Source organism: Microbacterium sp. NPDC090007, assembly GCF_044748345.1.
GTDB lineage: Bacteria > Actinomycetota > Actinomycetes > Actinomycetales > Microbacteriaceae > Microbacterium.
This window is the reverse complement of record NZ_JBIVFV010000003.1, coordinates 114,638-172,308: the sequence shown is the minus strand read 5'-3', so window position 1 is coordinate 172,308 and position 57,671 is coordinate 114,638. Positions and strand designations below refer to the sequence as shown.

The window sequence follows — 57,671 nt, the reverse complement described above, 5'->3', positions numbered from 1 at the left end:
TTACCTGTTCCTTCCCGGGACCGAGGTCGACGTGCAGGGTTCGGACGTCGAGGTGACGCAGACCCTGTACACGGATGCCGAGATCGAGCGCGTCTTCGGCGACAAGTGGAACTACCTCGCCGAGCAGCGCGACAGTCGCCAGGACGAGATCCGGGCCGAGGTCGCCACTCGCGCCGAGGTGATCCCGCCCGCCGAGATGCTCGCCGCGCTCAAGGAATGGTGGGAGCCGCTGCTGCGTCGCGCCCGCACGATCCGCAACGGGGTCGGGGGAGTGGTGCGCTTCCGCATCGGCGAGCTCGACATGGTCGTGGACTTCCCGAAGGCGAAGCTGCGCGAGTACGCGGGAGAGGAGTGCATCTACTGGTACACGATCCCCGCCGACCTGGTGTCGACGAACATCCGTGTTCACGAGATCGACTGGTCGAACTCGATCTTCCTGTCGATGCAATTCGAGGTCGGCCGCTCGGGCAAGTTCAACGAGTTCCTCACGACGTTCCTGAAGTGCCTGTCGCGCGACCGCATCGAATACGTCGAGAACTGGTACGCCGAGCAGTCCGATCAGACCGAGGATGCCGAGATCGACGGCTGGACCGTTCAGCGTCGCTGCCCGCACCTTCGCGCCGACCTCACCAAAACCGGCAAGATCGAGAACGGCGTGCTGACCTGCTCACTGCACGACTGGAAGTGGGACCTCGAGACGGGTCGGTGCCTGACGACGACGGGTCACCCGATCCGCTCCACGCCGATCCGCACCACGGCCAGCGGCGAGCGCGCCGCCGAGCGCGAAGCAGCTGAACGCGAGGCAGCAGAGGTCTCCGCGGGCTGATCCGTGCCGGGCTTTCATCACGTGGAGGTCTGGGGCGCCGATCTGACCGTCGCGCGGGCCGAGTGGGGCCGTTGCTCAGCGCCGTCGGTTTCGAGCGGACCGGGGCGTGGGCTGAGGGTGAGACGTGGGAAGTGGCTGACGGGCCGTACGTGAGGTTGACGACGTCGCCGAATCTGTCAGAGCCCGTTCACGACCGTCGCGCTCCGGGTGCGAATCATCTCGCGTTCATCGGCGGCTCGCGTCTGGAAGTGGATGCGATGATGGCGGCGGCGCCCGCGCACGGGTGGCGGCCGCTGTACGAGGAACGCTATCCGTTCGCCGGTGGCGCCTCGCACTCCGCCGGGTGGCTCGAGAACTCCGCGGGGTTCAAAGCGGAGGTCGTGGCGGACGCGGAGTAGCCCGGCCGCGCGGATCTCGGTGACAGAGAACGTTCGCCGCGCTCATCACCGCGCGTCCCATCACGCCGCTTGGAAGCGACGCGGGGATCTCGACCGCAGAAGCATGGGCGCGCGCACCTCACCCGTGCGCTGATTGGGTGGCGCGTGCAACCAGTACGAATCCCGCCCGGTCGCGGGATCCCGCTGTCGCACGATCCGCTCGCCGCGGTTGTGGAGGCCCAGATGGTGGTTGCGGCAGAGGGCCACGCCGTCGTCGACGTCTGTCCTGCCGCGGTCCGCTGCCCAGTGGTCGATGTGATGCATCTCGCACTGCGAGACGGGGGCGCGGCATCCGACACCGATGCACCCGCCGTCCCGCACCGCGATCGCGATCCGCTGAGCGCGGGTGAAGAGCCGCTGGTGTCGCCCCACATCGAGCGGCCGCCCCGCGTCGTCGAGCGAGACGGCCACGGTGCCGGCGTCGCACACATAGCTCTCGACGACGCCGCGCGGCAGGGCTTCGCCGCCGTCCTCGAGGTGCCCGCCCCCGTGCACCACACTCCCGGCGCCCGTCCGAGCACCACTGCCCGCCACCGGCACCGCTCCCGCCGTGGCCCCGGTGCCCGCCCGAGCAGCACCGCCCGTCCAAGCTCCACCGTCCGCCCTCGGCACCGTCCCCGCCGCCGCCTCGACCACAATCCGCACGCCCGGCTGCCGGTCGCCGAACGCCTGCGCCGGATCGGCAGCGGCGCCGGTGCGCAGGACGGCGATCAGCGTGTCATAGGCGATCTGCTCACCCGATCGGTCGTCGCCGGCATCGGCGACGCGCGCGTCGGTGTCGACGAACCGCGGTCCCCGCCTCGGCCGCAGTGCCGCCTGAAGGATCGCGTCGACCCAGGCCGCCGCGTCGTCGTCGAAGACGAAACGTCCGTGACGCTGTCCGTGCTCGTCGATCCACGATCGATAGGACCGCGCGGCGAACCGTTCCTCGAAACGGAGGGTCACCCCGACCGGATCGAGCCGATCACGGGCGACGCGCGCGGACGCCCGCAGTTCTTCGACGACCACGTGGGGCGCCTCGGCAATCAGCTTCTCGACGGCCACCGCCCACGCCCGCGGGAGGAAGTCGGCGTCCATCTCGGGATACCGCTCCACCGGCGGCGCGCCCAATCCGACGAGGACGGCCTGAAACTGCGCCTGGCCGATGGCTCCCGCGCGCAGAGCGTGCCGGAGCGCGTCACGCCACGGCTCCGCAGGAGCGGGCCCACCCACCGATGCACGCTCACGCGGCTCTGTCGAGTCGCCCACCAGTTCACCCCCGGTCCTGACCGCGCGTGTGACCTCGACGCGCGTCTGCCCGGTCAAGGTCTGCAGCAGTTCGGTCGCGGTGCGGTGACCCCGGCGCTGGGCGAGGCCGGCGACACCGAGCTCTCGCGCGGACCGCGCGTCGATGGCCCGCGCCGCCCGCGCCACGAGCACGTCCAGGGCGTTCCGCGTCGCCGCGAGCTCGCTCATCACCCGCAGGATCTCATCGTCGTGGAGGGCCTCGACCGCGCGCCCCGCGACGAGCCCGTCGAGCCGCGCGACGGCCGCGCACAGGCGGGGGAGCGGCTCGACGTCATCCATAGAACAAAGATACGAATAACGCTCGACAAAGACCCGTCTGAGGCTCTCACCCCACCCCCGCCCGTGCGGATTTTCACCCGCCCACCCGTGACTCCCGACGCGCACCCGCCTCCTCCGCTAGAATCGTCCGAGAACCACAGCAACCTTTAACCCCGTCCCGTGAGGCGGAGAAGGGAGCAGCGGATGAATACGCGCACCGTCATGCACGATGCCGATATCGCCCGCGCTTTGACGCGCATCTCGCACGAGATCCTGGAGTCCAACAAGGGACCGGAAGGACTCGTCCTCCTCGGCATCCCGACCCGCGGCGTCACGCTCGCGAACCGCATCGCCCCGATGATCGGCGACTTCGGCGGCGCACAGGTCCCGGTCGGCGCGCTCGACGTGACGATGTACCGCGACGACCTGCACCGCAACCCGACGCGAGCCCCGCGGCGCACCGAGATCCCCGTCGGCGGCGTCGACGGCAAGACCGTCGTCCTGGTCGACGATGTGCTGTTCTCGGGCCGCAGCATCCGCGCCGCCCTCGACGCCCTGCAGGACATCGGGCGTCCCGCCGCGGTGCGCCTGGCGACGCTCATCGACCGGGGCCACCGCGAACTCCCGATCCGCCCCGACTTCGTGGGCAAGAACCTGCCGAGCGCGCGCGACGAGCGCGTCAACGTCCGCCTCGCCGAGGTCGACGGCGTCGAAGAGGTGACGATCGAGTCATGAGGCACCTGCTCGACACCCAGCACCTCTCGCGCGCCGACGCCCTCGAGATCCTCGACGTCGCCGAGGACATGGCCGACACCCAGCGCCGCGAGGTCAAGAAGCTCCCGACGCTGCGCGGCAAGACCGTCGTCAACCTCTTCTTCGAGGACTCCACGCGCACCCGCATCTCGTTCGAGGCCGCCGCCAAGCGCCTCTCGGCCGACGTCATCAACTTCTCGGCCAAGGGCTCCAGCGTCAGCAAGGGCGAATCGCTGCAGGACACCGCCCAGACGCTGCAGGCGATGGGGGCGGATGCCGTCGTCATCCGCCACGGCGCGTCCGGCGCTCCGCGGACCCTCGCCACCTCGGGCTGGATCAGCGCGGGCGTGGTCAACGCCGGCGACGGCACGCACGAGCACCCCACGCAGGCACTGCTCGACGCGTTCACGATCCGCAAGCGCCTGCACGGTGACGCCAGTCGCGGCCGCGACCTCGACGGCATCCGGGTCACGATCGTCGGCGACGTGCTGCATTCCCGCGTCGCCCGCTCGAACGTGTGGCTGCTGCACACGCTCGGAGCGCACGTCACGCTGGTGGCTCCGCCGACCCTGGTGCCGCAGGACGTCAGCGGCTGGCCGGTCGAGGTCGAGTACGACCTGGATCGCGCGATCGCCGCCGCTCCCGACGCCCTCATGATGCTCCGTATACAGCTCGAGCGCATGTCGGCGGCGTATTTCCCGACTGAACGGGAGTATTCCCGGCGATACGGCCTCGACGCGCGACGTTTGCAAGCCCTTCCGGGCGGTAGCATCGTTCTACACCCCGGTCCGATGAACCGGGGCCTGGAGATCTCCGCCGACGCCGCCGATTCGCCTCGCTCGACGGTGCTCGAGCAGGTCACGAACGGCGTCTCCGTGCGGATGGCCGTGCTGTACCTGCTGCTGGCGGGCGAGCGGCCCGACACCGAGAAAGAGGACCTCCGATGAGCCACGCCACCCCCCAGACCCTTCTGGTGCGCGGCGCGCGCATCGAGGGCCAGGATGCCACCGACCTGCTCGTGCGCGACGGTCTGATCGCCGAAACGGGCTCGGGACTGTCGCCCGCGGGTGCCACCGTCGTCGACGCCGACGGGCTCATCGCCCTTCCGGGCCTGGTCGACCTGCACGTCCACCTGCGCGAGCCCGGATACGAGGCCTCCGAGACGATCCTCACCGGTTCGCGCGCCGCCGCCGCCGGCGGATTCACCACCGTCTTCGCCATGCCCAACACCTCCCCGGTCGCCGACACCGCGGGCGTCGTCGAGCAGGAGCTCGCTCTGGGCGAGTCCGCCGGCTATGTTCACGTGCAGCCGATCGGGGCCGTGACCGTGGGGCAGAAGGGCGAGCGTCTCGCCGAGCTCGGCGCCATGGCCGACTCCCGCGCGCGGGTGCGCGTCTTCAGCGACGACGGCTTCTGCGTCTTCGACCCGCTGATCATGCGGCGGGCCTTGGAGTACGTGAAGGCGTTCGACGGAGTCATCGCCCAGCACGCGCAGGACCCGCGCCTGACCGAGGGCGCGCAGATGAACGAGGGCGCCGTCTCGGCCGAGCTGGGCCTGACCGGCTGGCCGGCCGTCGCCGAGGAGTCGATCATCGCGCGCGACGTGCTGCTGGCCGAGCACGTCGGCTCGCGCCTGCACGTCTGCCACCTCAGCACCGCGGGCTCGGTGGACATCATCCGCTGGGCCAAGAAGCGCGGCGTGAACGTCACCGCCGAGGTGACGCCCCACCACCTGCTGCTGACCGACGAGCTGGTGCGCGACTACGACGCACGGTTCAAGGTCAACCCGCCGCTGCGCCGCGAAGAGGACGTCCTGGCCGTGCGCGAGGGCCTCGCCGACGGCACGATCGACATCGTCGCCACCGACCACGCCCCGCACCCCGCCGAGGCCAAAGCCTGCGAGTGGGCGGCCGCCGCCAACGGCATGGTCGGTCTCGAGAGCGCGGTGCGCGTGGTGCACCAGGCGATGGTCGAGACGGGTCTGATGACCTGGACCGACGTGGCGCGCGTGATGTCGGCGGCGCCCGCCCGCATCGGCCGGCTCGACGGTCACGGAACGCCCGTCGCGGCCGGACAGCCGGCGACCTTCACCCTGTACGACCCGCGCCCCGCGCGGACGTTCGGCCTCGACGACCTGCGCGGTCGCAGCACCAACTCGCCCTACCTCGGCCGGGACCTCCCGGGCGAGGTGCGCTGGACCGTGCGCGCCGGCATCCCCACCGTCGCCGACGGCGCCGTGCTCGAGGCTCCCGGAGCGCTCGCGTGACCCGCGAGGGCGCTCTGCTGGTCATGGCCGGCATCGCCGTCCTGGGGCTCGCGTTGCTCGCGTGGGCGTGGGCGCGACGAACGCGGCGCGATGCGCGCTACTCCGTCCCGGTGGGGGAGCTGCCCGCGGACGCCGTCGAGACGGCGGTGTTCCCGGGGCTCTACGTCGCCACGACCCGGCACGACGAGCCGCTCGAGCGTCTCGCGATCAAGGGTCTGGGCTTCCGCTCCCGCGTCGACGTCACGGTCACCTCGGCCGGCGTCGCCCTCGACCTTCCGGGCCAGCCCCGCATCGCGCTCACCCGCGACCGCCTGGTGGATGCCGTGCAGGCCACCGTCGCGATCGACCGCGTGGTCGAGCGAGACGGTCTGACACGCGTCAGCTGGCGCATCGACGACGACACGATCGTCGACACCTACCTCCGTCCTCAGGAGGCCTCGGCCAAAGCACTCGCCGACGCCATCCGTCCCCTCACCTCGACAGGAAGCGACGCATGACCGCCCTGATCCCTTCCGCGCTCTCGGCGCGAGAACCGGCCGTCCTCGTGCTCGAAGACGGCACCCGCTACACCGGTCGCGCCTACGGTGCGCGCGGCGAGACCCTCGGCGAGGTCGTCTTCGCCACCGGCATGACCGGCTACCAGGAGACGATCACCGACCCCTCGTACGCCGGCCAGATCGTGCTGCAGACCGCCCCCCACATCGGCAACACCGGTGTGAACGACGAAGACCCCGAGTCGCGCCGCATCTGGGTCGCCGGCTACGTCGTGCGCGACCCCTCGCGCATGGTGTCCAACTGGCGGGCGGACCGTTCACTGGACGACGCGCTCGTCGAGGACGGCATCGTGGGCATCTCGGGTATCGACACCCGCGCCGTCACCCGCCGCATCCGCTCCGAGGGCAGCATGCGCGGCGGCGTGTTCTCGGGCGAGGCGGCGCGCCTGGATGCCGCGGAGCAGCTGCGTCGCGTGCGCGAGGCCCCGGGTATGGCGGGCCGTAACCTGTCGGCCGAGGTCTCGGTCAGCGAGGTCGAGGTGACCCCCGCGACGGCGGAGCGCATCGGCAACCTCGCCGTGCTCGACCTCGGCGTCAAGCAGTCCACGATCGTCAACCTCGCCGCCCGCGGCTTCGACGTGCACGTGTTCCCGCAGTCCGCGACGATCGACGACATCCGCGCGATCGACCCGGTCGCCGCGTTCTATTCCAACGGCCCCGGCGACCCCGCCGCCTCCGACCAGCACGTCGAGCTGCTGCGCGCGGTGCTGGGCGACGGCCTGCCGTTCTTCGGCATCTGCTTCGGCAACCAGCTGCTGGGCCGCGCGCTCGGCTTCGGGACCTACAAGCTGCCCTTCGGTCACCGCGGCATCAATCAGCCCGTGCTCGACAAGACCACCGGCCGCGTCGAGATCACCTCGCAGAACCACGGCTTCGCCGTCGAGGCGCCGCTGGACCGGATCGTCGACAGCCCGGCCGGCTTCGGCCGCGTCGAGGTCAGCCACATCGGACTCAACGACAACGTGGTGGAGGGTCTGCGCGCCCTCGACATCCCCGCGTTCAGCGTTCAGTACCACCCCGAGGCGGCCTCCGGCCCGCACGACGCCAACTACCTGTTCGACCGCTTCCGCGAGATGGTTCTCGCGACGATGGAGACCCAGAAGAATGCCTAAGCGCGACGACATCCGCTCCGTCCTCGTCATCGGCTCCGGCCCGATCGTCATCGGTCAGGCCTGCGAGTTCGACTACTCCGGCACCCAGGCGTGCCGCGTCCTGCGCGAAGAGGGCGTGCGCGTCATCCTCGTCAACTCCAACCCGGCGACGATCATGACCGACCCCGACTTCGCCGACGCGACCTACATCGAGCCGATCACCCCCGAGGTGATCGAGTCGATCATCGCCAAAGAGAAGCCGGATGCCGTCCTGCCCACCCTGGGTGGACAGACGGCGCTGAACGCGGCGATCCAGCTGCACAAGCGCGGCATCCTCGACAAGTACGACGTCGAGCTCATCGGCGCCGACTTCGACGCGATCAACCGCGGCGAGGATCGTCAGATCTTCAAGGAGCTCGTGCTCGAGGCGGGCGCCGACGTGGCGGCATCCGTCATCTGCCACTCCATGGACGAGCTGCTCGCCGGAGCCGAGAAGCTCGGCTACCCGCTGGTCGTCCGCCCGTCCTTCACCATGGGCGGGCTCGGATCGGGCTTCGCGTACGACGAGGCGGACCTCCGCCGCATCGGCGGGGCGGGCCTGCACGACTCGCCCACCAACGAGGTCCTGCTCGAGGAGTCGATCCTCGGGTGGAAGGAGTACGAGCTCGAGCTCATGCGCGACACCGCCGATAACACGGTGGTCGTCTGCTCGATCGAGAACGTCGACCCCGTCGGCGTGCACACGGGCGACTCGATCACGGTCGCGCCCGCGCTGACGCTGACCGACCGCGAGTACCAGAAGCTCCGCGACATCGGCATCGACATCATCCGCGCCGTCGGCGTCGACACCGGTGGGTGCAACATCCAGTTCGCCGTCGACCCGAAGACCGGCCGCATCATCGTGATCGAGATGAACCCGCGTGTGTCGCGCTCGAGCGCGCTGGCATCCAAGGCCACCGGCTTCCCGATCGCCAAGATCGCCGCGAAGCTCGCGATCGGCTACCGCCTGGACGAGATCCCGAACGACATCACCAAGGTCACCCCGGCGAGCTTCGAGCCCACGCTCGACTACGTCGTGGTGAAGGTTCCCCGCTTCAACTTCGAGAAGTTCCCGGCCGCCGACACCACCCTCACCACCACCATGAAGTCGGTGGGGGAGGCGATGGCGATCGGCCGCAACTACACCACGGCCCTGCAGAAGGCGCTGCGCTCGCTCGAGAAGCGCGGGTCGAGCTTCCACTGGGGTGAGGAGTCGCGTTCGGTCGACGAGCTGCTCGAGGTGGCGAAGACCCCGACCGACGGCCGCATCGTCGTGCTGCAGCAGGCGCTGCGCAAGGGCGCCACCCCCGAGCAGGCGTTCGACGCCACGGCGATCGACCCCTGGTTCATCGACCAGATGGTGCTGATCAACGAGGTCGCGGCCTTCATCGCGCAGGCCGACGAGCTGGATGCCGACACCCTCCGCGTCGCGAAGGAGCACGGCTTCAGCGACGTGCAGATCGCCGAGCTCCGCGGTCTCGACGAGGCCGAGGTACGTGAGGCGCGCCACGCGCTCGACGTGCGCCCGGTGTACAAGACCGTCGACACGTGCGCGGGGGAGTTCCCGGCCCTCACGCCCTACCACTACTCGTCGTACGACGCCGAGACCGAGGTCACCCCCTCCGACCGCACGAAGGTCGTCATCATCGGCTCGGGCCCGAACCGCATCGGCCAGGGCGTCGAGTTCGACTACTCGTGCGTGCACGCGTCCTTCGCGCTGTCGGACGCCGGCTTCGAGACCGTCATGGTCAACTGCAACCCCGAGACCGTCTCGACCGACTACGACACCAGCGACCGCCTCTACTTCGAACCGCTGACGCTCGAGGACGTCCTCGAGGTGCTGCACGCCGAGTCGCAGTCGGGAACCATCCTCGGCGTCGTGTGCCAGCTCGGCGGTCAGACGCCGCTGGGCCTGGCCAAGGGCATCGAGGCCGCGGGATACACCATCCTCGGCACCAGCCCCGCAGCGATCGACCTCGCCGAGGAGCGCGAGCTGTTCTCGCGCCTGCTCGACGACGCCGGCCTGGTGGCTCCCCGCAACGGCACCGCGATCGACGTCGAGGGCGCCGTGACCGTCGCCGAGGAGATCGGCTACCCCGTCCTGGTGCGTCCCAGCTTCGTCCTCGGCGGTCGCGGCATGGAGATCGTCTACTCGACCGAGGCGTTGCGCGACTACTTCGTCCGCGTCGCCGACCAGGCGATCATCGGACCGGGCCTGCCGCTTCTCGTGGACCGCTTCCTCGACGACGCGATCGAGCTCGACGTCGACGCGCTGTACGACGGCACCGACCTGTACATCGGCGGCGTCATGGAGCACCTCGAAGAGGCCGGCATCCACTCCGGCGACTCCTCGTGCACCCTGCCGCCGATCTCGCTCGGCCGCACCGAGGTCGACCGCGTGCGCGAGGCGACCCTCGCGATCGCCAAGGGCGTCGGGGTCCGGGGCCTCCTGAACGTGCAGTTCGCGATCTCGGCGGGCGTGCTCTACGTCATCGAGGCCAATCCCCGTGCCAGCCGCACCGTCCCGTTCGTGTCCAAGGCCCTCGGCATCCCCCTCGCCAAGGCCGCCAGCCGCATCATGGCCGGCAGCTCGATCGCCGACCTGATCGGCGAGGGTCTCCTGCCCGCGCAGGACGGCTCGCGCGTGCCGCTCGACGCTCCCGTCGCGGTGAAAGAGGCCGTGCTGCCGTTCAAGCGGTTCCGCACCGCCGACGGGCACACCGTCGACAGCGTTCTCGGACCCGAGATGCGCTCGACCGGCGAGGTCATGGGCATCGACCGCGACTTCCCGACCGCGTTCGCCAAATCGCAGGAGGCCGCGTACGGCGGCATGCCGACCTCGGGCACGGTGTTCATCTCGGTCGCCGACGCCGACAAGCGCGCCGTGATCCTGCCCGCCCACCGTCTGCAGGAGCTCGGTTTCTCGCTCATGGCGACCGAGGGCACGGCCGAGATCCTTGCGCGCAACGGCATCCGGGTCAAGGTCGTCGAGAAATACTCCGAGACGCACGCCTCCGGCGAACAGAACGTCGTCGACCTGATCAACGCCGGCGAGATCGACATGATCGTCAACACCCCCTCGGGCGGCACGGCACGTGCCGACGGGTACGAGATCCGCGCCGCCGCGGTGGCCGCCGACAAGGCGCTGTTCACCACGATGGCCGTCCTCGGCGCCGCCGTGAGCGCCCTGGGTGCGATGAAGGACGGCTTCGCCGTCCGCAGCCTCCAGGAGCACGCGACCGATCGCGCGGGACGCCGGTGAACGAGACGTTCGGCCAGCGGCTCGCCGCCGCCCTCGACCTGCACGGCGCGCTGTGCGTCGGCATCGACCCCCACGCCGCGCTGCTGTCGGCGTGGGGGCTGGATGCCACGGCATCCGGTGCCCGTGATTTCGGGCTGCGGGTGGTCGAGGCCGCCCGCGGCCGGGTCGGCGTGGTCAAGCCGCAGGTGGCGTTCTACGAGCGCTACGGATCGACGGGCTTCGCCGCCCTCGAGGACGTCATGGCCGCCGCCCGCGCGGCGGGACTGCTCGTCATCGCCGACGCCAAGCGCGGCGACATCGGCACGACCATGGAGGGCTACGCGCAGGCCTGGGTCGCGCCCGGTTCGCCTCTCGAGGCGGATGCCGTCACCCTGTCGCCCTACATGGGCGCCGACTCGCTGCGCGACACCCTCGGGCTCGCCGTGCACCACGGCAAGGGCGCGTTCGTGCTGACCGCGACGAGCAACCCCGAGGCGCGGGCGCTGCAGAGCGCCATCGTGGACGACGCCCTCGCGGTGGGCGACCACGAACACGTCGCCGCTCGCGTGGCGCACGACGTCAACCAGGCCAACATCGGCGCCCCCGGGGCGCTCGGTCCGATCGGCGTCGTGGTCGGCGCGACCGTCGACCGCTCGGCGTTCGGGTTGGGCGACATGGCCCTGGCGGGCATGCCGATCCTCGCCCCCGGCTTCGGCGCGCAGGGGGCCGCGCCCGCCGACCTGCGCCGGTTGTTCGGCTACGTGGCATCCGCCGTCGTCGCGAACGAGAGCCGCAGCATCCTCGCGGTCGGACCCCACCGTCTCGCCGCCCGCATCGACGAGCGCGCCGCGCTCTACCGGGAGTCCTCGAATGGCTGAATCCCGTCGTCCACCCGAGGTCGACCGCGCCGCCGCCTCGCGACGCGCCGTCGAGGCTCGTCGAGAGCGCGCCGCGCTCAAACGCGACGTGTCGACCCGCGTGATCTCTCCGCAGGAGCTGCTGCGCCGGGGTCTCGCCGACCCGCAATCGGCCGCGGGCGCGATGCGCGTGACCGAATTCCTCACGGCGATCCCCGCGATCGGCGAGAGCAAGCGCGACCGCATCCTCGCCGCACTCGGCATCTCGCCCGTGAAACGTCTCGGGGGGCTCGGCACCCGTCAGCGCGACGCGCTGCGCACCTACCTCGACTCGCGCTGGCCCGAGCCGGGTCCGCGCGCGGGGCGCAGTCGTCTGATCGTCCTCGCCGGTCCCACGGCCGTGGGCAAGGGGACGGTCGCCGCCCACATCAAGCAGAACTACCCCGAGATCCACCTGTCGGTGTCGGCGACCACGCGTGCCGCGCGCCCCGGAGAGGTCGACGGAGAGCACTACTACTTCGTCGACGACGCCGAGTTCGACCGTCTGATCGCCGCGGGGGAGCTGCTGGAGTGGGCCGTGGTGCACAATCGGCACCGCTACGGCACGCCCCGCGAGCCCATCGAGCGCGTGCTCGCGGCCGGCGGGACGGCGCTTCTCGAGATCGACCTGCAGGGTGCCCGTCAGGTGCGCACGGCCGACCCCTCGGCGACTCTGGTGTTCCTGCTCCCGCCGAGCTGGGACGAACTCGTCGACCGTCTGGTCGGACGAGGGACCGAGGATGCCGAGGAGCGCGCGCGACGCCTGCGCACCGCCCGCGTCGAGCTCGCCGCGCAGAACGAGTTCGACTACCGCGTCGTGAACGAGGACGTGGCCTCCGCCGCGCGCGACGTGGTCGCTCTGGCCTCCGCGCAGCACTGACCCGGCGGCCCCGAAGGCCACCACCCCCGCGGCGCGGCCACGTCTCCCGTTCGGGGCGCGTTCCGTGCACCGGGGTGTCCGTCAACCGCCCCGGTGCACGGCGGACGCCCCGAAACCCCCGCCAGACCCACCCGACGCCCCTCGGCACAGCCCGGGCCGGCGTCGGCTAGAATGGGAGGATGCTTCGGCGCTCGTCGCGCCGCATCCACCCCATCCGCCGAACCAGGAGGTTCCCCATGGCCGGACGTGACAAGGGCATCATCGACCCGCCCATCGACGCGCTGCTCGACAAGGTCGACTCCAAGTACCAGCTCGTGATCTACGCGTCCAAGCGCGCGCGACAGATCAACGACTACTACTCCGACCTGCACGAGGGAAACCTCTTCGACAACGTCGGCCCGCTGGTCGACTCCACGGTCGAGGACAAGCCCCTCACGATCGCGCTGCACGAGATCCACGAAGACAAGCTGCGCCTGCGCGCCGCGGAGTGATCCACAGCCGCGCACTCTCGTGATCTGTTCACAGATGTGACGATGCCCCGGGCGGCTCACCGCCACCCGGGGCATACTCGTGTCCGTCCCCGCCCTCGAAGCCCCGGAGTCGTCTTGACCGACCTGCGCCTGTTCACGTCCGAGTCCGTCACCGAAGGACACCCCGACAAGATCTGCGATCAGATCTCCGACAGCATCCTCGACGCTATCCTCACCGAGGACCCCTCCGGTCGTGTCGCCGTCGAAACCCTCGTCACGACCGGACTCGTCCACGTGGCCGGCGAGGTGTCCACGAGCGCCTACGTCGAGATCCCCGCGATCGTGCGCGACGTGGTGACGAGCATCGGGTACACCTCGAGCGACACCGGCTTCGACGGTGATTCCTGCGGGGTGAGCGTGTCGATCGGCGCGCAGTCCTCCGACATCGCCGCCGGGGTCAACAAGGCGTTCGAACAGCGCGAGCGCGGCTCGGTCGACCCCCGCGACCTGCAGGGCGCCGGCGACCAGGGCATCATGTTCGGTTTCGCCACGAACGAGACTCCGCAGCTCATGCCGATGGCCGCGTGGACCGCGCACCGTATCGCCGAGCGGCTGGCATCCGTGAGAAAGAGCGGGCAGCTCGCCTTCCTCCGACCCGACGGCAAGACCCAGGTCACGCTCGGGTACGACGGCCTCGTCCCGCGTTCGGTGGATTCGGTCGTGCTGTCGACCCAGCACCACCCCGACATCTCGCAAGAAGACCTCCGCGCCGAGGTGCAGGCCGCCGTCATCGATCCGGTGCTCGCCGAGACCGGTCTCGAGCTGCCCGACGTGAAGTACTACATCAACCCGGCCGGTCCCTTCGTCATCGGCGGGCCCAAGGGCGATGCGGGGCTCACCGGGCGCAAGATCATCATCGACACCTACGGGGGAGCATCGCGCCACGGCGGCGGCGCCTTCAGCGGCAAGGACCCGTCCAAGGTCGACCGCTCCGCGGCCTACGCGATGCGATGGGTGGCCAAGAACGCGGTGGCGGCGGGACTCGCCGACCGTCTCGAGGTGCAGATCGCGTACGCGATCGGCAAGGCCAATCCCGTCGGCCTGTACGTCGAGTCGTTCGGCACCGCCCACGTCGCCGACGACGTCATCGTCCGCGCGATCCGCGAGGTGTTCGACCTGCGCCCCGCGGCCATCGTCGAACAGCTCGACCTGCTGCGCCCGATCTACGCGCAGACCGCCACGTACGGCCACTTCGGCCGCGAGCTCGCGGACTTCACTTGGGAGCGCACCGACCGCGTCGACGAGCTGCGCACGGCCGCCGGGCTCTGACCGTGGGTGGGGGAGTGCGCCCCGCTCGCGGCCCCGCCGCGCCCGGCCGGATGAGCGTTCCCGCGTGAGCGAGCGTCGCGTCGCGCGCGTGCAGCTCGAGTCGCCCGTCCCGCAGCTCGACCGGCTGTTCGACTACGTCGTCCCGCACCCCCTCGTCGCCGACGTCGCCCCCGGCGTCCGCGTCAAGGTGCCACTGCGCTCAGCGGGGCGCATGATGGACGCCTTCGTCGTCGAGGTCGTCGCCGACGACGGCACCGAGCGCCCCCTGTCGGCCGTCGAGGCCGTGATCTCACCCCTGCCGGTGCTGCCCGAGTTCCTGTACACGCTGGCGCGCCGCGTGGCCGACCGGGCGGCGGGCTCGGTGAGCGACATCCTGCGCCTCGCCGTGCCCAAGCGGATGGTGCGCGCGGAGAAGGCGTGGGCCGCGGCCCCCGCACCCGCGACGCCCGAGGTCGTTCCCGCCGCGCGGGAGCGGGCGGTAGCGACCCTGGCGGATTACCCGGGGCTCGCCGCCGCCCTCGACGCGGGTGAGCGCGTGGCCGTCGACGCACCTCCGCGTCCGCACGCCGAACTGCCGCGGGGCGCGTGGGCCGATCTGCTCGCGGCCGCGGCGGTCCACACGCTCGCCCGCGGGCGCAGCGCCGTGCTCGTCGTCCCCGACTACCGCGATCAGGCCCAGCTGCTCGCCGCCCTCGCCGAACTCGTCGCACCCGAGGCCGTGGTGCGCGACGACGCGGACCAGTCGGGGCCGGCACGTTACGCGCAGTACCTGCGGACCCTCGCGCCCGTCCCGTGCATCGTCGTCGGACGCCGCTCGGGCGTCTACGCCCCGGCGCACGACACGGGCCTGGTCGCGATCTGGGACGACGGCGATTCCCTGCTCTCGGAACCGCTGGCCCCGGGCGTGCACGCGCGGGACGCGGCCCTGGTCCGCCAGGAGCTGGAGCACTCGACGCTGCTGTTCGCCGGGCACACCCGCACGAGCGACGTGCAGCGGCTCGTCGACGTGGGCTACGTCCGCGAGATCACCCAGGCGCGCCGTCCGAGCCCGCGCGTCGTGCTGAGCGCCACGCGAGAGGGGGAGCAGCGGCAGTCCCGCGTGCCGTCCTCGGCGTTCGCGGCCGCCCGCGAAGCCCTGCAGCACGGACCGGTCCTCGTGCAGGTCGCGCGTCCCGGGTACGCGCCCTCGCTCGTGTGCGCGGACTGCCGTCGACCCGCTCGCTGCCCGCACTGCGCCGGACCCCTTCGCGCTGCCCGGCCCGGCGCGGTGCCCGTGTGCTCCTGGTGCGGGCGCAGCGCCCACGCGTGGGCCTGCGGTCACTGCGGCTCGGCCAAACTGCGCATGGCCTCCTCGGGCAGCGAGCGCACCGCCGACGAGCTCGGTCGGGCTTTCCCCCACACCCGGGTGATCGTGGCCGACGGGGCGCACCCCGTCGCCGAGGTCGACGCGTCACCCGCACTCGTGATCGCCACGCGCGGAGCCGAGCCCCTCGCCCGAGGCGGGTATCGCGCCGTCATCCTTCTCGACGGGGACCGGATGCTGCAGAGCGAGGCGCTGCGCATCGGCGAGCACTGTCTGCGCTGGTGGTCGAATGCGGCCGCCCTCGCCGCCCCGGGCGCCCCCGTCCACCTGGTGGGGGTCGCGGGACCGGTGGCCCGGGCACTGGCGACGTGGACCCAACCGTCGTACGCGCGCGCCGAGCTCGCCGACCGCGTCCCGCTGCGGATGCCGCCGGCCGTGCGCGTGGCGAGCGTCGACGGACACGCCCGAAGCGTCGACACCCTCCTGACCTTGTTGCGCGAGAGCGTGCCCGACCTGGACGCCCTCGCCGTCCTCGGTCCGGTCGACACCTCGAGCGATGCCGACATCCCCACCTCGCGCGCCCTGGTGCGGTTCGACTACGCGCACGGGCGCGTCGTCGCCGAGGCGCTGCGCGCCGGTGTCATCGCGGACGCCCTGCGCGCCCGGAAATCGCACAAGGATCGCGGCCCCCGCCCCCGCAGTACGCTCAGAGTCCGTCTCGACATCCCCGAGCCCGACCTCTGAGCGGGCGCGCACCCGCCGCCCATCCCGCACGATCCCGAGCCTGAGGAGAACCATGCGCCTCGTCTTCGCCGGCACACCCGCCGTCGCCGTCCCCTCCCTCCGGCACCTGGCCGCGGGTCGACACGAGATCGCCGCCGTGGTCACGCGCGGCGATGCGCCGCTCGGGCGCAAGCGCGTGCTCACGCCGTCACCGGTCGCACAGGCGGGGGAGGAGCTCGGCATCCCGGTCGTCAAGACGGACCGACTCGACGCCGAGGCCACCGCGCGCATCGCCGAGCTCGAACCGGCTCTCGGCGTCATCGTGGCCTACGGCGGTCTCGTGCGGGAGCCGTTGCTGTCGACCCCGACGCACGGGTGGATCAACCTGCACTTCTCGCTGCTGCCGAAGTGGCGGGGCGCCGCCCCCGTCCAGCGCGCGCTGATCGCGGGCGACACGGTCACGGGCGCCAGCGTGTTCCAGCTGGTCGCGGCCCTCGACGCCGGCGACGTCTTCGCCGAGGAGCGGTACGAGATCCCCGCGGGCGCGACGTCGACCGAGGTGCTCGAGGCCCTCGCCGACCTGGGCGCACCGCTGCTCGCGCGCGTCGTCGACGCGATCGCCGACGGCACCGCCCGGGCCACGCCGCAGTCCGGCGAACCCACGCTCGCCCCCAAGCTCACCCTCGACGACGGCGCCCTGGATCTGACCCGGGATGCCGCGTCCCTCCTGCATCGCATCGCCGGGGTCACTCCCGAACCCGGAGCGCACACGACCTTCGACGGCGCGCGGTTCAAGGTGCTGCGCGCCTCGGCGTCCGAGGCCCCGCCCGTTCCCCCCGGCCGGGTCGTGGCATTCGGACGAGACGTCGTGGTGGGCACCGGGACGACGCCGCTGCGGCTCGAGAGCGTGCAGCCCGCGGGGAAGGCGGCGATGAGCGCGGGAGACTGGTTCCGGGGCCTTCGCACCGACGAACCGGAGCTCGGTTCATGAGCGTGCAGGGAGCGCGCTCGGCCGCGTACGAGGTGCTGCGGGCGGTCTCGGCCGACGAGGCCTACGCCAATCTCCTGCTGCCGCACGCGATCGCGCGGATGGGATTGGATGCCAAGGATGCCGGGCTCGCGACCGAGCTGACCTACGGCACGCTGCGTCGCCGTGGCACCTACGACGCGATCATCGCCGCCGCGGCCGACCGCACCGTCGACCGGATCGATCCGGCCGTGCTCGACGCGCTGCGCCTGGGCGTGCACCAGCTGCTGTCGACGCGGGTGGCCTCGCACGCGGCGGTCAACGAGTCCGTCGAGCTCGCGCGTCGGCACGGGGGCGGGCGGGGCGCCGCGGGATTCGCGAACGCGGTGCTGCGCCGCGTCTCACGCGACAACCCCGGCCACTGGATGGAGCGCATCACGGCCGGTGCGCGCAGCGATGACGAGCGGATCGGTCTGGCCACCTCCCATCCCGTGTGGATCGTGCGGGCCCTTCGCCGGGCACTGACCGCCGAGGGACGCGGCGAGGAGCTCGCCGGACTCCTCGAGGCCGACAACGTCGCCCCGCGGGTCGCGATGATCGCCCTGCCGGGACTGGCCGAGGTCCCCGACGAGGCGACCCCCGCCCGGTTCGCCCCCGGCGCCTTCACCACCCGCGGCGGCGACCCCGAGGGTCTCATCCGCGCAACCGAGGGCCGGATCCGCGTGCAGGACGAGGGCTCGCAGTTGGCCGCCCTCGCGCTCAGTCGCGCCCTGCCGGTGCGGGAGGGCGAGCGTTGGCTCGACCTGTGCGCCGGGCCCGGCGGCAAAACCGCGCTGCTCGCGGCCGAAGCCCTGGCCCACGGCGCACGGCTGGACGCCAACGAGATCGCTCCGGCCCGCGCCGGACTGGTGCGCCAGGCCGTGGCATCCGTCCCCCTCGAGATCGAGGTGAGCGAAGAGGACGGGCGCGAGCGCGCGGCCCGTGCGGCGGGACTCTACGACCGGATCCTCGTCGACGCGCCGTGCACCGGGATCGGAGCCCTGCGCCGCCGGCCCGAGGCGCGGTGGCGCAAGACGCCGGCCGACGTCCCGGACCTCACCGCCCTGCAGCTCGAGCTGGTGCTCGCGGCGTTCGACGCCCTGGCCCCGGGAGGCGTGGTCGCCTACGTCACGTGTTCGCCCCATCTTGCCGAGACCAGCGGAGTGCTCGCCGAGGTCAAGCGCGAGCGGGGCGACGCCTGCGAAGAGCTCGACGCCCGAGCGGTGGTGCGGGCGATCGCGGTCGACGAGATCGACCTTCCCGACCAGGTCGACGGCTCGCTGCGCGCGCAGCTGTGGCCGCACCGGCACGGCACCGACGCGATGTCGATCGCCCTGCTGCGCAAGCGCTGATCCGGCGGCGGTGGGCGCGGCCACCCCCCGCGCCCATAATGGTCGGGTGCCTACCGACGCCCCGCGCATCAACCCGAGCATCCTGGCCGCCGACTTCGTGAACATGCAGGCCGAGCTCGCCCGCATCGCGGGGGCCGACTTCGTCCACGTCGACGTGATGGACAACCACTTCGTCCCCAACCTCACCTTCGGCCCGCAGATGGTCGGTCGCATCCAGGAGACCAGCCCGGTGCCGCTGGACGTGCACCTGATGATCGACGACCCCGATCGGTGGGCTCCTGAATACGCCGAACGGGGTGCGGCATCCGTCACCTTCCACCTCGAGGCCGCGGCCTCGCCCGTCGCGCTGGCACGTCGCCTGCGGGCGATCGGCGCGCGCGCGGGCGTCGCCGTCAAACCCGGCACCCCGGTGGAGAACCTGTTCGACTCGCTCGACGAGTTCGATCAGATCCTGGTCATGACGGTCGAGCCCGGCTTCGGCGGGCAGTCCTTCATGCCCGAGACGATGCCCAAGCTGCGCTCTCTCGCCGACGAGGCGAAGCGCCGCGGCTCGCGCGTGTGGCTGCAGGTGGACGGCGGCATCGGGGAATCCACCATCGCCCAGGCCGCCGAGGCGGGGGCGGACACCTTCGTCGCCGGCTCCGCGGTGTTCGGTGCCGACGACCCCGATCGCGCGATCGCGTCGCTGCGCGCCTCCGCCGCGCGTCACCGCCACTGACACCCCTCCCCGATAAACGCCGTTCCTCGCGAGAAACGCCGCGTCGCAGCGTGTCTCGCGACGAACGGCGTTTATCGAGGGCAGATACGTGACGCGCCGGATCCGCACCCTCCGGAGCAGCGCGGCGGGCGCGGCACCCCGAGCTCCCGCGGACAGCCCCACCCCCGCCGACCCGATACCCTGGAGGGGTGAAGACATTCGACGACCTGTTCGCGGAACTCAGCGCCAAGGCCGTCGAGCGACCCGAGGGGTCCGGCACCGTCGCGCAGCTCGACGCGGGCGTGCACGCGATCGGCAAGAAGATCGTCGAAGAGGCCGCCGAGGTGTGGATGGCCGCCGAGTACGAGTCCGACGAGGCCGCGGCCGAAGAGATCTCGCAGCTGTTGTATCACCTGCAGACCCTCATGCTCGCGAAGGGCTTGTCGCTCGAAGACGTCTACCGACATCTCTGAGCCGACCACCCGCCCCGAAGGCCCGCCGCCGCCCGTGCGGCGCGCCGCCAGCCGCCCACAGCTCACCCCACACGAAAGCCCCGTCATGCTGCGAATCGCCGTGCCGAACAAGGGGTCGCTCGCCGAGACCGCCGCCGAGATGCTCTCGGAGGCCGGGTACACCGGACGTCGCGACTCGAAAGACCTGTACACCGTCGACCCCGTGAACGAGGTGGAGTTCTTCTACCTGCGTCCCCGTGACATCGCGACCTACGTCGGCTCGGGGGCCCTCGACGTCGGCATCACCGGCCGCGACCTGCTGCTCGACGCCCGCATGCCCGGCGCGCGCGAGGTCGAGTCGCTCGGCTTCGCCGGCTCCACCTTCCGCTTCGCCGGTCGTCCCGGCCGCTTCACCGACATCGCCGACCTCGAGGGCCTGCGCGTCGCGACGGCCTACCCGGGCCTGGTCGACGCGTTCCTCGACGAGCGCGGCATCGCCGTCGACATCGTCCCCCTCGACGGCGCGGTGGAATCCGCCGTGCAGCTCGGAGTGGCGGATGCCGTGGCCGACGTCGTGTCGACGGGGACGACCCTGCGCCAGGCGGGTCTCGAGATCTTCGGCCCGGTGCTCCTCGAGAGCGACGCGGTGCTGATCGCCGGGCCGCAGGAGGCCGAGGGCACCGAGACGCTGCTGCGCCGTCTGCGCGGCGTCCTGGCCGCGCGCAAGTACGTCCTGATCGACTACGACCTGCCCGCCGCACTGGTGGAGCGGGCCGTCGCGGTCGCCCCGGGACTGGAGTCGCCGACGATCTCGCCGCTGCGCGACCCCGAGTGGGTCGCCGTGCGGGTCATGAGCCCCCGTCGCGACGTCAACCAGGTCATGGACGCCCTCTACGCGATCGGCGCGCGCGCGATCCTGGTCACCGAGATCCTCGCCGCGAGGCTCTGATGACCCTCGCACGTCGCGTCATCCCCTGCCTCGACGTGGCCGCGGGCCGCGTCGTCAAGGGTGTGAACTTCCTCGACCTGCGCGACATGGGCGACCCGGTCGAGCTGGCCCAACTGTATTTCGCGCAGGGCGCCGACGAGGTCACCTTCCTCGACGTCACCGCCACGGTCGACGAGCGGTCCACGACCTACGACGTCGTCCGTCGCACGGCCGAGCAGGTCTTCATCCCGCTCACCGTCGGCGGGGGCGTGCGCTCGAGCGACGACGTCGCGCGCCTGCTCGCCGTCGGCGCCGACAAGATCGGCGTGAACTCGGCCGCGATCGCCCGCCCCGAGCTGATCGACGAGATCGCCGACCGCTTCGGCGCGCAGGTGATCGTTCTCTCGCTCGACGTCAAGCGGGCGGCATCCACCCCCTCGGGTTTCGTGGTGACCACCCACGGCGGCCGCACCGAGACCACGCTCGACGCCCTCGCCTGGGCGCGCGAAGCGGTCGAGCGCGGAGCGGGGGAGCTCCTGGTCAACTCCATCGACGCCGACGGCACCAGGCAGGGTTTCGACCTCGAGCTGGTCCGCCTCATGCGCCAGGTGGCCGCCGTGCCCGTGATCGCCTCCGGCGGCGCCGGGTCGCTGGAGCACTTCGCCCCGGCGGTGCAGGCCGGCGCCGACGCCGTGCTGGCGGCATCCGTCTTCCACTCCGGTCAGCTCACCGTGGGACAGGTCAAGGACGCGATGGCCGTCGAAGGGATCGAGGTGCGCCGATGAGCGTCGACCGCGTGAAGTACGACGCCGACGGCCTGGTGGCCGCGGTGATCCAGCAGTTCGACTCGCGCGAGGTGCTGATGGTGGGGTGGATGGATGCCGAGGCCCTGAACCGCACGCTCACCACCGGGCGCGTGACGTTCTGGTCGCGCTCGCGCCAGGAGTACTGGCGCAAGGGCGACACGTCGGGCCACATCCAGCTCGTCAAGGGCGCACGCCTGGACTGCGACGGCGACACGCTGCTGATCGAGGTCGACCAGATCGGTGCCGCGTGCCACACCGGAGACCACACGTGCTTCGACGCCGACGACCTTCACCCCGTGGTGGGGGAGCGCTGATGCGACGCGCGCGCTCGACCGCGGTGCTCGCGATGCTCCTCGCCGGAGCCGTCGGGGTCATCGCGTCGACGCAGACGTGGATCGACGTCACGCTCGACGACGGAGCCCAGCAGACCCTCGCCGTCCCGGGCGCCGAAGCGCTCCCGGTGCTCACCCCGCTCAGCCTGGCGGCACTCGCGCTGGGGGCCGCGCTGTCGATCGTCGGGCCGGTGCTGCGCTACGTCTTCGGCGCGTTGGGGGCCGTCATCGCCGCACTGGTGGGTGTCGGCGCCGTCCAGCTGCTCGTCGCGCCACCGATCTCGGCGACGGCCGCGACGATCACCGACGCGACCGGCATCTCGGGGACGGATGCCGTCGCCTCCCTCGTCACCGACCTGTCGCTGACGCCGTGGCCCACGCTGACGCTCCTCGCCCAGGTGGTGCTGGCCGCGGCATCCGTCTTCACCCTCGTGACCGCCCGACGGTGGGCCTCGGGCGCGAGCCGGAAGTACCGCACCGCCGCCGAGGCGGGCGCCGAGACCGGTCGTCCGCACGACGCGATCGACTCGTGGGACGATCTCTCGCGTGGCGACGACCCCACCGCCTGAGCCCCACCGCCTGAGCCCCGCCGCCCCACCCCCTCGCGACAAACGCCGATCCTTCCGAGACACGCCGCGACACCGCGTGTCTCGGAAGAAACCGCGTTCCTCGCCGGCGCCTCGACCGCGACACGACCCCACCGCCGAGGCCGACCTCGCGACATCGAGACGTCGGCGGGAGAGCCGCCGCACGCTTGGATAGACTGGTCGCGACGCTTTCCCCCGCGCTCGCGCGCGACTGTTAGGAGCCCCATGAGCAACCCCATCGGCGATCCCGGCCACGGACACTCGCCCGCCGCCTGGACGGCCGTGATCATCATGCTCGTCGCCTTCACGCTCGGCACGCTGTTCTTCTGGCTCGACATGCCGGTGCTCGTGTGGGCGTCGGTGGGTCTGCTCGTGGTCGGTGCGCTCGTCGGCTTCATCATGACGAAGGCCGGTTACGGCGCGAACGGCGCGAAGTCCAACCCGAAGGCGCACTGACCGTGCTGGCCGATCTGACGGCCGGAGCGGTAGAGGACGCCGCGCAGCGTCGAGAGACGCGTTCGCTCGCCGACGTCGAGCGCGACGCCCTCGCGCAGACGCCCGCGCGCGACGCGTTGGCGATGCTCGCCCCCGCCGACCGGGTCAAGATCATCGCCGAGGTCAAGCGCGCCAGCCCCTCGCGCGGTGATCTCGCGGCCATCCCCGACCCCGCGCGTCAGGCACGCCTGTACGAGGAGGGCGGGGCGTCGGCGATCTCGGTGCTCACCGAGCAGCGCAAGTTCAAGGGCAGCCTCGCCGATCTCGAAGCGGTCCGCGCCGCGGTCAGCGTCCCGGTGCTGCGAAAGGACTTCATCGCCACGCCGTACCAGGTGCTCGAGGCCCGCGCCTCGGGGGCCGACCTGGTGCTGCTCATCGTGGCGGCGCTCGAGCAGAAGACGCTCGCCGAGCTGTACACGCTCGTCACCGAGCTGGGCATGACGGCTCTGGTCGAGACGCACTCGGCCGACGAGCTCGACCGCGCGTCGCAGCTGGGCGCGAAGCTCATCGGCGTCAACGCGCGCAACCTCTCGACCTTCGAACTCGACCGCGACCTGTTCGGGTCGCTGGCCGACCGATTCCCTGCGGACGCGATCAAGATCGCCGAGTCCGCCGTCCTCGCCCCCGCCGATGTCGCCCATTACCGCGCCGCGGGCGCGGACGTGGTGCTCGTGGGCGAGGCCCTGGTGACCGGAGACCCGGTCGCCACCCTTCGCGCGTTCCTTCAGGAGACGTCATGACCACCCTGCCCACGCAGAAGCTGCGCGACCAGAAGGGGCCGTTCTTCGGCGACTTCGGCGGCCGCTACATGCCCGAGTCGCTCATCGCGGCGATCGACGAGCTGACCGAGGTCTACGAGTCGGCCATGGCGGACCCGGAATTCCACACCGAGCTGCGCGCGCTCCTGCACGACTACGCCGGTCGCCCGTCCGTGCTCACCGAGGTGCCGCGCTTCGCCGCGCACGCGGGAGGCGCCCGCATCTTCCTCAAGCGCGAGGACCTCAACCACACCGGCTCGCACAAGATCAACAACGTGCTCGGCCAGGCGCTGCTCACCAAACGCCTCGGCAAGACGCGCGTGATCGCCGAGACCGGCGCCGGTCAGCACGGTGTCGCGACGGCGACGGCCGCTGCGCTGTTCGGTCTGGACTGCGTCATCTACATGGGCGAGGTCGACACCGAGCGTCAAGCGCTGAACGTCGCCCGCATGCGTCTGCTGGGCGCCGAGGTCGTGCCCGTCACGACGGGCTCGCGCACCCTCAAGGACGCCATCAACGAGGCCTACCGCGACTGGGTCGCCTCGGTCGAGACGACCAACTACATCTTCGGCACCGCCGCGGGGCCGCACCCGTTCCCCGCCATGGTCCGCGACTTCCAGAAGGTCATCGGCGAAGAGACCCGCGCCGAGTTCCTCGACCGGCTGGGCCGCCTGCCCGACGCCGTGTTCGCGTGCGTCGGCGGCGGATCGAACGCGATCGGCATGTTCGACGCGTTCCTCGACGACGAGGGTGTCGCCCTGTATGGCGTCGAGGCGGCCGGCGACGGGGTCGACACCCCGAAGCACGCGGCCTCGATCGGACGGGGCCGCCCCGGCGTGCTGCACGGCGCCCGCACCTACGTGCTGCAGGACGACGACGGTCAGACCACCGAGTCGCACTCGATCTCGGCCGGCCTCGACTACCCGGGCGTCGGGCCGGAGCACGCGTGGCTCGCCGACATCGGTCGCGCGCAGTACATCCCCGCCACCGACGACGAGGCGATGCAGGCCCTGCGTCTCCTCTCGCGCACCGAGGGCATCATCCCGGCCATCGAGTCCGCCCACGCCCTCGCCGGAGCCCTGCGCGTGGGGCGCGAGCTGGGTCCGGATGCCGTCATCGCGATCAACCTGTCGGGTCGTGGCGACAAGGACATGGACACCGCCGCCCGCTACTTCGACCTCTACGACGCCGCGCACGCGCCCGACGCACCCGAGGGTGCCGCTCAGACGCGTGCCGCCGAGGCCGTGGCATCCGCCCCCGGCTCTCCCGTCGAGGTCACCCCGGCCCCCGATGCCGCCAGCGGCGCGGGAGTCGAGCTGTGACCTCCCGCGTCTCGGCGGCCATCGACGCCGCCCACGCCGAGGGCCGTGGTGCCTTCGTCGGCTACCTCCCCGCGGGTTACCCCGACGTCGCCACGAGCATCGAGGCGGCGGTGGCCCTGGCCGAGGCGGGTGCCGACGTCATCGAGCTCGGGCCTCCCTACAGCGATCCCGTGATGGACGGCCTCGTCATCCAAGAGGCGACGCAGACGGCGCTGGCCAACGGTTTCCGCATGCGCGACCTGTTCGCGATCATCCGCGAGGTCACCGCGCGCACCGAGGTACCGGTGCTCGTCATGACGTACTGGAACCTCGTCGAGCAGTACGGCGTCGACCGCTACGCCGACGATCTCGTCGCGGCCGGGGGAGCGGGGCTCATCACCCCCGACATCACCCCGGACGCCGGCGCGTCGTGGATCGCCGCGAGCGAGCGTACGGGCCTGGACCGGGTCTTCCTGGCCGCGCCGACCTCGTCGGACGAGCGGTTGAAGATGATCGTCGATGCGTCCACCGGCTTCGTGTACACGGTGTCGACGATGGGCATCACCGGGGAACGGGCCGAACTGGATGCCGCCGCCCGCCACCTCGTCGAGCGCCTGCGCTCGTTCGGAGCCGAGAACGCGTGCGTGGGGATCGGCATCTCGAACGCCGCGCAGGTGGCCGGCGTCGTCGAGTACGCCGACGGTGCGATCGTCGGCACGGCGCTGGTGAAAGCCCTGCGCGACGGCGGCGTGGAGGCGCTCTCCTCGCTCGCGAAGGAGCTGTCCGCGGGCGCTGCGAAGCGCGCCTAGACTCGTCTGCATGACGTTCGCCCTCACGAGCGCCGCCTCCGGCGTGCTCGCCAGCATCCCGAGCCCGACGATCTCCTTCGTCGATCTCGGTCCGCTCCGCATCCACTTCTATGCTCTGTGCATCGTCGCGGGCATCATCGTCGCGATGTTCCTCACGAACGCGCGTCTGACGCGTCGCGGCGCCGAGAAGTGGGTCGTCATCGACATCTGCCTGCTGGCGATCCCGCTGGCGATCGTGGTGGCGCGCATCTACCACGTCGTCACCCACCTGGGCTTCTACTTCGGGCCGGGGTCGAACCCGTGGAACATCTTCGAGCCGGGATCGGTCTGGGCCATCTGGGAGGGCGGCATCGCCATCTACGGCGCCCTCATCGGCGGCGCGATCGGCGCCTGGCTCGGTTGCAAGTGGACCGGCATCCGCTTCTGGACCTTCGCCGACGCGCTCGCCCCCGGCCTGATCATCGCGCAGGCCATGGGCCGCCTCGGCAACTGGTTCAACCAGGAGCTCTTCGGCCAGCCCACCGACCTGCCGTGGGGCCTCGAGATCGCCGCGGGCAACCCGGCCATTCCGGTCGGTCTGCCCGCCGGCACGCTCTTCCACCCCACCTTCGCGTACGAGGTCATCTGGAACCTGCTCGGCGCCGCGGTGATCCTCTACGTGGGCCGGCGTTTCACCCTGCAGTGGGGCAAGCAGTTCGCGATCTACCTGGTCTGGTACAGCGCCGGCCGCATCGTGTGGGAGTCGATCCGCGTCGACCCGAGCGACATCATCCTGGGCCTGCGGACCAACGTCTGGGCGGCGATCTTCGGTGTGATCCTCGGCATCGTCATCTTCATCGTGCAGTCGCGTCGCCACCTGGGCCTCGAACCCTCGCCCTACGTGCCCGGGCGCGAGTCCACGGCTCCGGGGGCTGTAGACTCAGGCGACCCCTCTGACTTCGTCGACGTGAGCGAGCCGCCCGCGACGAGCGACACCGTCGGCACCAGCGCCACAAGCAGCCCCGCCACGAACTAACACTCTGGGCCGACGTCGTCCCATTCGAAGCATCAACGTGAGGACGGTTGATATGGCCTCCAGCCTGCGTTCCGACACCGTCGGAGGCGCGTTCCCCGCCCGACAGGGAATGTACGACCCGTCGTTCGAGAAGGACGCCTGTGGCCTCGCCATGGTCGCGACTCTCCGCGGCGAAGCCGGTCACGACATCATTGATCTGGCGCTGACGGCGCTGCGCAACCTCGAGCACCGCGGCGCCATCGGCTCGGATGCGGGCACCGGAGACGGTGCCGGCATCCTGACCCAGATGCCCGACGCGTTCCTGCGCGCCGTCGTCGACTTCGACCTGCCGCCGGTGGGGGAGTACGCGGCGGGCATGATCTTCCTGCCGATCGGTCACGACGAGCGCGCGGCCATGAAGGCGGGCATCGAGGCACTCGCCCGCCACGAGAACCTCGAGGTCCTGGGGTGGCGCGAGGTTCCGGTCGACACCGAGCACCTCGGCAAGCTCGCCTTCGACGCGCGACCCGCGTTCGAGCAGCTGTTCGTTTCGCGTCCCGCGGTGGGCGATCAGCCGGCCCTGGCGGGGATTGCCCTCGACCGGCGCGTCTACCGCCTGCGCAAGCGGGCGCGCCACGAGCTGGAGGCGTACTTCGTGTCGCTCTCCAGCCGCACACTCGGCTACAAGGGCATGGTCACGACCCTGCAGCTCGAGCCGTTCTACCCCGACCTGTCCGACGAGCGCTTCGCGTCCGAACTGGCCGTCGTCCACTCGCGCTACTCCACGAACACCTTCCCCTCGTGGCCCCTCGCGCAGCCGCTGCGCATGCTCGCGCACAACGGCGAGATCAACACCGTCAAGGGCAACCGCAACTGGATGCGGGCGCGTCAGTCGCAGCTGGAGTCCGAGCTGATCGGCGACGTGCGCCCGCTGCTGCCGATCTGCACCGAGGGCGCGAGCGACTCCGCCTCGTTCGACGAGGTCCTGGAGCTGCTCACCCTGACCGGGCGCAGCCTGCCGCACGCGATCATGATGATGGTCCCCGAGGCGTACGAGAAGCAGGCCACGATCGACCCCGACCTGCGCGCGTTCTACGAGTACCACTCGATGCAGATGGAGCCGTGGGACGGCCCGGCGGCGCTCATCTTCACCGACGGCACCCTGGTGGGGGCGACCCTCGACCGCAACGGTCTGCGCCCCGGGCGCTGGACCGAGACGACGGACGGCCTCGTGGTGATCGGCTCCGAGACCGGCGTCCTCGACTTCGCCCCCGAGCGCATCAAGCGTCGCGGACGTCTGCAGCCCGGCCGCATGTTCCTGGTCGACACGGCCGCGCGCCGCATCGTCGAAGACGAAGAGATCAAGGCCGAGCTCGCCGCGCTCCAGCCCTGGGGCGAGTGGGTCGACAACGGCCGCGTCAAGCTCAGCGAGCTCCCCGAGCGCGAGCACATCGTGCATCCGATCGCCTCGATCACGCGTCGTCAGCGCACCTTCGGCTACACCGAAGAAGAGGTCCGCATCCTGCTCACGCCCATGGGACAGGGCGGCACCGAGCCGTTGGGTGCCATGGGCAGCGACGCGCCCGTCGCGGTGCTGAGCGATCGCCCGCGCCTGCTGTTCGACTACTTCTCGCAGCAGTTCGCCCAGGTCACCAACCCCCCGCTGGACTCGATCCGCGAAGAGGTCGTCACCTCTCTCTCGCTGGGGCTCGGCCCCGAGCGCAACCTGCTGGACTGGGGCCCCGACCACACCCGCACGGTGACCCTGGACTTCCCCGTCATCGACAACGACGAGCTCGCCAAGATCCAGCACATCGACACCGCCCTGCGGGGACGCTCGTCGGTTACGGTGCGCGGGCTGTACCGCGTCGAGGCCGGTCACAAGGGTCTGCAGAAGCGGCTCACCCAGATGTGCAACGAGGTCGACCAGGCCATCGAGGACGGCGCCGAGTTCATCGTGCTCAGCGACCGCGACAGCAATAAGGACCTCGCGCCCATCCCGTCCCTGCTCATGCTCGCCGCGGTCCACCACCACCTCATCCGCAAAGAGACGCGCATGAAGGTCGGTCTCGTCGTCGAAGCCGGCGACGTGCGCGAGGTGCACCACGTGGCGACGCTGATCGGTTACGGCGCCTCGGCGGTCAACCCGTACCTGGCGATGGAGACCGTCGAGTACCTCGTCCGAGCCGGATTCATCACCGACGTCACCCCTGAGAAGGCCGTCAAGAACCTGATCTACGCGCTGGGCAAGGGCGTGCTGAAGATCATGTCGAAGATGGGCATCTCGACCGTGTCGTCGTACGCCGGGGCGCAGGTGTTCGAAACCGTCGGCCTCTCGCGCGACTTCGTCGAGGCGTACTTCACCGGCACCGAGTCCAAGCTCGGCGGGGTGGGACTCGATGTGATCGCCGCCGAGAACGCGGCGCGTCACGAGTACGCGTATCCCCAGGATGCCGCGGCCCGGGCGCACGAGCGCCTGTGGACGGGTGGCGAGTACCAGTGGCGCCGCGACGGCGCCCCCCATCTGTTCAACCCCGACACCGTGTTCCGTCTGCAGCACGCCACGCGCGCCCGTCGTTACGACATCTTCCGCGAGTACACGCAGCTGATCGATGACCAGGCGCACGAGCTCAAGACGCTGCGCGGCCTGTTCGACCTGCGCACCGGTACGCGTCCGGCCGTGCCGATCGACGAGGTCGAGCCCGTCTCGGCGATCGTCAAGCGCTTCTCCACCGGCGCGATGAGCTACGGCTCGATCTCGAAAGAGGCGCACGAGGTGCTCGCGGTGGCGATGAACCGCATCGGCGGCAAGAGCAACACCGGCGAGGGCGGAGAAGACGTCGACCGCCTGCTCGACCCCGAGCGTCGCAGCGCGATCAAGCAGGTGGCATCCGGTCGATTCGGCGTGACGAGCCTGTACCTGACCGAGGCCGACGACATCCAGATCAAGCTCGCCCAGGGCGCCAAGCCCGGCGAGGGCGGTCAGCTGCCCCCGACGAAGGTCTACCCGTGGGTGGCGCGCACGCGTCACGCGACCGCCGGGGTGGGGCTCATCTCCCCGCCGCCTCACCACGACATCTACTCGATCGAAGACCTCAAGCAGCTGATCTTCGACCTCAAGCGCGCCAATCCCTCCGCGCGCATCCACACCAAGCTCGTGAGCCAGTCGGGCATCGGCGCGGTCGCCGCGGGCGTCGCCAAGGCGCTGAGCGACGTCATCCTGGTCTCGGGTCAGGACGGCGGCACGGGCGCGAGCCCGATGAACTCGCTCAAGCACGCGGGCACGCCGTGGGAGCTCGGCCTGGCCGAGACACAGCAGACGCTCATGCTCAACGGCATGCGCGACCGCGTCGTGGTGCAGGTCGACGGGCAGATGAAGACCGGGCGCGACGTCGTCATCGGGGCTCTGCTGGGCGCCGAGGAGTTCGGCTTCGCCACCGCGCCGCTCGTGGTGTCGGGCTGCATCATGATGCGCGTCTGCCACCTCGACACCTGCCCCGTCGGCGTGGCCACGCAGAACCCCGTCCTGCGCGAGCGCTTCACCGGCAAGGCCGAGTACATCGTCAACTTCATGGAGTTCATCGCGCAGGAGGTGCGCGAGTACCTCGCCGCCCTCGGCTACCGTTCGATCGACGAGATCGTCGGCCGCACCGAGCTGCTCGACGCGAACGAGGCGATCCAGCACTGGAAGGCGCGCGGACTCAACCTCGCGCCGATCCTCGAGGGCCCCCGATTCGCGGACGACGAGCCCCGTCGTCACGGCCGCGCCCAGGACCACGAGCTCGAGGACCACTTCGACGTGCAGCTCATCGAGCGGGCGCAGGACGTCATCGCGCACGGCGGTCAGCTCACCATCGACCTGCCGATCCGCAACACCGCCCGCGCGGTCGGGACCATGCTGGGTCACCACGTGACCAAGGCGCACGGCGAGCACGGCCTGCCCGAGAACTCGATCGACGTGCGCCTGACGGGCTCCGCCGGACAGTCGTTCGGTGCGTTCATGCCCGCGGGCATCACGCTGCGCCTCGAGGGCGACTCCAACGACTACGTCGGCAAGGGCCTGTCGGGCGGCACGATCGTCGTGCGCCCTCCGCGCGGCTCCACGTTCGCGGCCGACGAGAACGTCATCGCGGGCAACGTCATCGGCTACGGCGCCACCCAGGGGCAGATGTTCCTCAACGGCGTGGTGGGCGAGCGCTTCCTCGTGCGCAACTCGGGCGCGACCGCGGTGGTCGAGGGGGTGGGCGACCACGCGCTGGAGTACATGACCGGCGGTCTCGCCGTGATTCTCGGCTCCACCGGCCGCAACCTCGGCGCCGGCATGTCCGGCGGCCAGGCGTACGTGTACCGGCTCGACCGCGACAAGGTGAACCGCGAGGCCATGGCATCCGGTGAGCTGGTTCTGGGCGCCCTCGGATCGGGGGATGCCGAGATCCTCCGCGACCTGCTCGCCAAGCACGTCGCAGAGACCGATTCCACGCTCGCACGTCGTCTTCTGGACGACTTCGACGCCGAGGTGGACAACTTCGTCCGGGTGCTGCCGCGCGACTACGCCGCCGTGCTGCAGACCCGCCAGGAGGCGGTCACCGAGGGGCTGGACCCCGACGGCGACGTCGTCTGGAAGCGCATTCTGGAGGTGACGGGTGGCTGACCCGAAAGGCTTTCTCAAGACCACGGAGCGCGAGCTCCCCAAGCGTCGACCGGTGCCCGTGCGCATCATGGACTGGAAAGAGGTCTACGAACCGGGCGACTCGGCCGTCATCAAGCGCCAGGCCGGCCGGTGCATGGACTGCGGCATCCCGTTCTGTCACAAGGGCTGCCCGCTGGGCAACCTGATCCCCGAGTGGAACGACCTCACCTGGCGCGGTGAGGGACGGGCGGCGATCGAGCGGCTGCACGCGACGAACAACTTCCCCGAGTTCACCGGTCGCCTCTGCCCCGCGCCGTGCGAGAGCTCGTGCGTCCTCGGCATCAACCAGCCGGCCGTGACGATCAAGCAGGTCGAGGTCTCGATCATCGACGAGGCGTTCGGCAACGGATGGGTCGAGCCCGAGCCGCCCGAGCGGCTGACGGGCAAGACCGTCGCCGTGGTCGGATCCGGCCCCGCCGGCCTCGCGGCCGCCCAGCAGCTCACGCGCGCCGGGCACACGGTCGCCGTCTTCGAGCGCGACGACCGCATCGGCGGACTGCTGCGCTACGGCATCCCGGACTTCAAGATGGAGAAGCGACACCTCGAGCTGCGCCTGCGGCAGATGCAGGCCGAGGGCACGCGCTTCCGCGCGGGGGTCGAGATCGGCAAGGACGTGTCGTGGAGCGACCTGCGGGCGCGCTACGACGCCGTCGTGGTCGCCACCGGGTCGACCGTCCCGCGCGACCTGGCGATCCCGGGCCGCGACCTGGACGGCGTGCACTACGCCATGGAGTACCTCATCGAGGGCAACAAGGCCGTCGCGGGCGACCAGGTGCCCCACCAGATCACCGCCGAGGGCAAGCACGTCGTCGTCATCGGCGGCGGCGACACCGGCGCGGACTGCATCGGCACGGCCCACCGCCAGGGTGCGCTGAGCGTGACCAACCTCGCCATCGGCAAGCAGCCGCCCAGCGAGCGTCCCGCCGAGCAGCCGTGGCCGATGATGCCGAACCTGTTCGAGATGGCATCCGCGCACGAAGAGGGCGGCGAGCGGTCGTTCCTGGCCTCGACCGTGGAGTTCCTCGGCAACGCCGCGGGCGAGGTGCGCGCCCTGCGGGTCGCCGAGACCGAGTACGTCGACGGCCGCCGCGTGCCCAAGAGCGGCACGGAGCGCGAGATCCCCGCCGACCTGGTGCTCATCGCGATGGGATTCACGGGGCCCGAGCGCGACCTTCTCGAGCAGCAGCTCGGCACGCAGTTCACGGGGCGCGGCAACGTCGAGCGCGACGCCACCTACGCCACGACCACCCCGGGGGTGTTCGTCGCCGGCGACGCCGGTCGCGGCCAGTCCCTCATCGTGTGGGCCATCGCCGAGGGCCGCGCGGCCGCGGCCGAGGTCGACACGTTCCTCATGGGCGAGACGGTGCTGCCCGCACCGGTGCGCCCGACCGATGTCGCCATCGGCCTCCTGCCCGCCTAAGCTGGCAAGGGCCGATCGGCCACTTCCCGAAAATCCTCACGGAGCTTGAAAACGGATGAGACGCGCCAAGATCGTCGCAACACTCGGGCCCGCAACGTCGTCGTATGAGATGGTTCGCGCCATCATCGACGCCGGAGTGGACGTCGCCCGCCTGAACCTGAGCCACGGAGACTACTCCGTGCACGACGCCAACTTCGCCAACGTGCGCAAGGCCGCCGAGGACGCCGGTCGCCCGGTCGCCGCTCTGGTCGACCTGCAGGGTCCGAAGATCCGTCTCGGCAAGTTCGAGAACGGCCCCCACGACCTGCTGCCGGGCGACATCTTCAAGATCACCGTCGAGGACATCCTCGGCACGAAGGACATCGTCGGCACCACGTTCAAGGGCCTGCCCCAGGACGTCCGCCCCGGCGACTTCCTGCTGATCGACGACGGCAAGGTGCGCGTCGAGGTCGTCGAGACCGACGGCACCGTCGTGACCACCCGCGTCGTCGTGGGCGGCCCGGTCTCGAACAACAAGGGCATCAACCTGCCCGGTGTGGCCGTGAACGTCCCCGCACTCAGCGACAAGGACGAGTCCGACCTGCGCTGGGGCCTCAAGGCCGGCGCCGACCTCATCGCCCTGTCGTTCGTGCGCGACGCCAAGGACATCGAGCGCGTCCACGAGATCATGGCCGAAGAGGGGCGCTACGTCCCCGTCATCGCCAAGATCGAGAAGCCGCAGGCCGTCGACAACCTCGAAGAGATCATCGACGCCTTCGACGGCATCATGGTCGCCCGCGGCGACCTGGGCGTCGAGCTGCCGCTCGAGGCCGTGCCGATCGTGCAGAAGCGCGCCGTCGAGCTCGCCCGCCGCATGGCGAAGCCCGTCATCGTCGCGACGCAGATGCTCGAGTCGATGATCACCAACCCCGTGCCCACCCGCGCCGAGACCAGCGACGTCGCCAACGCCGTCCTCGACGGCGCGGACGCGGTCATGCTCTCGGGCGAGACCAGCGTGGGCACGTACCCCGTCGTGGTCGTCGAGACCATGGCGCGCATCGTGGAGTCCACCGAGGAGCACGGCCTGGAGCGCATCGCGCCCCTCACCAACAAGCCGCGCACGCAGGGCGGGGCGATCACCCTGGCCGCCGTCGAAGTGGCCGACTTCGTCGAGGCCAAGTACCTGTGCGTCTTCACCGAGTCGGGTGACTCCGCGCGTCGCATGTCGCGCCTGCGCTCCACGATCCCCATGATCGCGTTCACGCCCGAGCCCGGCATCCGCCGTCGTCTGGCCCTGACGTGGGGGGTGCGCTCGACCCTGGTCGAGCACGTCTCGCACACCGACAAGATGTTCCTGCAGGTCGACGACTACCTGCTCGCCAACGACCTGGCCAAGGTCGGCGACAAGGTCGTGGTCATCTCCGGTTCCCCTCCCGGAATCGCGGGCTCGACCAACGACCTGCGCGTGCACCGCGTGGGCGATGCCGTGCAGGGCGCCGCGCCCGGGTACCAGGAGGTCTGACACGATCGCGACGCGCGCCGACCCGATCGGCGCGCGTCGTGTCGCGTTCCCGCCCGGTACATTGGGAACGCAGCACCTGCCGGTGTGGCGGAATGGCAGACGCGGGGCACTCAAAATGCTCTGTCGAAAGACGTGTGGGTTCGAGTCCCACCACCGGTACGCCCTATCGCATCCCCGTTCTCCCCGGGGACGCGCGAATCCACGTCCTAGGATGGTCCCGTGACTGATCAAGAAGCCGCTCCGGCCACCGCGCCCACTGCTCCGCGCCGCGTCGTCGTCGCGGAGGACGAGTCGCTCATCCGCCTCGACATCGTCGAGATCCTCCGCGACAACGGTTTCGACGTCGTGGGCGAGGCCGGCGACGGCGAGACCGCGGTGCAGTTGGCCACCGAGCTGCGCCCCGACCTGGTGATCATGGATGTCAAGATGCCGCAGCTCGACGGCATCAGCGCCGCCGAGAAGCTGAGCAAGAACCACATCGCGCCCGTCGTGCTGCTCACCGCCTTCAGCCAGAAAGAGCTCGTCGAGCGCGCGAGCGAGGCCGGCGCCCTGGCGTACGTGGTCAAGCCCTTCACGCCCAACGACCTGCTGCCCGCGATCGAGATCGCCCTCGCCCGCTACGAGCAGATCATCACGCTCGAGGCCGAGGTCGCCGACATGGTCGAGCGCTTCGAGACCCGCAAGCTCGTCGACCGCGCCAAGGGGCTGCTGAACGAGAAGATGGGGCTGAGCGAGCCCGAGGCCTTCCGCTGGATCCAGAAGGCGTCGATGGACCGCCGCCTGACCATGCAGGACGTCGCCAAGGCGATCATCGAGCAGCTGGCCCCCAAGAAGGGCTGAGCGCGACCTTTCGTGAGATGGATGCCACCGCGGTGGCATCCATTTCTCGTTGGCGCCCGGCCCCCTCGACACGCGCGGGGCTCCACGTCGCGGGGTGACGGAGTCCGTCGAAGCCACCGGCCCCTCGACACGCGCGAGTCACACGTCCCGGGGTGACGGAGCCCGTCGAAGCCACCGGCCCCTCGACACGCTCGGGGAGCCCGCGCCGCACCGCCCGACAGGCCCGGACCGAGCCGACCTCGGGCGACCCCGCGAGCGGCGGGGCGTCAGGCCGCGGGGGCGTCCTTGATCATGTTGGTGATGCGGATCGTCGAGCATCGTCGACCCTGCTCGTCGGTGACGGCGATCTCGTGCACGGTGAGGGATCGGCCGAGGTGGATCGGGGTGCAGACCCCCGTCACGATGCCCGAGGTCGCCGAACGCGTGTGCGTGGCGTTGATGTCGATGCCCACCGCGAGCCGGCCCGAACCGGCGTACAGGTTCGCCGCCATCGAGCCGAGCGATTCGCCGAGCACCACGTAGGCACCGCCGTGCAGAAGACCCACGGGTTGCGTGTTGCCCTCGACGGGCATGGTCGCGACGCTGCGCTCGACCGAGAACTCGACCCACTCGATGCCCATCTTCTCGGCCAGGGCGCCCATTCCGCGCTCGCGCGCCCAGTCGAGACCGTCGGTGGTGCCGGGGGTCGTGGAGCTCATCGTCGCCTTCGTCGTCGCGGGGCGGCACGGGCTCGTGGAGTCCGGCCGGGGGGAGTGTCCGTGGTTCTCGTTACGCTGGGGGAGTGACGGATGCCGAAAAGCCTACTCTCCTCGTCGTCGACGGCCACTCGTTGGCGTACCGGGCGTTCTACGCGCTGCCGGTCGACAACTTCTCGACGAAGGACGGCCAGCACACCAATGGGATCTACGGGTTCCTCTCGATGTTCGTCAACCTCGTGAAGGCCGAGAAGCCGACCCACCTGGCGGTGGCGTTCGACACGTCGCGGCAGTCGTTCCGCACGCGTGAATACACCGAGTACAAGGCCAACCGCAGCGAGTCTCCCGCCGAGTTCAAGGGGCAGATCCCCCTGCTGCAGGAGTGCCTGGTGGCCATGGGCGTCCCGGTGTTGAAGAAAGAGGACTTCGAGGCCGACGACATCCTGGCCACCCTCGCCACCCAGGGCGAGCAGCAGGGCTTCACGGTGCTGGTCTGCTCCGGTGACCGCGACACGATCCAGCTGGTCACCGACGACGTCACACTGCTCTACCCCAACGTGCAGGGCGTGTCGCAGCTGAAGCGCTACGACACGGACGCCGTGATCGAGAAGTACGGCCTGCCGCCGGCCCAGTACCCCGAGATCGCCGCGCTCGTGGGCGAGACGAGCGACAACCTGCCGGGCGTTCCCAAGGTGGGCGAGAAGACCGCGGTCAAGTGGCTCACGCAGTGGGGGTCCCTCGAGGCCCTGCTCGACAACGCCGACAAGATCACCGGCGTCGTCGGCAACAACCTGCGCGAGCACATCGACGGTGTGCGTCGCAACCGCGCGCTCAACCGTCTGCTGCGCGACGTCGAGCTCGAGGTCGGTCCGGGCGACCTGAAGATCAACCCGCTCGACGCCCAGGCCGTGCGCGACATCTTCGCGCGTCTCGAGTTCCGCACGCTCCTTCCCCGGGTGTTCGACGCGCTCGGCGGTGAGGACGGCGTCGTCGAAGAGGCCCGGCCGACCGCCAGCGCACCCGCCGCGGTCCGACTCGACGCCGACGCCCTGGCGGCGTGGGTCGCCGACGCGGACGGCGAGGTGGGCGTCACGGTCAGCCTGTCGGGTGCGACCCCCACGGCGATCGGTCTCGCCACCGCCGACACCGCGGTCGAGGCCGAGTGGACGCCCGCAGTGGCTGAGGCGCTGGCCGGGTGGCTGGCATCCGCTGCCCCCAAGGTGTTCGCCGACGCCAAACCCCAGATCAAGGCGCTCGCGCGCGAGGGTCTGAGGGTGGCCGGTGTGGCCTTCGACGTGATCCTCGCCGGATGGCTCGTGCGCCCGAGCTTCCCCGACAAGACGCTCGGCGACCTGGTCGAACGCTTCCTCGACGAGAAGCTGCCCGTCGCCGACCCCACGCAGCTCGTGCCCGAGACCGAGGGCGCGACCCCCGCGCAGCTGTCCTGGTTCGCCCGGCGCGTCGCCGAGGCGCAGCGCGCCGAGATGCCCGAGAAGGTGGCATCGGTGCTCGACGACATCGAGCTGCCGACGCTCACGGCCCTGGCCGATATGGAGCTGGCCGGCGTCGCCGTCTCGCACGAGAAGCTGTCGGGCTTCTCGGCCGAGCTCGGCGCGCGCGCGGACGCCCTCGCCCGAGACGCCTACGCGGCGATCGGGCACGAGGTGAACCTGGGCTCGCCCAAGCAGCTGCAAGAAGTGCTGTTCGACGAACTGCAGCTCCCCAAGACCCGCAAGACCAAGAGCGGTTACACCACGGATGCCGCGGCCCTCGCCGACCTGCAGGAGAGCACCGACCACCCGTTCCTCGACCTGCTGCTGCGCCACCGCGAGGCGACCAAGCTCAAACAGATCATCGACGCCCTCGACACGGCGGCCGGTTCCGACGGACGCATACACACCACGTACGTGCAGACCGGCAGCCAGACCGGGCGCCTGTCGAGCACCGACCCCAACCTGCAGAACATCCCCATCCGCACCGAAGAGAGCCGTCGCATCCGCGCGGCGTTCGAGGTGGGCGAGGGGTACGAGACGCTCCTGACCGCCGACTACTCGCAGATCGAGATGCGCATCATGGCGCATCTGTCGGGCGACCCGGGACTCATCGAGGCCTTCAACTCGGGCGAGGATCTGCACCGCTTCGTCGGCGCACGCGTCTTCGGCGTCGACCCGCAGGACGTCACCCCCGCGATGCGCACCAAGGTCAAGGCGATGTCGTACGGGCTGGTCTACGGCCTGTCGGCGTTCGGTCTGTCCAAGCAGCTGCGCATCGAGCAGTCCGAGGCGAAGAAGCTGATGCTCGAGTACTTCGCGCGATTCGGCGCCGTGCGGGACTACCTGCGCGGCTCGGTCGAGCAGGCGCGGCAGGACGGCTACACCGAGACGATCTTCGGTCGGCGGCGCCCGTTCCCCGATCTCACGAGCATGAACCGCGTGCTGCGCGAGAACGCCGAGCGCGCCGCGCTGAACGCCCCGATCCAGGGCAGCGCCGCCGACATCATGAAGGTCGCCCTGTTCCGCATCCGCGACGAGCTGTCCGCCTCCGACCTGCGCTCGCGCGTCCTGCTGCAGATCCACGACGAACTGGTCGTCGAGGTGGCGGCGGGGGAGTGGGATGCCGTGGAGCGGATCGTCCGCGCGCGCATGGCCGACGCTGCCGACCTCTCGGTCCCCCTCGACGTGCAGATCGGACGCGGCGGCGACTGGGACGAAGCGGGGCACTGACGGCCGCCGTCGCCGCGCCCTGACGCCGAGCCCCGGGGAGCGGCATCCGCGCCGGCCCGACGCCGAGGCCGGGGAGCGGCATCCGCGCCGGTCCGACGCCGAGCCCCGGGGAGCGGCATCCGCGCCGGTCCGACGCCGAGTCCCCGGGAGCGGAATCCGTGCCCGCCCGACGTGGAACCCCGGGGCGCGGCATCCGCGCCCGCCCGACCGCCTCGTGCTCGACGTGCTGTCACGCCGGAGACCGGCATCCGGAACCGCCCGCGGGGGACGTGCGCGGGCGTCCCGCCTTCCCTAGGCTCGGAGGATGACTGACTCATCCCGCACCCCCACGCCGATCGACACGATCGCCGACGCGTGGGTGGACACCCTGGCCGAGCGCGAGCCGACGCTGGCGACGTATATCGGCCGGTTCGAGCACAACGGTCGTTTCGGCGACTACAGCCCCGAGGGCGCCGACGCCCTGATCGGCGACGCCCGATCCACCAGGGCCGCGCTCGAGGCCGCCGAGCCGGTCGACGAGATCGACACCGTCACCCAGATGGACCTCGTCCGCGAGCTCGACCTCATGATCGAACAGCACGAGGCCCAGACCCACCTGCGCGACCTCAACGTCATCGCCTCCCCGGCGCAGGACATCCGCTCCACCTTCGACCTCATGCCCACCTCGACGGTGGCGGACTGGGCGACGATCGCCGAGCGCATGAAGGCACTGCCCGGGGCCATCGACGGCTACGTCCAGACACTGCGACGCGGCATCGCCGAGGGCGTCGTCCCCGCCCGCCGCCAGGTGAGCGAGGTGGTCACGCAGATCGCCCGCTACACCTCGGACACGGGCTTCTTCGCCGAGTTCGTCGGCGACGCCGCGCCCGACGAGGGGCAGTTGCCGGCATCCCTCGCGCGCGATCTCGCCGAGAACTCCAACGCCGCCCGTCTCGCGTACGACGGACTCGCCGCCTTCCTGTCGGGCGAGCTCGCCCCCGCCGCGGGCGACGTCGACGCCGTCGGTCGCGAGATGTACGCACTGCACTCGCGTCGGTTCCTCGGCGCCGAGATCGACCTCGACGAGACGTACGAGTGGGGTGTGGAAGAACTCGCCCGCATGGTCGCCGAGCAGGAGGCGATCGCGAACGAGATCCTTCCGGGCGCGAGCGTCGAAGAGGCCGTGGCGTTCCTCGAGAAGGACGAGTCGCGCAAGCTGCGCGGCACCGAGGCCCTGCGGGAGTGGATGCAGCGCACCAGCGACAGGGCCGTCGAAGAGCTCGGCCGCACCCACTTCGACATCGCCGAGCCGATCCGTCGCCTCGAGTGCATGATCGCGCCGACGAACGAGGGCGGCATCTACTACACCGGCCCCACCGACGACTTCTCGCGCCCGGGTCGCATGTGGTGGTCGGTGCCCGAGGGCGTGGACACCTTCGACACCTGGCGCGAGCTGACGACGGTGTACCACGAGGGCGTTCCGGGGCATCACCTGCAGATCGCCCAGGCCGTCCACAACCGCGCGGAGCTCAACTCGTGGCGTCGCCTGCTCGCGGGTACCAGCGGCCACGCCGAGGGCTGGGCGCTGTACGCCGAGAGGCTCATGGAGCAGCTCGGCTATCTCGACGACCCGGCGGACCGCCTGGGCATGCTCGACGGCCAGCGCATGCGCGCGGCCCGCGTCGTGCTCGACATCGGCGTGCACCTGCAGAAGCCGCGTCTGGACGGCAGCGGAACGTGGGATCACGACTACGCCCTCGCCTTCATGCTGAAGAACGTCAACATGAGCGAGGAGTTCGTCCGATTCGAGGTGAACCGCTACCTCGGCTGGCCGGGGCAGGCGCCGTCGTACAAGGTCGGTCAGCGCATCTGGGAGCAGGTTCGCGCCGAGGAGCAGGAGCGTCGGGGCGCGGACTTCTCGATGAAGCGGTTCCACACGCGCGCGCTGGACATCGGCGGGGTCGGGCTCGACACGCTGCGCGCGGCACTGGCATCCGCCTGACCTCTCCGAGGGGCGTCGCTGCGGCGGCGCCCCTCGGCGATGCGGGGGAATACCCCGGGCTCGCGTAAAGTTCATTCATCCGAATGCAAGGAGACCCCATGGACGTTCGCACCCTCGAGCTCGGCCTCGACACCTTCGGAGACATCTCGCGCGGCCCCGACGGCTCGATGCTGAGCGATGCCCAGACCATCCGCAACGTCGTCGATCAGGCGGTGCTCGCCGACCAGGTCGGTCTGTCGTTCTTCGGCGTGGGCGAGCATCACCGCAAGGACTTCGCGGTGACCAGCCCCGAGATCGTGCTCGCCGCGGCCGCCGCGCGCACGAAGGACATCCACCTCGGCACCGCCGTCACGGTGCTCTCGAGCGATGACCCCGTTCGCGTCTACGAGCGTTTCGCCACGCTCGACGCCGTCTCGAACGGTCGCGCCGAGGTCATCCTCGGGCGCGGGTCGTTCATCGAGTCGTTCCCGTTGTTCGGCTACGACCTGAGCGACTACGAACAGCTCTTCGAGGAGAAGCTCGAACTGTTCTCGCTGCTGCTGGACGAGAAGCCGGTGACGTGGTCCGGCCGCACCCGCGCCGCCCTGACCGACGCCGACGTCTACCCCAAGACCGAGAACGGCCTGAAGGCCTGGGTCGGTGTGGGCGGCTCGCCCGAATCGGTCGTGCGCACCGCGCGCTACGGCTATGGTCTCGTGCTCGCCATCATCGGCGGCTCCGCGGCCCGCTTCCGTCCCTACGCCGACCTGTACCGCCGCTCGCTCGCCGAGCTCGGCAAGGCGCAGATGCCCATCTCGGTGCACTCGCCCGGCCACGTCGCCGCGACCGACGAGCAGGCGTGGGAAGAAGCGTTCGAGGGCGTCGCCGAGCTCAATAACACGATCGGGCGGGAGCGCGGCTGGCCCGAGTACAACCGCATGCGCTTCCAGCACGATGTGGGTCCCGAGGGGTCGATGTACGTCGGTTCGCCCGAGACGGTGGCCCGGAAGATCGCCGCGACCATGCGGGCGCTCGGCAACACGCGCTTCCAGATGAAGATCGCGAGCGGGTCGATCTCGCACGACCGACTGCTGTCGAGCATCGAGCTGTACGGAACGAAGGTGCGCCCCCTCGTCGAGGAGATGCTCGCCGAGACGCCCGCCGCGGTCGACGCCGCCGGCATCCGGTGACCACGACCACCGACACCGTCCGGGTGTCCGACCGCCTCGACGCCCTGCCGTTCACCCGCCGCCACGGCAAGATCCTCGGCGGATCGGGGATCGGCTGGGCCCTGGACGCCATGGACGTCGGACTCGTGTCGTTCGTCATCGCCGCCCTCAGCGTGCAGTGGCAGCTGGCTCCCGCCGAGGCATCCTGGATCGCCTCCGCGGGATTCGCGGGCATGGCCATCGGCGCGAGCGTGGGCGGGCTGTTGGCCGACCGGTTCGGCCGCCGGCACGTGTTCGCCCTGACGCTGCTGATCTACGGCCTGGCGACCGGGGCGAGTGCGCTCGTGGGTGGCCTCGCGGCCCTGCTCGTGCTGCGGTTCGTCGTCGGCCTCGGGCTCGGCGCCGAACTGCCGGTCGCCTCGACCTACGTCAGCGAATTCGCCCCCGCCCGTATGCGGGGGCGCGTCATCGTGTTCCTCGAGGCGTTCTGGGCGGTGGGGTGGACTGCCGCGGCGGTGATCGGGTACCTCGTGGTGCCCTCGTCGCCGGATGGATGGCGGTGGGCCTTCGCGATCGGAGCCATCCCCGCGGTGTACGCGCTGGTGGTGCGGTGGGCATTGCCCGAGTCGCCGCGGTGGCTCGCGTCGCGCGGGCGCAACGCCGAAGCCGCCGCGATCGTCCGCGACCTCGAGGCCGCCGCCGGGCGCGTGTCGCTGGAGCCGTCGATCGAGGGGGCCGTGGCATCCGCCCCCTCTGGACGACCGCGGATCGCGGCGCTCTGGGCTCCGGCGCTGCGGGCGCGCACCGTGAGCCTGTGGGTGCTGTGGTTCTGCGTGAACTTCTCGTACTACGGGGCCTTCATCTGGATCCCCACGATCCTGGTGAGCCAGGGCTACGACCTCGTGCGCTCGTTCGCGTTCACACTCATCATCACCCTCGCCCAGTTGCCGGGGTACGCCGTCGCCGCGTGGCTGATCGAGGCGTGGGGGCGACGGGCGACGCTGGCGACGTTCCTCGCCGGCTCGGCCGTGTCGGCGGTGCTGTTCGGCACGGCGTCGGGTGAGGCGGGGGTGATCGCGGCGGGGATGGCGCTGTCGTTCTTCAACCTCGGCGCCTGGGGTGCGCTGTACGCCGCGACGCCGGAGGCGTACCCGACCGCACTGCGGGCGACGGGGGCGGGCTGGGCAGCGGGCGTCGGACGCATCGCGTCGATCCTCGCCCCGCTCGCGGTGCCGCCGCTGCTCGGGCTCGGGGGAGCACCGCTGCTCTTCGTGGTGTTCGCCGCGTTCTTCGCCGTGGCGGTCGTGGCGGCGCTGTTCCTGCGGGAGCAGCGCGGCAGGTCGTTGACCTAGCACCTCTATCTGCGCGCGTAGGCTCGAGCCATGGCATCCGTGCGCTACGTCGCGATCGGCGACTCGTTCACCGAGGGAGTCGGCGACGAGCTTCCCGACGGCACCGTCCGAGGCTGGGCCGATCTGGCGGCGCAGGGATGGGCGGATGCCGCGGGCGAGCCGATCGAGTACGCCAATCTCGCGATCCGCGGCAAGCTCATCCATCCGATCGTGCAGGAACAGCTCGAGCCCGCGCTCGCCCTGAAGCCGACGCACCTGTCGTTCAACGGCGGCGGAAACGACATGCTGCGCCCGCGCACGGGCATCGACCGCATCGTCGACCTGTTCGATCACGTCGTGCGCCGCTGCGACGAGGAGGGCGTGCAGCTGATCGTCCTCTCGGGCGCGAACCCGTCGGCGGGGCTTCCGCTCGGAGGGCTCATCGAAGCGCGCGGCGATCGTCTGTCGCACGCGGTCGAGAAGCGCCTGGAGGCCCGCCCCGACGTTCTCACCGCCTACAACTGGTTCGACCGGGAGCTGGCGGGCGGGGAGTTCTGGTCGGTGGATCGCCTGCACATGAACACCCGGGGACACCACCGCGTCGCCGCTCGCGTGATCGAGTCCGTCGGTCTCACCCCGCCCGCGCCGTGGTGGCGCCTGCGCGAGATCCCCGAGACCGAACGCCTGAAGGGCACCGCGTACTACCGCGAGCACGTGGGCCCGTGGGTGCGTCGACGCCTCAGCCGCACCTCGTCCGGCGACGGCCGCGCGGCGAAGTTCGGCGGCGGGTGGGTCGAGCTGACCCCGCACGCCTGAGTCCCCTCGGCACGGACGGACAGGGCGGATGCCGGGCGAGCAGGGGTGGCGGGAGGTACCGGCCGCGGGCGGGTCGGTGTCGGTGTCGACCGTGCAGCCCGTCGCGGTGGTGCGGCGTCCGGGTCGACCGCCGGTGGTGGCATCCTGGCCCGATCTCGACCTCGGCCTGCGCGCCGCCGACTTCTCGCTGCACGGCACCCGCACGGGAGCGTGGGTGGTGTACTCGCCGCGGGAGGCGGAGGTCGAGGACGGGCTCGCGCCGGGGTGGCGTGCGGCCGTCCACATCGGCGCGGAGGGCCGGGTGTCGGCGTGCGTCCGCCTGGAGGCGGCGGTCGTGGCGGGCGCGACGCATCACGGACTGTGGACGCGCCGTGCCCCCGCGCACGCCGATCAGGGGGATTCCACCGCCCCGGCCGAGGATGACGTGCGCGTCGTGCGTCCGGACGGGACCGTCCACGAGATGCACGTCGATCGGCGCCTCGCGTGGGCGTTCGAGGCCGACGGCCGCGTGCACGTCGCGGTGCACACGGGTCCGCCCCGGCTCGTCGAGCAGCCCATGCGCGGCTTCCGCGCGCGGACACCGGACGGGGCGCGGGTGGACACGTCCGGTCCGGGACGCCGCTCGGTTTCCCGGTCGTGGACGCAGCCGACCGCCGCTGTCCCGGTGACCGAGGGCGCGCTTCCCGCCGTCTGGCGGACGCACGAGCAGCAACTCGAGCCGATCGACGACGCGCGGATGATCGCCGTCATGAAAACGGTCGTTCCCCGCTCGCGCGCGGGTGGCCCGGACGACCCGGCCGTGTCATGGAACCCGGTGGAAATGCCCGTCGACGTGCGAGAGGCCTGCGTGACCGCCGTCGTGCAGGAGTTCGCCTTCCTCGCGTCGTTCTGGACGCATCCGTCGGGGCTGACGGCGTCGCTGTCGCCGGGGATGAGCGATCCTCGCGTCGACGTGCGCGGCGAGTGGCCCGATACCCGGGTCGAAGTGACGTTCCGGCACCCGCTCTTCGCCGAGGGTCGCGTCCGGCGAACGCTCCGCGTCTTCGACACCGCGGGTCGGTACGTGCCGCCGGCATACGCCGCGGTGCATCTGTTCGAGGACCTCGCGACACGGGTCCCCGCCGCGCCGTCGGACGGGGTCGACGGCATCCTCGACATCTGAAGACGCGCCGAGGCTCAGCCCGGCACGCACTCCGCGGACAGCGAGAAGTGCAGCAGACCGTCGATGCTCGAGCGGTCCCGTGCCGACAGGAGGACGACCCCGTTCGAACGCAGATCCTCCTGGATCGCCCGGTCGGACGCGTATCCGGCGGCGTCGAAGGCGGCGAGGATCGCGGCGTACGAGGCCGCGTTGTCCGCGGTCGCGAGCGACAGGGCCAGCCCCGTGCTGCCGTCGCACGGCAGGTCGCCGGCGCTCGGCACCGCGACCGGAGCACCGGCGGCATCGGTGATCGGTCCGACGGCCGCGTTCAGAGCGGTCGCCGCCATCGTCGCGACCTCGGCCCGCGTATCGCGCGCGGGTTCTTGCGCGGGCCCCTCACCCGTCTCCGTCGACGGCGGAACCGGGATGTTCGCCGGCGGGACCGGTGCGGCACCCACTTCTCGGCCCCCGGGCACGCCGCACGTCGCGTCAGCGGCATCCACGATGCGGGGGAGGACCGCGTCCGGCTCGCCATCCGCCGTCAACCGCTCGCGGTCGTTGTCGAAGGTGTGCCAGACCTCGACCACCTGATCGTCGTCGACCGCGATGTACGAACCCATCCGGAACGGGGTGTGCCCGTCGTGCGTCGCCAGCGACGCGACCTCTTCGGCGACGAGCCCGTCGGGGCGCAGCACGCGAACGGATGCCGAGAACAGAAAAGCACGCTCCGCGACGACGTAGCCGGTGCGGCATCCGTCCGCCACCAGGGGCGTCACGGTTCCCCCCGCCGACAGCAGTGCCGCGAACAGCGCCCCCAGGACCGCCACGGTCGCACCGAGCCGCAGGGGGACGAACAGCGCCAGCCACCATCCAGGCGCCCGAACGGCGAGGACCAGCACGAGGATCGACACCGAGGCCGCGACCACGCTCGCGACCGCGAGCGCGACGGCATCCCATCCGCCGACCAGGACCTCGCGCGTCCCGGCGGTCTGCAAGGGGACCACGTACACGAGCCCTAGGATGCCGAGCGAGACCGTCAGTACCGCGACCGCGGCGAGCAGCACCCGGGGGCGGGTGACGTGCGGCGTCGAGCGGGCCGGCGCGGCGGCGAGGTCATCGGTCACCTCGTCACACTGGCAGTCGCACCTGAGCAAGACCCACACACCGTACGCATGGTTCGCGGGAGCACAATGGGCCCATGACCCTCGCGCTCGTCACCGGAACCTCCAGCGGCATCGGCCTGCACACGGCCCTCGGACTCGCCCGGCGGGGGGTGACGGTCATCGCGACGGTGCGCAACGCCACTCGCGCCGACGCTCTGCGCGCGGCAGCCGACGAGGCCGGGGTCGACCTGGACATCCGGTCGCTCGAGGTGACGGATGCCACGGCGGCGGCCGCTCTGATCGCCGACGTCGGCCCGATCGACATCCTCGTCAACAACGCCGGCCGTGGCGCGGTGGGCACGCTGGAGCAGCTCAGCGACGCCGACCTGCAGGAGCAGCTCGAGACGAACTACCTCTCGGTCGCCCGCTTGACCCGCCTCGTGCTTCCGGGCATGCGGGAGCGGGGGAGCGGGCGCATCGTCACCGTGACGAGCGTCGGGGGCGCCGTCGGCCAGCCGTTCGCCGACGCGTATTGCGCGGCGAAGTTCGCCGTCGAGGGGCTGATGCAGTCCCTCGCCCCGGTGGTCGCGCCGTTCGGTGTCGACATCGCGATCGTCGAGCCCGCGGCCGTCGCGTCGTCGTTCACCGATTCGGTGCACCGCGCGCCCGCGGGCCCGTATGCGGTGCAGCAGCAGGCCTACTTGGATCGGACGGCGACCTCGTTCGCGTCGGCGCAGTCGGCGCAGGATGCCGCGGCCACCGTGATCCAGGCGGCGATCACCGCCGAGCCGAGGTTCCGGTGGCAGACGTCCGAGGCCGCGGTCCGCTTCGCGGGGCTCTCGCTGAGCGATCTGGACGGATCGCGCGTGCTGGGCGTGACGTCGGGGTGGGTGAAGCCGGGGGAGTGACCGGCCGGACGGGCGGCGGCGTGTCAGCGCCCGTTGACCCCTCCTCCCGGAACGGCTTCGGAGATGATCGCGCGATGCAGTCGTTCGGTGGCGACCTTGAGCGTCTTCGCCCACCCGATGACGGTGCCGCGATGCTCGACCCGATAGCGGGGCCCGGCTTCGGTGCGACGCAGCTCGATGGTGCCGGCGATCACGTGACGCGCGTCGCGCATGACCCAGTGCGCGGGCGGTTCTTCACGCGCGAGGAGCTGGGGATGCCAGCGGGGGCCTTCGACGTCCATACCCCTCAGTATCGAACACATGTTCGAAACGCGCAATCCTTCGCGTGCCCAACGAGGCGGCGCGTCACCGCCGGTCCCGATCGCGCGTCGGACCCGCGCATCACCGCCGATTCCGGCTGCGGGTCGCACCAGGGCGGCCGGGCCGGAGTGCCACGCCGCAGATGAGCAGCGAGAACGGACCGATCACGCCGATCACCACGGCGAGGAGGATGTTGCCGGTGAGCCGGCCGACGAACACGGCGGTCGGGACGTCGACGACCAGAATCCCGACGACGATGAGGATGACGCCGACTCTTCCCACGTCAGAAGTGTCCCAGGGTGGCGGGAGAGCGTCTACCGGGCGGCGCGTCCACCACAAGCTGACATAATGTGCATTATCGGCTAGCGAGCTACCCGGGTTCGCTCCAGGTCCGCGCCGCACGACTCGACACTCAGCGAGCTCATCAAACCTGCCGCGGTCACCATCGCCGAGGAAGCAATCGCCGAGTGACGCGGGCAGGTCGGCTCCGCCGGATAGACGTGGGCGCACGAACGCCCGCACTCGTGGGAGCCGACAGCTCCGGGCGCAGACCATCCGCCGGTTGCCCTGGCCGTCTCGTTCGATACACTCGAAATGTGCATTTGTACTTCCTGTGACGACTGAGTAGGACCTGCTGCGCTCGTTGAGTCATCCGAGCCTGCGGCGGCCACCCAGCCTCGACCCCCACGGGTCCACCGTCATTCTGCGCACCCTCGCACGCCTCTTACCGTGCGGTGCGTCGTTTCCGAAGGATACGAATGCTCTCCCTCAGCACCCATTCACCAGCGCGCCATCGCGCGCAGCTCATCGCTTGCGACGTCTCCTTGACGCGCGGAGCCACCCCCGTCCTCACGCACGTCGACCTCACGGTGACGCCCACCTCGCGCGTAGCGATCGTGGGCGAGAACGGCCGGGGGAAGTCGACGCTCCTGCACGTCCTCAGCGGCGCTCTGACCCCGGACAGCGGAACAGTGCAGCGGCTCGGAACCCTCGGTATAGCCGAACAAGAGATGCCGACCGGCGGCAACCGCACAGTGGGCCAGGCGGTCGCGGAGGCGATCGCGCAGCCGCTCGCCGCCGTCACGGCCCTCGACGCGGCCGCGGAGTCACTCGCGGCAGGCGTCGCCGGCGCCGAAGAACGTTACGCAGCCGCATTGGAGCACGCGGAAATCCTCGATGCGTGGGATGCCGAACGGAGGGTGCAGATCGCGATGGAAGGGCTCGACGCCGAAACGGAGTTCTCCCGCCGCCTGGACGACCTCTCCGTCGGGCAGCGTTATCGAGTGCGTCTGGCGTGCCTGCTCGGTGGCGACGACGATTTCCTGCTGCTCGACGAACCCACGAACCACCTCGATCGAAGCGGCCTCGAGTTTCTATCCGCGAAACTGCGGTCCCGAAACGGCGGCGTCGTGGTCGTGACGCACGATCGCGCGCTGCTCTCCGACGTCGCGGAATCGATCGTCGACCTCGACCCGACTGCCGATGGCCGTGTGCGCATATACGGAAACGGGTACGCCGGGTACCGGGAGGGCCGACGCGCGGAGCGCGAACGGTGGGAGCAAGAGTTCGAGCGACAGCAGAGTGAGCACGCGCGACTGCAGGACAGCCTCAGCTCGGCGCAGAACCGCCTCGTTGCAGGCTGGCGGCCCGAGAAGGGCACGAACAAGCACGGGCGGGCCACGCGGGCCGGCGGGCTGGTGCAGAGCGTGCACCGACGTCAGGACCAGCTCGAAGCGTATGCAGTGACCGTTCCTGAGCCGCCGCAGGTCTTCCGCTTCCCTGATCTTGCGACTCGAAGGGGCGCAGTGCTGTTGAGTGTGGACGAGGTGACCGTGGCCGGCAGGCTGCCCCACCCGGTGACGTTCTCGCTGTCTCACCGCGGGCGTCTGGTCGTGACCGGACCCAACGGGGCCGGAAAGTCCACGCTGTTGAGCGTCGCAGCGGGTGATCTCGACACCGACACCGGCGTCGTTCGACGTCCTCAGAATGTCCGGCTGGGGTTCCTCCGTCAAGAGACGGCGCTGCCGTCGGATTGCCGCGCGAGCGAGGTGTACGCGACTCACGTCGACGCACTCCAATCATCCGGCACCATCCCGCCCGGTGAGGTGGTCGGGCTATCGCAGCTCGGGCTCCTCCGCGCGCGCGAATCGAGCAGGCGGATAGGTGAACTGTCGATGGGTCAGCGACGACGCCTCGACCTTGCCATGGTGCTCGCAGCCAAGCCGCACGTGCTCCTGCTCGATGAACCGACCAACCATCTCTCCATTGCACTCGTCGACGAGCTGACCGACGCGCTCGACGCCACGCACGCTGCCGTGATCGTGTCCACTCACGACAGGCAGCTCCTGCGCGATGTCGATGCGTGGCCCGTATTGCGACTGGCAGCAACGACCGAGAGCGAGACGCTGGCATGAGCCGCAACACTCGCCACCGCTTCGTCGCGGTCGGCCGCCACGGGATCCGTCGCGATGATCCGGGCCGCTCCGAGGGCCCACTTCTCGGCGAACCCCCAAGCCGCGTCGGAGGCGGCCGCGTTGCACCGCTACGCTCGAACCGATGACTCCCCCGTGCGCCCCCTCGCGAAAGCTCGGCGCGTGAGCGGGATCTTCACCGGTTTCGCCGTCGTCGGCCTCGCCGTCGTGGTCGGCTATGTCATCGCCCGCATCGACCTGCTGGGTCCCCACGCACGGCACGTCCTCAGTCGGCTCACCTTCTACGTGTTGTCACCGTTCCTGCTGTTCACCGTCCTCGCCGAGGCGGACGTGGCGACGCTCTTCTCGGCACTGCTGCCCGTGTCGATGATCACCGCCGCGGTCATCATCGGCGCATATGCGTTGGTCTCGGGGCTGATCCTGCGGCGCCCGGTCGGCGAAACGGTCATCGGCGCATTGTCGGCCGGGCAGGTCAACAGCAACAACATCGGCATCCCGATCTCTCTGTACATGCTGGGCAACGCGGCGTTCTCGGCCCCCGTGATCCTGTTCCAGCTGCTGGTGCTCATGCCCGTCGCGTTGACGATCCTGGATGCCGCGACCTCGGGATCGCGCAACATCGGGCGCATCCTGCTGCAGACGGCGAAGAACCCCATGCTGATCGGGTCGGCGCTCGGGGTGGCCGTCGCTCTGCTCGACGTCGACCTTCCGCCGATCGTCTTCGACCCGCTCCTGCTGATCGCCGGAGCCTGCGTGCCGGTGCTGCTGATGTCCTACGGCATGTCGCTGTACGGCCAGCGCGTCCTCACCGAGCCGGGCCGTCGCCTCGACGTCGTGATCGCATCGGTGCTGAAGCTGTTGGTCATGCCGGCGCTCGCCTTCGGGATCTCGACGCTCTTCGCGCTGCCGGCGGATCAGGTGTTCGTCGTCGTCGTGCTGGCGGCGCTGCCGACCGCGCAGAACGTGTTCAATTTCGCTCAGCGGTACGGCGTGGGCGAGATCCTCTCGCGCGACGTGGTCTTCATCTCGACCGTGGGGTGCCTGCCCGTGCTCTTCGCGGTGGCGCTGATCGTGCCCCACTCCCCCGCGTGACGCATCGCCGCGGTGTGTCTGCGGACGCCTCGGGTTCGGGTCTAGGGTGAGGGCTGTTCCCAGCGATCACACAGAAAGGCTCGCCATGTCGTCCTCGTCCACGACGAACCCCGCCGTCGGAGCCCTGCGCACCGCGCTCGGCATCAGCGGGGCCCTCTCGCTCGTCATCGGTCTGCTCATCCTGATCTGGCCCGGCCGCACCGCTCAGGTCGCTGTCGGCATCATCGCCGTCTACGTCATCATCGCGGGGCTGGTCAACATCGGCATCGGCCTGTTCTGGCGTTCCGGCTGGGCCCGCATCGGTCACATCGTCCTCGGCGTCCTCTTCATCGTCGCCGGGATCTTCTCGTTCGCGAACCTCCCCGCCACCGCCGCGTGGCTCGGTGTGTTCATCGGCACACTCGTCGGCATCCTGTGGATCATCGAGGGCGTGGTCTCGCTCACCACCGTCGGCCACGGATCGAAGGCCCGCGCCTGGACGATCTTCTTCGCGATCGTCAGTATCGTCGCCGGCGTCGTCCTGCTGTTCTCGCCGCTCCTGGGGGCGGTGACGCTGTTCCTGCTGATCGGCTTCTCGCTGATCGTGCTCGGCGTCTTCCAGATCGTGCGGGCGATCCAGTTCGGCAAAGCGGCGTGACCGCGGCGGAAGAGGGGCCGGATGCCGTGGCATCCGGCCCCTCTTCTCGTCACCCGGTCGGCAGGTACCGCGCCCACCAGTCGAGCACCGCGTCGAAGCGCTGCACCCGATGCTGGGGGCGGCCCGCACGGGTGAGCTCGTGGTCCTCACCGGGGAAGATGAGCATCTCGGCGTCGACGCCGTTGCGTTTGAGCGCCGAGTAGTAGCGCGTCGCCTGCTCGAGCGGACAGCGGAAGTCCAGCTCGGAGTGCAGCACGAGCGTGGGCGTCCGGACCCGGTCGACCACGGCCATCGGGCTCTGCGCGGCCGCGCGCGCGGGATCGGTGCCGACGTACTCGTCGCCGAAGAACGAGCCGATGTCGCTCGTGCCCGAGAAGGTCAGCGGGTCGAGGAAGCCGCGTTCCACGATCGCGCCCGCGAAGCGATGGTCGTGCGCGATCACCCACGCCGTCAGGTACCCACCGTACGACCCGCCCATCACGCCCGCCCGCGCCCCGTCGAGGCGGGGGTCGGCGTCGACGACGCCGTCGAAGAAGTCCATGACGTCGAAGAAGTCGAGCGTCCCCATGCGGTGTCGGATCGCCCGCCCGTGCGCGCGACCGTATCCCGCGCTGCCGCGGGGATTGGCGTAGACCACCGCGTAACCGGCATCCACGAGCACCTGGGTCTCGTCGAAGAGGTGCACCCCGTACGAGGCGTAGGGACCGCCGTGGATCTGGAGGATCACCGGGAAGGGACCCTCGCCGGCGGGCGCGGCGACCCACCCGTGCACGGGAGAGCCGTCTCGCCCCGCCACCTCGCGCTCGACCGGGACGACGATCCCCCGCGCGCGGGCGGCCGCACCGAACGCGGTCAGCGCCCGCACCTCCCGGCCCTCCACCAGCACCAGTTCGCCGAAGGACTCGGGAGAGGCGACGGATGCCACGACCCGCCCCTTCGCCGCGGCGTGCCCGCCGACCTCGAGGTCGCCGCCCAGCACCTCGCTCACGGACCCGTCGCGCGTGACGCTCAGCAACCGGACCCGACCGCGGGTGCGGTCCTGCACGAGGGCCTTGTCGCCGTCGAACGACACGTGACTGCCGACCTCGCCCAGATCGATGGTCTCGGGGTCGGTGAGGGGACGAGGGATGCCGTCCTCCACGATGGACAGCGCCACTCCCGGGGCGACGAAATCGATGCCGCCGTCCCCCACGTCGTGCGCCAGCACGAAGACGGCGCCGTCCGGGGCGACCTCCACCTCGGCGATCGACAGGTTCGCCGACGCACCGAGGATCTCGCGCTGCGCGGCCCCGTCGACGCCGATCGCGATCACGCGGTCCCTCAGATCGCGGCGGTCGGCCTCGACGACGTCGGGGACGCTGAGGATCTCGGTGCCGTCCGCGCTCCACGTCACGCCGCTCCAGCTCGCACCCTCGGCGGTGAGCCGGGTCGGCTCCGCCGGAACGACCCGCTCCTCCCCGGCCTCGGCAGCGGGTGCGGGCGGGTAGAACGGCTCGGCGTCCATCGCGGGCGCGGTCACCACGAACACGTGGGCGGGGCGGTCGAGGAAGCCCGCTCCGTTCGCGTGCCAACGGATGCCGGTGATGCGTCGCGGCGGCTCGGCTGCGGCATCCCGCCCCTCCACCGTGCCGTAGCGACCGGGCTCGGGCACGCGGGCCGCGAACGCCAGCCGCGTTCCGTCGGGCGACCACGAGTGCTGCGTCACTCCCCCGGGCTGGTCGCTCACCGGAACGGGCTCACCGCCGGCCGCGGCGACGACGAACAGCTGCGTACGACCCTTCGCGTCCTCGCGGAGGAAGGCGATGGTCGCGTCGTCGGGAGACAGCCGGGGCGCGCGATCGGCGACCCCCCGGGTCAGGCGACGCGGCCGACCGGTCGGCAGGTCTACCCGCCACAGCTGGCCCACCGCGCGATCGGCGCCGAGGTCCGGCCGCGACGACGCGAAGACCGCGAACGCCGCGTCGGACGAGATCGTGGGCCGACCGACCCCGATCAGAGCCTCGATGTCGGTCGGCCGCATGCTCACTCGCCTCCGAACGAACCCGTGTCCCCGACGAGGCGCGTGTTGTCGGCCGGAACCGGCTCGACCGCCGCGCGCGCCACCTCGGCGGCGAACTCGGCGACGTTGTACAGCTTGCCGGCGTCTTCACGGCGGGCGGAGATGGCGCCCGGGTTGGCGCGCTCGAGCAGGGTCGCCGTGATGGTGCCCTCGATCATGTCGCCCGAGACGACGGTGAAGCCGACGCCGCGCTCGGTGAGAGCGGGGATCTTCTCGCGCAGGGCGTCTTCGCCCGCGCGCTTGGACAGCGCGACCGGCTCGTACTCGGGCATGGTCGGGGTGGTGCGGATGAAGTGCGCCTGGTGGCTGGTGACGAAGACCACGCGGGCGTCGTCCTTCAGCAGGGGCAGGGCCGTGTCGAGGACGTTGACCTGCGCGTCGCGGTTGAGCAGCAGCGCGTAGTCCTCGGCCATGCCCGACTCCATGCCGCCCGAGGCGTTGAGCACGAGGATGTCGAGACCGCCGAAGGTGCGCTCGACCTCGTCGAACATCGCCTTCACCGACTCGGGATCGGTCAGGTCGGCGCCGACGACGAGCGCCTCGACGCCCAGCTCGCGCAGCTGGGTCGCGAGCTTCTCGGCCCGTGGCGCCTTGTTGCGGAAGTTGATGACGACGTTCGCGCCGGCCTCGGCGAAGTATCGGACGGTGTCGGCGCCGATACCGCGCGACGAGCCGGTCACGAGGGCGGTCTTGCCGCTGAGCGAGCCGGACGGGAGGGTCTGGGACACGGGGTTCTCCTGACGATTCGGGGATCGGATGCCGCCGGCCGATCCGGGCGCACACGACAAGGCTCCAGCCTAGCGATCAGGCGGCCCGCGCCCCCCGAGGCCGCAGGCTGTGGGCTCGTCGAGATTCGGCCCGCACCCCACGACCCGGTGCTACGTTCGGGCTCAGGAGGTGCGACATGGACGTTCTCTCCACCATCGGCGCATGGGCCTGGATCGCCTGGCTCGCGCTGATCCTGGTCTTCCTGGTCGTCGAGATGCTCACGGGCGAGCTGACGTTCCTCATGCTCGCCGTCGGCGGGCTCGTCGGTCTGGGCGCGGGCCTTCTCGGCGCCCCGCTCTGGGTACAGATCATCGTCGCCGCCCTCGCCGCGGTCGCGCTGCTGATGTTCCTGCGGCCACCGCTGCTGCGACGCCTGCACGCGGGCGCGGACACCCGCCCTTTCAACGTCGAGGCGCTCCTGGGGCTGGAGGGTCTGACCCTCACGCGGGTGTCCCCCTCCGTGGCGGGACAGGTCAAGCTCTCGAACGGCGACGTGTGGACCGCGACCACCGACTCCGGCATCCGACTCGACCCCGCCACGCGCATCGAGGTCGTCCGCATCGACGGGGCCACCGCCGTCGTCCGCGCGCGCGAGCAGTGAGGACCCTCATGACCATCGAGAACGTCATCCCCGTCACGATCGGCTGGGTCCTGGCCGCGGTCGTGGCCGTCTTCGTCGTCGTCGTGCTGTTCCGGGCGATCCGGATCATCCCGCAGGCCCGAGCGGGGGTCGTGGAGCGGCTCGGCCGCTACCACAAGACCCTCTCGCCCGGTCTGAACCTGGTCGTCCCCCTCGTCGACCGCGTGCGCCCCCTGCTCGACATGCGCGAGCAGGTCGTGTCGTTCCCGCCGCAGCCGGTGATCACCGAGGACAACCTCGTCGTGTCCATCGACACCGTCGTGTACTTCCAGGTCACCGACGCCCGCGCCGCGACCTACGAGATCGCCAATTACCTGGGCGCCGTCGAGCAGCTGACCACCACGACGCTGCGCAACGTCGTCGGCGGGCTCAACCTCGAACAGGCGCTCACCAGCCGCGACAACATCAACGGCCAGCTGCGCGTGGTTTTGGATGAGGCCACGGGAAAATGGGGCATCCGGGTCGGCCGCGTCGAGCTCAAGGCGATCGATCCGCCCGTGTCGATCCAGGACTCGATGGAGAAGCAGATGAGAGCCGAACGCGACCGCCGCGCCGCGATCCTGACGGCCGAGGGCTCGAAGCAGTCGCAGATCCTCGAGGCCGAGGGGCGTCGGCAGGCCGCGATCCTCGAGGCGGAGGGCGACAAGCAGGCCGCGGTCCTGCGCGCCCAGGGCGAGGCCGAGGCCATCCACTCGGTCTTCTCGGCCATCCACGAGGGCCGTCCCGACGACAAACTGCTGGCGTACCAGTACCTGCAGACCCTGCCGAAGATCAGTGACAGCGCGTCGAGCAAGCTGTGGATCATCCCGAGCGAGTTCACCGAGGCGCTCAAGGGCATCTCCGGCGCCTTCGCCTCGCACGGGATGCTGCCGCCGGACGGCGCGACGACTCCGCCCCTGAGCGGCGACGCCCGCGTCGGCGACGACAGCGCCGGCGGCACGATCCCCCCGACGCCGCGATGACCCGGCATCCCTACCTTTCCCCCGACACCCCGCGCGTGCTCGCGCATCGGGGTCTGGTGACTCCGGATGCCGCCGCCCAGGGCGTCGCCGAGAACTCGTTCGCCGCGGTGGCCGAGGCGCACGCCGCCGGCGTCTCGTACGTCGAATCGGACTGCCATCTGACCGCCGACGGCGTGGTGGTGCTGTTCCACGACGACGACCTGCAGCGCGTCGCGGGGGATCCCCGCCGCATCGCCGACGTGCGGCTGCACGAGCTCGAGGAGCTGATGTCGGAGCGGGGCGGGCTCGTGACCCTCGCCCAGGCCCTGGACGCCTTTCCGGACGTGCGATTCAACCTCGACGTCAAAGCCGACGCCGCCGCCGAGGGCGTCGGTCGCCTGGTCGCCCCGCACGCCGAACGGGTGCTCGTGACGAGCTTCTCCGACGCGCGTCGGCGGGCCGCCCTGTCGGCGGCGGCTACGGCCGGGGCGGACGTCCGCCCCGCCACCTCCCCCGGCTCGGCGACGGTCGCCCGCCTCGTCGCCCTGCTGGCGCTGCGGCAGGTCCGACGCATGCGGGCGATGCTCGACGATCTCGATGCGCTCCAGCTCCCGGAGCGGCAGGGCCCCCTGCGGGTGGTGACGCGCGGGCTTCTGCGGGCCGCGCACGACGCCGGTGTCGAGGTGCACGTGTGGACCGTGAACGCCGAGCACGACATGCGACGCCTGCTCGATCTGGGCGTCGACGGGCTCGTCACCGACCGCGCCGATGTGGCACTCTCCGTGGTGAACGGCGGGCGAACGACGGCTGACTGAGCATCGTCTGTGAAAGGCGCCCAGACGCGCACGGTTCGAATAAAGCGCACAGGTGCGGACGTTATACATGGGGACCGACGAGAGGACCACACAATGGCAGACCGCAGTCTCCGCGGCATCCGACTCGGCGCCCAAAGCCTCCAGAGCGAAGACGGCGTCGTGTTCCACGACCGTGCACAACACACCTACAACTGCAGCACCTGTGGACGCGACACCGTCCTGACCTTCGCTGCGGACGCCGAGGTCCCCGAGGCCTGGGAGTGCCGCACGTGCGGTGCCGAGGCCCTGCTGCGCATCGGCGACGGCACGGCGACCGTCGACCACTCCGGCGACAAGGCCGCCCGCACGCACTGGGACATGCTGCTCGAGCGTCGCACCCTCCCCGAGCTCGAGGAACTGCTTGAGGAGCGTCTCGCCTTCGTGCGCGCGCGTCGCGGCGCCGGGAACGAGAAACTCAGCGCCTGATCGACATTCCGTCGAAAACCTGGACGCCGGCCCCCACGGGCCGGCGTCTTCGTCGTTCGGGGCCGCGGGACGCCGCGCCGCGGCCGGACGCCCGCCCCGTGACCGCGGTCAACGCGCCGCGCGCCGGCGCACCCCGACGACCGCGCCCAGGGCGAGCAGCCCGAGCAGGCTCCCCCCGCCGAGCGCGACCTTGATCGCCGGCCCCAGAACGACCGCGGGGGTCAGTCCCGTCCGCAACGGCACATCGGTCAGCAGATGACCGGCGGTGTCGATGGGCAGCGCGTCGAGGGTCGACCCGTCCGGGGCGATCACCTGACTCGTCCCCACCGTCGACAGGTTGACGACCGCGCGGCCC

Annotated in this window: 51 protein-coding genes, 1 tRNA gene and 1 pseudogene (2 of these 53 running past the window's edge); 45 read left to right on the top strand and 8 right to left on the bottom strand. The window is 70.9% G+C overall.

Going from position 1 to position 57,671, the window contains the following annotated elements; all coding sequences use genetic code 11:
* Together ACIPVB_RS12035 and ACIPVB_RS12030 are read left to right on the top strand one after the other, a co-directional pair.
* On the top strand, positions 1-826 hold the 3' portion of the coding sequence (locus ACIPVB_RS12035) for a Rieske 2Fe-2S domain-containing protein (RefSeq protein ID WP_400369190.1). It extends 785 nt beyond the left edge of the window; the window shows 826 of its 1,611 coding nt (coding positions 786-1,611); its start codon lies beyond the left edge, outside the window; its stop codon occupies positions 824-826.
* Between the two features lie 3 nt (positions 827-829).
* A pseudogene (locus tag ACIPVB_RS12030) lies at positions 830-1,224 on the top strand (glyoxalase).
* A gap of 60 nt (positions 1,225-1,284) precedes the next feature.
* On the opposite strand, the gene ACIPVB_RS12025 reads toward ACIPVB_RS12030, so the two are convergent.
* A complete protein-coding gene (locus ACIPVB_RS12025) occupies positions 1,285-2,829 on the bottom strand; it encodes an HNH endonuclease (protein ID WP_400369189.1) in 1,545 nt (514 codons plus the stop codon).
* Between the two features lie 183 nt (positions 2,830-3,012).
* Between ACIPVB_RS12025 and pyrR the strand changes: the two genes are divergently transcribed.
* From pyrR to ACIPVB_RS11880, 29 genes are all read left to right on the top strand, one after another.
* The gene (gene pyrR, locus ACIPVB_RS12020; protein ID WP_400369188.1) at positions 3,013-3,543 is read left to right on the top strand and encodes a bifunctional pyr operon transcriptional regulator/uracil phosphoribosyltransferase PyrR; all 531 of its coding nucleotides are present in this window, start codon (positions 3,013-3,015) and stop codon (positions 3,541-3,543) included.
* Positions 3,540-4,508, top strand: coding sequence for an aspartate carbamoyltransferase catalytic subunit (locus ACIPVB_RS12015; protein ID WP_400369187.1), 969 nt, complete (start codon positions 3,540-3,542; stop codon positions 4,506-4,508). Before pyrR ends, ACIPVB_RS12015 begins: the two co-directional genes overlap by 4 nt.
* Positions 4,505-5,827, top strand: coding sequence for a dihydroorotase (locus ACIPVB_RS12010; protein WP_400369186.1), 1,323 nt, complete (start codon positions 4,505-4,507; stop codon positions 5,825-5,827). The genes ACIPVB_RS12015 and ACIPVB_RS12010 overlap by 4 nt, the downstream gene beginning before the upstream one ends.
* Positions 5,824-6,324 (top strand): hypothetical protein, encoded by a 501-nt coding sequence (locus ACIPVB_RS12005; protein WP_400369185.1) that lies wholly within the window; start codon positions 5,824-5,826, stop codon positions 6,322-6,324. Before ACIPVB_RS12010 ends, ACIPVB_RS12005 begins: the two co-directional genes overlap by 4 nt.
* The gene (gene carA, locus ACIPVB_RS12000) at positions 6,321-7,493 is read left to right on the top strand and encodes a glutamine-hydrolyzing carbamoyl-phosphate synthase small subunit (RefSeq protein WP_400369184.1); all 1,173 of its coding nucleotides are present in this window, start codon (positions 6,321-6,323) and stop codon (positions 7,491-7,493) included. The genes ACIPVB_RS12005 and carA overlap by 4 nt, the downstream gene beginning before the upstream one ends.
* Positions 7,486-10,773: a carbamoyl-phosphate synthase large subunit gene (carB, locus tag ACIPVB_RS11995; RefSeq protein WP_400369182.1), complete on the top strand. Its 3,288-nt coding sequence runs from the start codon at positions 7,486-7,488 to the stop codon at positions 10,771-10,773. The genes carA and carB overlap by 8 nt, the downstream gene beginning before the upstream one ends.
* On the top strand, positions 10,770-11,630 hold the full coding sequence (pyrF, locus tag ACIPVB_RS11990) for an orotidine-5'-phosphate decarboxylase (protein WP_400369180.1): 861 nt from the start codon (positions 10,770-10,772) through the stop codon (positions 11,628-11,630). Before carB ends, pyrF begins: the two co-directional genes overlap by 4 nt.
* A complete protein-coding gene (gene gmk / locus ACIPVB_RS11985; RefSeq protein ID WP_400369179.1) occupies positions 11,623-12,528 on the top strand; it encodes a guanylate kinase in 906 nt (301 codons plus the stop codon). Before pyrF ends, gmk begins: the two co-directional genes overlap by 8 nt.
* Positions 12,529-12,764: 236 nt before the next feature.
* Positions 12,765-13,019, top strand: a complete 255-nt coding sequence (gene rpoZ / locus ACIPVB_RS11980) for a DNA-directed RNA polymerase subunit omega (protein ID WP_055837405.1) — start codon at positions 12,765-12,767, stop codon at positions 13,017-13,019.
* 114 nt (positions 13,020-13,133) lie between these two features.
* Complete coding sequence (metK, locus tag ACIPVB_RS11975; protein WP_400369178.1) at positions 13,134-14,327, top strand: methionine adenosyltransferase; 1,194 nt, start codon at positions 13,134-13,136, stop codon at positions 14,325-14,327.
* A 64-nt stretch (positions 14,328-14,391) separates the two neighbouring features.
* Positions 14,392-16,374, top strand: coding sequence for a primosomal protein N' (locus ACIPVB_RS11970; RefSeq protein ID WP_400369177.1), 1,983 nt, complete (start codon positions 14,392-14,394; stop codon positions 16,372-16,374).
* A gap of 52 nt (positions 16,375-16,426) precedes the next feature.
* On the top strand, positions 16,427-17,344 hold the full coding sequence (gene fmt / locus ACIPVB_RS11965; protein WP_400369176.1) for a methionyl-tRNA formyltransferase: 918 nt from the start codon (positions 16,427-16,429) through the stop codon (positions 17,342-17,344).
* A complete protein-coding gene (locus tag ACIPVB_RS11960; RefSeq protein ID WP_400369175.1) occupies positions 17,341-18,711 on the top strand; it encodes an RsmB/NOP family class I SAM-dependent RNA methyltransferase in 1,371 nt (456 codons plus the stop codon). The genes fmt and ACIPVB_RS11960 overlap by 4 nt, the downstream gene beginning before the upstream one ends.
* A gap of 46 nt (positions 18,712-18,757) precedes the next feature.
* A complete protein-coding gene (gene rpe, locus ACIPVB_RS11955) occupies positions 18,758-19,429 on the top strand; it encodes a ribulose-phosphate 3-epimerase (protein ID WP_400369173.1) in 672 nt (223 codons plus the stop codon).
* Positions 19,430-19,617: 188 nt separating this feature from the next.
* Positions 19,618-19,881 (top strand): phosphoribosyl-ATP diphosphatase, encoded by a 264-nt coding sequence (locus tag ACIPVB_RS11950; protein WP_094732978.1) that lies wholly within the window; start codon positions 19,618-19,620, stop codon positions 19,879-19,881.
* An 85-nt stretch (positions 19,882-19,966) separates the two neighbouring features.
* Positions 19,967-20,809, top strand: coding sequence for an ATP phosphoribosyltransferase (gene hisG, locus ACIPVB_RS11945; RefSeq protein WP_400369171.1), 843 nt, complete (start codon positions 19,967-19,969; stop codon positions 20,807-20,809).
* On the top strand, positions 20,809-21,573 hold the full coding sequence (hisF, locus tag ACIPVB_RS11940) for an imidazole glycerol phosphate synthase subunit HisF (protein ID WP_400369170.1): 765 nt from the start codon (positions 20,809-20,811) through the stop codon (positions 21,571-21,573). The genes hisG and hisF overlap by 1 nt, the downstream gene beginning before the upstream one ends.
* The gene (hisI, locus tag ACIPVB_RS11935) at positions 21,570-21,908 is read left to right on the top strand and encodes a phosphoribosyl-AMP cyclohydrolase (RefSeq protein WP_056231816.1); all 339 of its coding nucleotides are present in this window, start codon (positions 21,570-21,572) and stop codon (positions 21,906-21,908) included. The genes hisF and hisI overlap by 4 nt, the downstream gene beginning before the upstream one ends.
* On the top strand, positions 21,908-22,495 hold the full coding sequence (locus tag ACIPVB_RS11930; protein ID WP_400369168.1) for a Trp biosynthesis-associated membrane protein: 588 nt from the start codon (positions 21,908-21,910) through the stop codon (positions 22,493-22,495). The genes hisI and ACIPVB_RS11930 overlap by 1 nt, the downstream gene beginning before the upstream one ends.
* Before the next feature lie 243 nt (positions 22,496-22,738).
* Positions 22,739-22,969, top strand: coding sequence for a DUF6704 family protein (locus tag ACIPVB_RS11925; protein ID WP_400369167.1), 231 nt, complete (start codon positions 22,739-22,741; stop codon positions 22,967-22,969).
* 2 nt (positions 22,970-22,971) lie between these two features.
* Positions 22,972-23,748, top strand: coding sequence for an indole-3-glycerol phosphate synthase TrpC (gene trpC / locus ACIPVB_RS11920; protein ID WP_400369166.1), 777 nt, complete (start codon positions 22,972-22,974; stop codon positions 23,746-23,748).
* The gene (gene trpB / locus ACIPVB_RS11915) at positions 23,745-25,088 is read left to right on the top strand and encodes a tryptophan synthase subunit beta (RefSeq protein ID WP_400369164.1); all 1,344 of its coding nucleotides are present in this window, start codon (positions 23,745-23,747) and stop codon (positions 25,086-25,088) included. Before trpC ends, trpB begins: the two co-directional genes overlap by 4 nt.
* Positions 25,085-25,876 (top strand): tryptophan synthase subunit alpha, encoded by a 792-nt coding sequence (trpA, locus tag ACIPVB_RS11910; protein WP_400369163.1) that lies wholly within the window; start codon positions 25,085-25,087, stop codon positions 25,874-25,876. The genes trpB and trpA overlap by 4 nt, the downstream gene beginning before the upstream one ends.
* Before the next feature lie 10 nt (positions 25,877-25,886).
* Positions 25,887-26,891: a prolipoprotein diacylglyceryl transferase gene (gene lgt, locus ACIPVB_RS11905; protein WP_400369162.1), complete on the top strand. Its 1,005-nt coding sequence runs from the start codon at positions 25,887-25,889 to the stop codon at positions 26,889-26,891.
* Positions 26,892-26,943: 52 nt separating this feature from the next.
* Positions 26,944-31,521, top strand: a complete 4,578-nt coding sequence (gene gltB / locus ACIPVB_RS11900; RefSeq protein ID WP_400369450.1) for a glutamate synthase large subunit — start codon at positions 26,944-26,946, stop codon at positions 31,519-31,521.
* A complete protein-coding gene (locus tag ACIPVB_RS11895; protein WP_400369160.1) occupies positions 31,514-32,980 on the top strand; it encodes a glutamate synthase subunit beta in 1,467 nt (488 codons plus the stop codon). The genes gltB and ACIPVB_RS11895 overlap by 8 nt, the downstream gene beginning before the upstream one ends.
* 55 nt (positions 32,981-33,035) lie before the next feature.
* Entirely contained in the window at positions 33,036-34,481 is a 1,446-nt protein-coding gene (gene pyk, locus ACIPVB_RS11890; protein WP_400369159.1) for a pyruvate kinase, read from the top strand.
* A 78-nt stretch (positions 34,482-34,559) separates the two neighbouring features.
* Positions 34,560-34,640, top strand: a tRNA-Leu gene (locus tag ACIPVB_RS11885).
* Positions 34,641-34,700: 60 nt separating this feature from the next.
* Positions 34,701-35,321 carry an ANTAR domain-containing response regulator gene (locus ACIPVB_RS11880; RefSeq protein ID WP_076675473.1) on the top strand — a complete coding sequence of 207 codons (621 nt, stop codon included), beginning with the start codon at positions 34,701-34,703 and terminating at the stop codon, positions 35,319-35,321.
* Positions 35,322-35,587: 266 nt separating this feature from the next.
* Here ACIPVB_RS11880 and ACIPVB_RS11875 read toward each other — a convergent pair whose 3' ends face one another.
* Positions 35,588-36,019 (bottom strand): hotdog fold thioesterase, encoded by a 432-nt coding sequence (locus tag ACIPVB_RS11875; protein WP_400369157.1) that lies wholly within the window; start codon positions 36,017-36,019, stop codon positions 35,588-35,590.
* Positions 36,020-36,102: 83 nt separating this feature from the next.
* Between ACIPVB_RS11875 and polA the strand changes: the two genes are divergently transcribed.
* The 6 genes from polA (at position 36,103) to ACIPVB_RS11845 (ending at position 45,177) form a co-directional block, all read left to right on the top strand.
* A complete protein-coding gene (polA, locus tag ACIPVB_RS11870; protein ID WP_400369156.1) occupies positions 36,103-38,739 on the top strand; it encodes a DNA polymerase I in 2,637 nt (878 codons plus the stop codon).
* 304 nt (positions 38,740-39,043) lie between these two features.
* On the top strand, positions 39,044-40,720 hold the full coding sequence (locus ACIPVB_RS11865; protein ID WP_400369155.1) for a DUF885 domain-containing protein: 1,677 nt from the start codon (positions 39,044-39,046) through the stop codon (positions 40,718-40,720).
* A gap of 98 nt (positions 40,721-40,818) precedes the next feature.
* Positions 40,819-41,889: an LLM class flavin-dependent oxidoreductase gene (locus ACIPVB_RS11860; RefSeq protein ID WP_400369153.1), complete on the top strand. Its 1,071-nt coding sequence runs from the start codon at positions 40,819-40,821 to the stop codon at positions 41,887-41,889.
* Positions 41,886-43,220 (top strand): MFS transporter, encoded by a 1,335-nt coding sequence (locus tag ACIPVB_RS11855; RefSeq protein ID WP_400369151.1) that lies wholly within the window; start codon positions 41,886-41,888, stop codon positions 43,218-43,220. Before ACIPVB_RS11860 ends, ACIPVB_RS11855 begins: the two co-directional genes overlap by 4 nt.
* Before the next feature lie 30 nt (positions 43,221-43,250).
* Positions 43,251-44,015, top strand: coding sequence for an SGNH/GDSL hydrolase family protein (locus tag ACIPVB_RS11850; protein ID WP_400369150.1), 765 nt, complete (start codon positions 43,251-43,253; stop codon positions 44,013-44,015).
* A 28-nt stretch (positions 44,016-44,043) separates the two neighbouring features.
* Positions 44,044-45,177 carry a hypothetical protein gene (locus ACIPVB_RS11845; protein ID WP_400369149.1) on the top strand — a complete coding sequence of 378 codons (1,134 nt, stop codon included), beginning with the start codon at positions 44,044-44,046 and terminating at the stop codon, positions 45,175-45,177.
* Positions 45,178-45,191: 14 nt separating this feature from the next.
* Here ACIPVB_RS11845 and ACIPVB_RS11840 read toward each other — a convergent pair whose 3' ends face one another.
* Complete coding sequence (locus ACIPVB_RS11840; RefSeq protein WP_400369148.1) at positions 45,192-46,280, bottom strand: hypothetical protein; 1,089 nt, start codon at positions 46,278-46,280, stop codon at positions 45,192-45,194.
* A gap of 74 nt (positions 46,281-46,354) precedes the next feature.
* Here ACIPVB_RS11840 and ACIPVB_RS11835 point away from each other — a divergent pair, with 74 nt between their 5' ends.
* Positions 46,355-47,167, top strand: a complete 813-nt coding sequence (locus ACIPVB_RS11835; protein WP_400369147.1) for an SDR family NAD(P)-dependent oxidoreductase — start codon at positions 46,355-46,357, stop codon at positions 47,165-47,167.
* 23 nt (positions 47,168-47,190) lie between these two features.
* Here ACIPVB_RS11835 and ACIPVB_RS11830 read toward each other — a convergent pair whose 3' ends face one another.
* Together ACIPVB_RS11830 and ACIPVB_RS11825 are read right to left on the bottom strand one after the other, a co-directional pair.
* Positions 47,191-47,448, bottom strand: a complete 258-nt coding sequence (locus ACIPVB_RS11830; RefSeq protein ID WP_400369146.1) for a hypothetical protein — start codon at positions 47,446-47,448, stop codon at positions 47,191-47,193.
* 100 nt (positions 47,449-47,548) lie between these two features.
* Complete coding sequence (locus ACIPVB_RS11825; RefSeq protein WP_400369144.1) at positions 47,549-47,749, bottom strand: hypothetical protein; 201 nt, start codon at positions 47,747-47,749, stop codon at positions 47,549-47,551.
* Between the two features lie 476 nt (positions 47,750-48,225).
* Here ACIPVB_RS11825 and ACIPVB_RS11820 point away from each other — a divergent pair, with 476 nt between their 5' ends.
* From ACIPVB_RS11820 to ACIPVB_RS11810, 3 genes are all read left to right on the top strand, one after another.
* A complete protein-coding gene (locus ACIPVB_RS11820) occupies positions 48,226-49,881 on the top strand; it encodes an ABC-F family ATP-binding cassette domain-containing protein (RefSeq protein WP_400369142.1) in 1,656 nt (551 codons plus the stop codon).
* 180 nt (positions 49,882-50,061) lie between these two features.
* A complete protein-coding gene (locus ACIPVB_RS11815; protein WP_400369140.1) occupies positions 50,062-50,991 on the top strand; it encodes an AEC family transporter in 930 nt (309 codons plus the stop codon).
* 85 nt (positions 50,992-51,076) lie between these two features.
* Positions 51,077-51,628: an HdeD family acid-resistance protein gene (locus tag ACIPVB_RS11810; protein ID WP_400369138.1), complete on the top strand. Its 552-nt coding sequence runs from the start codon at positions 51,077-51,079 to the stop codon at positions 51,626-51,628.
* Positions 51,629-51,677: 49 nt separating this feature from the next.
* Here ACIPVB_RS11810 and ACIPVB_RS11805 read toward each other — a convergent pair whose 3' ends face one another.
* A complete protein-coding gene (locus tag ACIPVB_RS11805) occupies positions 51,678-53,648 on the bottom strand; it encodes a prolyl oligopeptidase family serine peptidase (protein ID WP_400369136.1) in 1,971 nt (656 codons plus the stop codon).
* Positions 53,649-53,650: 2 nt separating this feature from the next.
* On the bottom strand, positions 53,651-54,415 hold the full coding sequence (locus ACIPVB_RS11800; RefSeq protein WP_400369134.1) for an SDR family oxidoreductase: 765 nt from the start codon (positions 54,413-54,415) through the stop codon (positions 53,651-53,653).
* 176 nt (positions 54,416-54,591) lie between these two features.
* On the opposite strand from ACIPVB_RS11800, the gene ACIPVB_RS11795 reads away from it, so the two are divergent.
* From ACIPVB_RS11795 to ACIPVB_RS11780, 4 genes are all read left to right on the top strand, one after another.
* Complete coding sequence (locus ACIPVB_RS11795; protein WP_400369132.1) at positions 54,592-55,056, top strand: NfeD family protein; 465 nt, start codon at positions 54,592-54,594, stop codon at positions 55,054-55,056.
* 8 nt (positions 55,057-55,064) lie between these two features.
* Positions 55,065-56,057, top strand: coding sequence for an SPFH domain-containing protein (locus ACIPVB_RS11790; protein ID WP_400369130.1), 993 nt, complete (start codon positions 55,065-55,067; stop codon positions 56,055-56,057).
* Positions 56,054-56,851: a glycerophosphodiester phosphodiesterase family protein gene (locus tag ACIPVB_RS11785; protein WP_400369128.1), complete on the top strand. Its 798-nt coding sequence runs from the start codon at positions 56,054-56,056 to the stop codon at positions 56,849-56,851. The genes ACIPVB_RS11790 and ACIPVB_RS11785 overlap by 4 nt, the downstream gene beginning before the upstream one ends.
* Before the next feature lie 93 nt (positions 56,852-56,944).
* Positions 56,945-57,316, top strand: a complete 372-nt coding sequence (locus ACIPVB_RS11780) for an RNA polymerase-binding protein RbpA (RefSeq protein ID WP_400369126.1) — start codon at positions 56,945-56,947, stop codon at positions 57,314-57,316.
* 108 nt (positions 57,317-57,424) lie between these two features.
* Here the strand turns inward: ACIPVB_RS11780 and lnt are convergent, their stop codons facing one another.
* Positions 57,425-57,671: the end of an apolipoprotein N-acyltransferase gene (gene lnt / locus ACIPVB_RS11775; RefSeq protein ID WP_400369124.1), read on the bottom strand. Its footprint extends 1,322 nt past the window's final position; the window shows 247 of its 1,569 coding nt (coding positions 1,323-1,569); the start codon falls outside the window, past its right edge — the gene reads right to left on this strand; it ends in the stop codon at positions 57,425-57,427.

Bases quoted from the DNA above. Each gene is read 5' to 3' on its own strand.
- ACIPVB_RS12025 (WP_400369189.1), bottom strand. From the start codon at position 2,829: ATGGATGACGTCGAGCCGCTCCCCCGCCTGTGCGCGGCCGTCGCGCGG.
- pyrR (WP_400369188.1), top strand. From the start codon at position 3,013: ATGAATACGCGCACCGTCATGCACGATGCCGATATCGCCCGCGCTTTG.
- ACIPVB_RS12015 (WP_400369187.1), top strand. From the start codon at position 3,540: ATGAGGCACCTGCTCGACACCCAGCACCTCTCGCGCGCCGACGCCCTC.
- ACIPVB_RS12010 (WP_400369186.1), top strand. From the start codon at position 4,505: ATGAGCCACGCCACCCCCCAGACCCTTCTGGTGCGCGGCGCGCGCATC.
- carA (WP_400369184.1), top strand. From the start codon at position 6,321: ATGACCGCCCTGATCCCTTCCGCGCTCTCGGCGCGAGAACCGGCCGTC.
- carB (WP_400369182.1), top strand. From the start codon at position 7,486: ATGCCTAAGCGCGACGACATCCGCTCCGTCCTCGTCATCGGCTCCGGC.
- gmk (WP_400369179.1), top strand. From the start codon at position 11,623: ATGGCTGAATCCCGTCGTCCACCCGAGGTCGACCGCGCCGCCGCCTCG.
- rpoZ (WP_055837405.1), top strand. From the start codon at position 12,765: ATGGCCGGACGTGACAAGGGCATCATCGACCCGCCCATCGACGCGCTG.
- fmt (WP_400369176.1), top strand. From the start codon at position 16,427: ATGCGCCTCGTCTTCGCCGGCACACCCGCCGTCGCCGTCCCCTCCCTC.
- ACIPVB_RS11960 (WP_400369175.1), top strand. From the start codon at position 17,341: ATGAGCGTGCAGGGAGCGCGCTCGGCCGCGTACGAGGTGCTGCGGGCG.
- hisG (WP_400369171.1), top strand. From the start codon at position 19,967: ATGCTGCGAATCGCCGTGCCGAACAAGGGGTCGCTCGCCGAGACCGCC.
- hisF (WP_400369170.1), top strand. From the start codon at position 20,809: ATGACCCTCGCACGTCGCGTCATCCCCTGCCTCGACGTGGCCGCGGGC.
- hisI (WP_056231816.1), top strand. From the start codon at position 21,570: ATGAGCGTCGACCGCGTGAAGTACGACGCCGACGGCCTGGTGGCCGCG.
- ACIPVB_RS11930 (WP_400369168.1), top strand. From the start codon at position 21,908: ATGCGACGCGCGCGCTCGACCGCGGTGCTCGCGATGCTCCTCGCCGGA.
- ACIPVB_RS11925 (WP_400369167.1), top strand. From the start codon at position 22,739: ATGAGCAACCCCATCGGCGATCCCGGCCACGGACACTCGCCCGCCGCC.
- trpB (WP_400369164.1), top strand. From the start codon at position 23,745: ATGACCACCCTGCCCACGCAGAAGCTGCGCGACCAGAAGGGGCCGTTC.
- lgt (WP_400369162.1), top strand. From the start codon at position 25,887: ATGACGTTCGCCCTCACGAGCGCCGCCTCCGGCGTGCTCGCCAGCATC.
- gltB (WP_400369450.1), top strand. From the start codon at position 26,944: ATGGCCTCCAGCCTGCGTTCCGACACCGTCGGAGGCGCGTTCCCCGCC.
- pyk (WP_400369159.1), top strand. From the start codon at position 33,036: ATGAGACGCGCCAAGATCGTCGCAACACTCGGGCCCGCAACGTCGTCG.
- ACIPVB_RS11875 (WP_400369157.1), bottom strand. From the start codon at position 36,019: ATGAGCTCCACGACCCCCGGCACCACCGACGGTCTCGACTGGGCGCGC.
- ACIPVB_RS11865 (WP_400369155.1), top strand. From the start codon at position 39,044: ATGACTGACTCATCCCGCACCCCCACGCCGATCGACACGATCGCCGAC.
- ACIPVB_RS11860 (WP_400369153.1), top strand. From the start codon at position 40,819: ATGGACGTTCGCACCCTCGAGCTCGGCCTCGACACCTTCGGAGACATC.
- ACIPVB_RS11850 (WP_400369150.1), top strand. From the start codon at position 43,251: ATGGCATCCGTGCGCTACGTCGCGATCGGCGACTCGTTCACCGAGGGA.
- ACIPVB_RS11845 (WP_400369149.1), top strand. From the start codon at position 44,044: ATGCCGGGCGAGCAGGGGTGGCGGGAGGTACCGGCCGCGGGCGGGTCG.
- ACIPVB_RS11835 (WP_400369147.1), top strand. From the start codon at position 46,355: ATGACCCTCGCGCTCGTCACCGGAACCTCCAGCGGCATCGGCCTGCAC.
- ACIPVB_RS11830 (WP_400369146.1), bottom strand. From the start codon at position 47,448: ATGGACGTCGAAGGCCCCCGCTGGCATCCCCAGCTCCTCGCGCGTGAA.
- ACIPVB_RS11820 (WP_400369142.1), top strand. From the start codon at position 48,226: ATGCTCTCCCTCAGCACCCATTCACCAGCGCGCCATCGCGCGCAGCTC.
- ACIPVB_RS11810 (WP_400369138.1), top strand. From the start codon at position 51,077: ATGTCGTCCTCGTCCACGACGAACCCCGCCGTCGGAGCCCTGCGCACC.
- ACIPVB_RS11805 (WP_400369136.1), bottom strand. From the start codon at position 53,648: ATGCGGCCGACCGACATCGAGGCTCTGATCGGGGTCGGTCGGCCCACG.
- ACIPVB_RS11795 (WP_400369132.1), top strand. From the start codon at position 54,592: ATGGACGTTCTCTCCACCATCGGCGCATGGGCCTGGATCGCCTGGCTC.
- ACIPVB_RS11790 (WP_400369130.1), top strand. From the start codon at position 55,065: ATGACCATCGAGAACGTCATCCCCGTCACGATCGGCTGGGTCCTGGCC.
- ACIPVB_RS11785 (WP_400369128.1), top strand. From the start codon at position 56,054: ATGACCCGGCATCCCTACCTTTCCCCCGACACCCCGCGCGTGCTCGCG.
- ACIPVB_RS11780 (WP_400369126.1), top strand. From the start codon at position 56,945: ATGGCAGACCGCAGTCTCCGCGGCATCCGACTCGGCGCCCAAAGCCTC.